The organism is Amycolatopsis sp. A133 (assembly GCF_031082405.1).
In the GTDB taxonomy this organism is placed as follows: Bacteria; Actinomycetota; Actinomycetes; order Mycobacteriales; family Pseudonocardiaceae; genus Amycolatopsis.
Genome location: NZ_JAVHJU010000032.1, coordinates 1 through 42,825 on the forward strand (window position 1 = coordinate 1; position 42,825 = coordinate 42,825).

35 protein-coding genes and 1 pseudogene are annotated in these 42,825 nt (G+C 71.5%); 12 read left to right on the plus strand and 24 right to left on the minus strand.

Annotated elements, in window-relative coordinates:
• Positions 1-220: 220 nt before the first annotated feature.
• The 6 genes from Q5425_RS21240 to Q5425_RS21265 all read right to left on the minus strand — a co-directional run bounded on the left by Q5425_RS21240 (position 221) and on the right by Q5425_RS21265 (position 6,043).
• Positions 221-1,510 carry a HAMP domain-containing sensor histidine kinase gene (locus Q5425_RS21240; RefSeq protein ID WP_308674012.1) on the minus strand — a complete coding sequence of 430 codons (1,290 nt, stop codon included), beginning with the start codon at positions 1,508-1,510 and terminating at the stop codon, positions 221-223.
• A gap of 2 nt (positions 1,511-1,512) precedes the next feature.
• The gene (locus tag Q5425_RS21245) at positions 1,513-2,223 is read right to left on the minus strand and encodes a response regulator transcription factor (RefSeq protein WP_308674013.1); all 711 of its coding nucleotides are present in this window, start codon (positions 2,221-2,223) and stop codon (positions 1,513-1,515) included.
• Positions 2,224-2,270: 47 nt separating this feature from the next.
• Positions 2,271-2,936 (minus strand): helix-turn-helix domain-containing protein, encoded by a 666-nt coding sequence (locus tag Q5425_RS21250; RefSeq protein WP_308674014.1) that lies wholly within the window; start codon positions 2,934-2,936, stop codon positions 2,271-2,273.
• Between the two features lie 39 nt (positions 2,937-2,975).
• Complete coding sequence (locus Q5425_RS21255) at positions 2,976-3,788, minus strand: sugar phosphate isomerase/epimerase family protein (RefSeq protein WP_308674015.1); 813 nt, start codon at positions 3,786-3,788, stop codon at positions 2,976-2,978.
• The gene (locus Q5425_RS21260; RefSeq protein WP_308674016.1) at positions 3,788-4,921 is read right to left on the minus strand and encodes a DUF993 family protein; all 1,134 of its coding nucleotides are present in this window, start codon (positions 4,919-4,921) and stop codon (positions 3,788-3,790) included. Before Q5425_RS21260 ends, Q5425_RS21255 begins: the two co-directional genes overlap by 1 nt.
• Before the next feature lie 81 nt (positions 4,922-5,002).
• Positions 5,003-6,043 carry a LacI family DNA-binding transcriptional regulator gene (locus Q5425_RS21265; protein ID WP_308674017.1) on the minus strand — a complete coding sequence of 347 codons (1,041 nt, stop codon included), beginning with the start codon at positions 6,041-6,043 and terminating at the stop codon, positions 5,003-5,005.
• 217 nt (positions 6,044-6,260) lie between these two features.
• Between Q5425_RS21265 and Q5425_RS21270 the strand changes: the two genes are divergently transcribed.
• From Q5425_RS21270 to lpdA, 3 genes are all read left to right on the plus strand, one after another.
• Positions 6,261-6,665, plus strand: coding sequence for a nitroreductase family deazaflavin-dependent oxidoreductase (locus tag Q5425_RS21270; protein ID WP_308674018.1), 405 nt, complete (start codon positions 6,261-6,263; stop codon positions 6,663-6,665).
• 78 nt (positions 6,666-6,743) lie between these two features.
• Entirely contained in the window at positions 6,744-7,508 is a 765-nt protein-coding gene (locus Q5425_RS21275) for a lysophospholipid acyltransferase family protein (RefSeq protein ID WP_308674019.1), read from the plus strand.
• A 48-nt stretch (positions 7,509-7,556) separates the two neighbouring features.
• Positions 7,557-8,948, plus strand: a complete 1,392-nt coding sequence (gene lpdA, locus Q5425_RS21280) for a dihydrolipoyl dehydrogenase (protein ID WP_308674020.1) — start codon at positions 7,557-7,559, stop codon at positions 8,946-8,948.
• Here the strand turns inward: lpdA and Q5425_RS21285 are convergent.
• Entirely contained in the window at positions 8,938-9,384 is a 447-nt protein-coding gene (locus tag Q5425_RS21285) for a GNAT family N-acetyltransferase (RefSeq protein WP_308674021.1), read from the minus strand. The genes lpdA and Q5425_RS21285 overlap by 11 nt on opposite strands.
• An 84-nt stretch (positions 9,385-9,468) precedes the next feature.
• On the opposite strand from Q5425_RS21285, the gene Q5425_RS21290 reads away from it, so the two are divergent.
• From Q5425_RS21290 to Q5425_RS21305, 4 genes are all read left to right on the plus strand, one after another.
• Positions 9,469-10,365, plus strand: coding sequence for an NADP-dependent oxidoreductase (locus Q5425_RS21290; RefSeq protein WP_308674022.1), 897 nt, complete (start codon positions 9,469-9,471; stop codon positions 10,363-10,365).
• 135 nt (positions 10,366-10,500) lie between these two features.
• Positions 10,501-12,405, plus strand: coding sequence for a S8 family serine peptidase (locus Q5425_RS21295; RefSeq protein WP_308674023.1), 1,905 nt, complete (start codon positions 10,501-10,503; stop codon positions 12,403-12,405).
• A 293-nt stretch (positions 12,406-12,698) separates the two neighbouring features.
• Entirely contained in the window at positions 12,699-13,433 is a 735-nt protein-coding gene (locus Q5425_RS21300; RefSeq protein WP_308674024.1) for an SDR family oxidoreductase, read from the plus strand.
• Between the two features lie 30 nt (positions 13,434-13,463).
• Positions 13,464-14,459, plus strand: a complete 996-nt coding sequence (locus Q5425_RS21305; RefSeq protein WP_308674025.1) for an AraC family transcriptional regulator — start codon at positions 13,464-13,466, stop codon at positions 14,457-14,459.
• Positions 14,460-14,567: 108 nt separating this feature from the next.
• Here Q5425_RS21305 and Q5425_RS21310 read toward each other — a convergent pair whose 3' ends face one another.
• Complete coding sequence (locus Q5425_RS21310) at positions 14,568-15,569, minus strand: SDR family oxidoreductase (protein ID WP_308674026.1); 1,002 nt, start codon at positions 15,567-15,569, stop codon at positions 14,568-14,570.
• A 70-nt stretch (positions 15,570-15,639) separates the two neighbouring features.
• On the opposite strand from Q5425_RS21310, the gene Q5425_RS21315 reads away from it, so the two are divergent.
• A complete protein-coding gene (locus Q5425_RS21315; protein WP_308674028.1) occupies positions 15,640-16,518 on the plus strand; it encodes a LysR family transcriptional regulator in 879 nt (292 codons plus the stop codon).
• Here the strand turns inward: Q5425_RS21315 and Q5425_RS21320 are convergent.
• Positions 16,515-17,096: a nucleotidyltransferase domain-containing protein gene (locus Q5425_RS21320; RefSeq protein ID WP_308674029.1), complete on the minus strand. Its 582-nt coding sequence runs from the start codon at positions 17,094-17,096 to the stop codon at positions 16,515-16,517. The two genes, Q5425_RS21315 and Q5425_RS21320, sit on opposite strands and share 4 nt — an antisense overlap.
• Positions 17,093-18,538, minus strand: a complete 1,446-nt coding sequence (locus Q5425_RS21325; protein ID WP_308674030.1) for an ABC transporter substrate-binding protein — start codon at positions 18,536-18,538, stop codon at positions 17,093-17,095. Before Q5425_RS21325 ends, Q5425_RS21320 begins: the two co-directional genes overlap by 4 nt.
• A 104-nt stretch (positions 18,539-18,642) precedes the next feature.
• On the opposite strand from Q5425_RS21325, the gene Q5425_RS21330 reads away from it, so the two are divergent.
• Positions 18,643-19,977 carry a hypothetical protein gene (locus Q5425_RS21330; RefSeq protein WP_308674031.1) on the plus strand — a complete coding sequence of 445 codons (1,335 nt, stop codon included), beginning with the start codon at positions 18,643-18,645 and terminating at the stop codon, positions 19,975-19,977.
• Positions 19,978-20,034: 57 nt separating this feature from the next.
• On the opposite strand, the gene Q5425_RS21335 is transcribed toward Q5425_RS21330, so the two are convergent.
• The 7 genes from Q5425_RS21335 to Q5425_RS21365 form a co-directional block, all read right to left on the minus strand.
• Positions 20,035-21,612, minus strand: a complete 1,578-nt coding sequence (locus tag Q5425_RS21335) for a glycoside hydrolase family 13 protein (protein ID WP_308674032.1) — start codon at positions 21,610-21,612, stop codon at positions 20,035-20,037.
• A gap of 31 nt (positions 21,613-21,643) precedes the next feature.
• Positions 21,644-22,513, minus strand: coding sequence for a carbohydrate ABC transporter permease (locus Q5425_RS21340; RefSeq protein WP_308674033.1), 870 nt, complete (start codon positions 22,511-22,513; stop codon positions 21,644-21,646).
• The gene (locus tag Q5425_RS21345; protein WP_308674034.1) at positions 22,510-23,484 is read right to left on the minus strand and encodes a sugar ABC transporter permease; all 975 of its coding nucleotides are present in this window, start codon (positions 23,482-23,484) and stop codon (positions 22,510-22,512) included. Before Q5425_RS21345 ends, Q5425_RS21340 begins: the two co-directional genes overlap by 4 nt.
• A complete protein-coding gene (locus tag Q5425_RS21350) occupies positions 23,462-24,835 on the minus strand; it encodes an extracellular solute-binding protein (RefSeq protein ID WP_308674035.1) in 1,374 nt (457 codons plus the stop codon). Before Q5425_RS21350 ends, Q5425_RS21345 begins: the two co-directional genes overlap by 23 nt.
• Before the next feature lie 472 nt (positions 24,836-25,307).
• Positions 25,308-26,315: a LacI family DNA-binding transcriptional regulator gene (locus Q5425_RS21355; RefSeq protein ID WP_308674036.1), complete on the minus strand. Its 1,008-nt coding sequence runs from the start codon at positions 26,313-26,315 to the stop codon at positions 25,308-25,310.
• Positions 26,316-26,601: 286 nt separating this feature from the next.
• Positions 26,602-28,788: a discoidin domain-containing protein gene (locus Q5425_RS21360; RefSeq protein WP_308674037.1), complete on the minus strand. Its 2,187-nt coding sequence runs from the start codon at positions 28,786-28,788 to the stop codon at positions 26,602-26,604.
• A 23-nt stretch (positions 28,789-28,811) separates the two neighbouring features.
• Positions 28,812-31,052, minus strand: coding sequence for a discoidin domain-containing protein (locus tag Q5425_RS21365; protein WP_308674038.1), 2,241 nt, complete (start codon positions 31,050-31,052; stop codon positions 28,812-28,814).
• A 197-nt stretch (positions 31,053-31,249) separates the two neighbouring features.
• Here Q5425_RS21365 and Q5425_RS21370 point away from each other — a divergent pair, with 197 nt between their 5' ends.
• A complete protein-coding gene (locus Q5425_RS21370) occupies positions 31,250-32,032 on the plus strand; it encodes a methyltransferase domain-containing protein (protein ID WP_308674039.1) in 783 nt (260 codons plus the stop codon).
• 114 nt (positions 32,033-32,146) lie between these two features.
• Positions 32,147-32,477, plus strand: a pseudogene (locus Q5425_RS21375) (alpha/beta hydrolase); the annotation flags it as partial.
• On the opposite strand, the gene Q5425_RS21380 reads toward Q5425_RS21375, so the two are convergent.
• From Q5425_RS21380 to Q5425_RS21400, 5 genes are all read right to left on the minus strand, one after another.
• Entirely contained in the window at positions 32,466-34,208 is a 1,743-nt protein-coding gene (locus Q5425_RS21380; RefSeq protein ID WP_308674040.1) for a choline/carnitine O-acyltransferase, read from the minus strand. The pseudogene Q5425_RS21375 and the gene Q5425_RS21380 sit on opposite strands and share 12 nt — an antisense overlap.
• Before the next feature lie 5 nt (positions 34,209-34,213).
• Positions 34,214-35,029, minus strand: coding sequence for a class I SAM-dependent methyltransferase (locus tag Q5425_RS21385; RefSeq protein ID WP_308674041.1), 816 nt, complete (start codon positions 35,027-35,029; stop codon positions 34,214-34,216).
• Positions 35,030-35,058: 29 nt separating this feature from the next.
• Positions 35,059-35,913 (minus strand): arpA protein, encoded by an 855-nt coding sequence (locus Q5425_RS21390; RefSeq protein WP_308674042.1) that lies wholly within the window; start codon positions 35,911-35,913, stop codon positions 35,059-35,061.
• Between the two features lie 90 nt (positions 35,914-36,003).
• Positions 36,004-36,459, minus strand: a complete 456-nt coding sequence (locus Q5425_RS21395) for a DUF4232 domain-containing protein (protein WP_308674043.1) — start codon at positions 36,457-36,459, stop codon at positions 36,004-36,006.
• 124 nt (positions 36,460-36,583) lie between these two features.
• Positions 36,584-39,181 carry a bifunctional FO biosynthesis protein CofGH gene (locus tag Q5425_RS21400; protein WP_308674044.1) on the minus strand — a complete coding sequence of 866 codons (2,598 nt, stop codon included), beginning with the start codon at positions 39,179-39,181 and terminating at the stop codon, positions 36,584-36,586.
• Between the two features lie 153 nt (positions 39,182-39,334).
• Between Q5425_RS21400 and Q5425_RS21405 the strand changes: the two genes are divergently transcribed.
• Positions 39,335-40,882 (plus strand): transposase, encoded by a 1,548-nt coding sequence (locus tag Q5425_RS21405; protein WP_308674046.1) that lies wholly within the window; start codon positions 39,335-39,337, stop codon positions 40,880-40,882.
• Here Q5425_RS21405 and Q5425_RS21410 read toward each other — a convergent pair.
• Together Q5425_RS21410 and Q5425_RS21415 are read right to left on the minus strand one after the other, a co-directional pair.
• A complete protein-coding gene (locus Q5425_RS21410) occupies positions 40,867-41,625 on the minus strand; it encodes an SDR family oxidoreductase (RefSeq protein WP_308674045.1) in 759 nt (252 codons plus the stop codon). The genes Q5425_RS21405 and Q5425_RS21410 overlap by 16 nt on opposite strands.
• A complete protein-coding gene (locus tag Q5425_RS21415; protein WP_308674047.1) occupies positions 41,622-42,419 on the minus strand; it encodes an alpha/beta fold hydrolase in 798 nt (265 codons plus the stop codon). The genes Q5425_RS21410 and Q5425_RS21415 overlap by 4 nt, the downstream gene beginning before the upstream one ends.
• Positions 42,420-42,825: the final 406 nt, after the last annotated feature.

Sequence of the window (42,825 nt, forward strand, 5' to 3'; positions counted from 1 at the left end):
AAACCCGAACCAACTACTACGCTCAAGCCCCAGCTGCCTGAAAACCCCGTGTCCGCCCCGCCGGGGCAACTCCACACTCGTGTCCGGAGGGGCATCACGCGTGTCTCCAGGGGCATCACGCGTGATCCGGGGGGCATCACGGGTGATGCCCCGCCAATCACGGGTGATGCCCCGCCAATCACGCGTGATGCCTCCCCAAGCACGGGTGATGCCCCGGGGATCACGTCGAAGTGCCGGCCGGGAGGAGGAGGGTGAACGTGGGCGGGTCGGGACGGCTCAGCCGGAGGCGGCCGCCTTCGGCTTCGGCGAGGCTGCGGGCCAGCCGCAGGCCGATGCCGTGGCCGGTGGGCGCGGTCGCGAACGGGTCCGTCTCGCCGAGGTCGGGGCCCTCGTCGGCGACGTCGATGGCGAGCGCGTCGCCGGCGTCGCGGGCGAGCACCGTGACCGTGCCGCGGCCGTGCGTCACCGCGTTGTCCAGCAGCACGGCGAGCACCTGCCGGACCGCCGCGGCCGCCGCGTGCGCCATCGGCGGGTCCTCCCGGCGGATCCGCAGCTCCCGCCCCCGCGGCCCGAGCAGGGCTTCGCCGGCCTGCCGGACCTCCTCGAGGATCGCGCCGAGGTCCAGCTCGGCCCGCGGTGCCCGGCGTTCCCGGCCCAGCGCCAGGAGGTCCTCGATGGTGCGTTCCAGCCGGTCGGCGGACGCGAGGCCGGCGCGGATGGCCGCGTACGGGTCCGCCGACGGCGTCTCCAGCGCGGCTTCGAGCTGCAGGCGCAGCCCGGTCAGCGGCGTGCGCAGCTGGTGCGACGCCTCCGCGGAGAACGCGCGCTCGCGTTCCAGGGTCTCGCCGATCCGGGTCGCGGTGGCGTCCAGCGCCTCGCCGACCTGGTCGATCTCGGCGACACCCGCACGCGGCGACCGGGCGCTGAAGTCGCCGTCGCCGAGCCGCCCGGCCGCGGCGGCGAGCTCCTCCAGGGGCCGGACGAGCCGGGTCGTGAACCGCCGGGCCAGCAGCCAGCTCACCCCGGTCGTCGCGACCGCGAGCCCGGCCATGCCGAGCCAGGTCAGCAGGATCCGCATCCGCAGCTGGGCCAGCGGCAGCGCGGCGCGGACCACGCCGGTCACCCGGGAGCCGCTGACCACCGGCACCGCCAGCGCCATTTCGTCGCCTTCGCGGCCGATGACGACGTCCATCGTGGCCTCCGCCGCCTGCCGCTCGACCGGGCCGGCGACGGCGGGTCCGTGCCCGGCGAGCAGCCGCCCGTCCGGGGCGTAGACCCCGACCTCGCCCTCGGCTTCGTCGTCGTCCTCGTCGAGCGGGGGCACGGTCGGAGTCCGGCCCGCGTTCAGGTCCGCCGAGACGACGAGCGCGGCGGCGTCCGCCGCCCGCTCCAGGTCGCCCTTGGTGTCGTCGTGGTAGTACTGCCACACCGCGATGCCCAGCGGCAGCGCGAAGAGCGCGGTCGCGACCAGGGCGGCCAGCACCGTCAGCGAAATGATCTTGCGGCGCACGGCTACCCTTCGGCGGCGGTGCGGGCCGGGTCTTCCAGCCGGTAGCCGTGCCCGCGCAGCGTGGCGATCCGCGGGACCTCGTCGTCGGGGCCGGCGGCCGCCGTCAGCTTGCGGCGCACCGCCGCGATGTGCACGTCCAGCGTCTTGGTCGAGCCGTACCAGTGCGCGTCCCAGACCTCGGACATCAGGGTCTCGCGGCTGACCGCGACGCCGGGCTGCTCGGCGAGCCGGGCCAGCAGGTCGAACTCCTTGGCCCGCAGGACCACCTCGCGCCCGCCCAGGGTGGCGCGGCGGCCGGCGATGTCGACGGTCAGCCCGCCGATGGTCACCGGGGGCCGGGCCGCGGCGGGCGCACCGCGCCGCAGGTGCGCCCGCACCCTGGCCAGCAGCTCGCCCAGCCGGATCGGCTTGGTGAGGTAGTCGTCGGCCCCGGCGTCCAGCCCGACGACGACGTCCATCTCATCCTGCCGCGCGGTCAGGATGACCAGCACCGCGGCGGGCAGCGCGGCCCGCAGGCGGCGGCACACCTCGACGCCGTCGAGGTCGGGCAGGCCGAGGTCGAGCAGCACGAGGTCGAAATCGCCGGTTTCGGCGGTTTTCTGGGCACTCCGCCCGTCGCGGCACCAGCACACCTGGTGACCGTGCAGCCGCAAGGTCGATTCGAGCACGCTGCCGATCGCCGCGTCGTCTTCCACCACCAGCAGGTTCGGCATGCCGGGAAGCCTAACCAACGGTCCGGCGGCCGCCCGGTGGATGTGGCCTAATCCGTCCGCGTACCGAGCCCGATCCGCGATATCCGCCGGGAGGCGCGGCCGACGGCTTCGGTCAGCGCAGCGATTTCCGCGTCCCCGAACCGGCTGGTCGGACCGGTGATCGCCAGTGCGGCGAGCACCCGCCCCTCGCCGTCGTGCACCGCAGCGGCGACGCTGGACGCGCCCGCCTCCGGCTCGCCGTGGCCGACCGCGGTGTCGCCGCCCCCGCCGCCGAGGACCTGCCCGGCGGGCCCGTACCCCAGCGGCAGCTCGTCACCCACCCGGCCCACGTGCCGGATGGCCCGCGACCCCTCCTGCTGGGCCACGCAGACGAGCACGGCGGTGCTGCGCACGTAGAGGTTCACCGTTTCGCCGCAGTCACCGGCCAGCTCACGAAGCACCTGCCGCACCGGCTCGGGCAGCTGCCACGCCGTGTTCGCCAGCTGCGCCCAGCGCAGCATCCCCGGCCCGACGGTGATCCGCCCGTCCGGACGCGTCCACAGCAGGCCGCGCTGCTCGCAGCTGGCGATCAGCCGCAGCACGGTCGTCTTCGCGAGGCCGCTGGCCGCGGTGAGGTCCTTGACCGCCCAGGTCCGGCGGTGTTCGGTGAAGAGAGCGAGCAGGTCGAACGCCCGCAGCACGCTCCGGACCCCACCGTCGTCGTCCGCCGTCATCGAGCGACCCCCGTCCGCTTGACAGCCCCAGCGTACCGGTCAGGCGACGAACCGCTCGAACGCCGCAACGGTCTCCGCAAGCACCTCCGCACCCGGGCGGGCCCACAGGTCCGCGTTGAACACCTCGACCTCGATCGGCCCGGTGTAGCCCGCGGCTTCCACGGCCGCGCGCAGGTGCCGGTGGTCGATCGGGCCGTCGCCGGGCAGGGCGCGGCCCAGCAGCGGGTCCGGCAGCGGCACGAGGACGTCGCACACGTGGAACCCGGCGATCCGGCCGGCGGCCGCGGCGATCGACGCCTCGATCCGCGGGTCCCACCAGACGTGGAACTCGTCCACGACGACGCCGACGTGGGCGGCCGGGTGTTCCAGCGCGATGGCCAGCGCCTGGTCTACAGTGGACAGCACCGACCGGTCCGCGCACTGCATCGGGTGCAGCGGTTCCAGGCCCAGCCGCACCCCGCGCTCCCCGGCGTACGGCGCCAGCTCGCCGACGGCGTCGGCGACGCGCTGCCGGGACGCGGCGAGGTCGTTGCCCGCGATGCCGCCCACGACCAGCACGAGCACGTCGGCGCCGAGCGCGGCGGCTTCGTCGATCGCCTCCCGGGTCTGCGCCACACCGTCCACAGGGGACCCGTCCGGCGTCACGCCGGTGAAGAACCCACCGCGGCACAACGACGAAACCCGCACACCGTGCTCCTTGAGCAGGCGCGCGGCCTCGTCGACGCCGGTCTCGGCGACCTTGTCGCGCCACAGGCCGATCCAGCCGACGCCCGCTTCGGCGCAGCCGGCCACGGCCTCGGGCAGCGACCAGGACTTGGTGGTGATCTGGTTGAGGCTCAGCCGGGGGTCCATCACACGACCCCCGCGGCCTGCAGCAGCGGCCGCATCCGGGCCTCGGCCAGGTCGGGGTCGGTCAGCACGCCGGCCTCGTCGGCGAGCCGCAGCAGCGTCGCCAGGTGGGTGATCGTGCGCGCGGATTCCTGGCCGGCGATCATCCGGAAGTGGTTCTGGTGGCCGTTGAGGTGGGCCAGGAACACCACGCCGGTCTTGTAGTGCCGGGTCGGCGCGCGGAAGATCTCGCGGGCCAGCGGCACGGTCGGGTCGAGCAGGGCGTGGAACCCGGCGCGGTCGCCGTCGCCCAGACGACGCAGTCCCGCCGCGGCGACCGGGGCGATCGGGTCGAAGATGCCGAGCAGGGCTTCGCTGTGGCCTGCCGCGTCCCCGGCGATCAGCTCGGGGTAGTTGAAGTCGTCGCCGGTGTAGCAGGCGACGCCGTCCGGGAGGGCCCGCCGGAACTCGACCTCGACTTCGGCGTCCAGCACCGAGACCTTCACACCGGCGATCGTGCCGGCGTGCCCGGCGCACAGCGCGGCCAGTTCGCGGGCCGCGGCGCGGACGTCGGCGTGGCCCCAGTAGCCGGCCAGCGCCGGGTCGAACTGCTCACCCAGCCAGTGCAGCAGGACCGGCCCGCCCGCCTCGGACAGCAGCTTCCCGTACGCCGCGTGGTAGTCGTCCGGGCCGGTCGCCGCCGCGGCCAGCGCGCGGCTGGCCATCACGACCGGGATCGCGCCCGCGCCCGCCACCAGGTCCAGCTGCTCGCGCCAGGCGTCCACAATGGACGCCACGGTGGCCGGTCCCGCCGGCAGCTGGTCGGTGCCGACCCCGGCGCACCAGCGCCGCCCGGCCGCGGCCGCGCCGGTGCGGGACACCAGTTCCTGCGTCGCCGGCCAGTCCAGGCCCATGCCGCGCTGCGCGGTGTCCATCGCCTCCGCGACGCCGAGCCCGCACGACCAGAGGTGCTCGCGGAAGGCCAGCGTCGTGTCCCAGTCCACGGCGTAGGGCTCGTCGGCCAGCGCGTCCGCGACGACGTGCGCGGCGGCGTAGGCGATGCGCCCCGAGGGCGGCGCCTTCGGGGGTTCGGGGGGCCGTGGCCCGGACGGCGACCAGTTCAGGAGCTCGCCGCCGGGAGCCGGGAGCACGAGCATCGAGGACCTCCGAGAGGGTCAGAAAGCGCTTTCTCAACCCACGGTAGGGCCTGTGCCGCGGCGCGACAAGGCCCGTGCGGGTCAGCGCTTGGGGCGTCCGGTGCTTTCGCGCAGGACGACCTCGCCGGAGAGCCGGACCGTCCGCGGCCGGGAGCCCGCGGCCCCCTTGATCGCCAGGTCCATCGCCCGTTCGCCGAGCTCCTCCAGCGGCAGCCGCACCGTGGTCAGCGCCGGGGCGAGGTCCCGGACCACCGGGATGTCGTCGAAGCCCGCCACCGAGATGTCACCGGGCACGGACAGCCCTTCCTCCCGCAACGCCGTCAGCGCGCCGATGGCCATCACGTCGGTGACGGCGAACAGGCAGGTCGGCAGCTTGCGCTTGCGGCCGGCGAGCAGCTGCTTCGTCGCCTCGTAGCCGCCGTCGCGGCTGAACGCACCCTCGATGACGTCTTCGTCGCGCAGTTCGATGCCCTGCGCGGCGAGCTCGCCGGAGAACCCGGCCAGCCGGTCGATCACGGTGCTCAGCCGCCGCGGCCCGGCCAGCACGGCGAACCGCTTGTGGCCGAGGCCGACCAGTTCCTTCGCCAGCGCCGCGGCGCCGCCCTTGTTGTCCGGCTGCACGGTGTCGATCTTGAGCCCGCGGTGCCTGCTGACCGCCGCGACCTGGCCGCCGCCGCGCCGGTAGGGCTCCAGCTCGGCGGCCATCGCGCGTTCCCACGCCCGGTCCTCGAACGCCGAGCCGATGAGCAGGATGGCCGCGGCCCGCTGGGCGCGCAGCGTCGAGACGTAGGCGACCTCGCGGTCCGGGTCGCGGAACGTGCCGGCGAGCATCACGAGCAGCCCGTTGTCGGTGGCCACCCGCATCACCCCGCCCGCGATCGCGGCGAAGTACGGGTCGCTGACGTCGTGGCAGATCACGCCGACCGTGCGGTGGGTGCCGCCGGCGAGCGCCTGTGCGTGCGCGTTGGGGGCGTAGGCCAGTTCGGCCGCGGCGGCGGACACCCGCTCCCGCAGGTCGGCGCGGACGGAGGCGGTGCCGTTGAGCACCCGCGACGCCGTCGCGAGCGAGACGTTCGCGCTGCGTGCCACGTCTTCGAGTGTCACGTGCGGCCGGGCCTTCATGGCTGGCTCCTCCAAGATCGGTCTCGAGTGTCTCGGCGTGCTCGGTCGGTGCAATCTACTGGGAGGAGGGTGTGCCGGGAGAAGCCGCTGCTCGGGGGACCTCCCCCGAACGAGTGAAACCCGCGGGAAGATCGCGCGTGCTGCGTGTGTTGTGAACCAGGAGAACCGTCAAGTGGTGAGCCCGCCACTGCCGAAAGACCGCGAAAGGAAATCACGCATGCTGTTCGGTGACGAGCACGTCCGCCGCTACGAGGAGACCGACGGGGAGGTCGGCCACGACTGGAAGGAAGGCGTCCCGACACTGGTGCTGACCACCAAGGGCCGCAAGACCGGCCAGGAGCGCAAGTTCGCCCTGATCTACCAGGAGGTCGACGGCAACGCGGTGATCGTGGCCTCCAAGGGCGGCGCGCCGAACCACCCCGGCTGGTACTTCAACCTCGTCGAGCACCCCGAGGTCGGCGTCCAGATCAAGGCGGACAAGTTCACCGCGCGCGCCCGCACGGCCGAGGGCGAAGAGCGCGCGAAGCTGTGGGAGAAGCTCGCCGCCGTCTGGCCGGACTACAACGAGTACGCCAAGAAGACCGACCGCGAGATCCCCGTCGTGGTGCTCGAGCGGCTCTGAAGTTTTTCGCTGTGATCTGCGCCGCGTTCGGCGCGGGTGCGGGCCGAACCGGCCGGTCGTGGGCTACGAATGACAACCATGACCGACCGCTGGACCGCACTGGACCTCGAAGGTGAGCTGCTCACCCGGCGCCAGATGATCGCCTACGGCCGGCGCTTCGCCCGCGCCGGCCGTGGTGCCTGGTACAGCTTCGCGATCGAGGTGGTCTGGCAGTTCCTCGCCCAGACGACCCGGTTCCGGGTGCGCGGCTCGCACCACATCCCGAAGTCCGGCGGGGTGCTGGTGGCGTCGAACCACCTCTCGTTCGCCGACCCGGCGACGCTGACGGCGTTCTGCCTCGCGGCGGGGCGCGTGCCGCGGTACCTGGCGAAGGCGTCGCTGTGGAAGCTGCCGGTGCTAGGCCGCGTGATGCGCTCCGGCCGGCACATCCCCGTCTACCGCGGCGCGGCGACGGCCGCGGAGGCCTACCGCGACCTGGTCGCCTCGGTGCGGGCGGGCGAGTGCGTCGCGATCTTCCCGGAAGGCACGTTCTCGAACGACCCGGACGGCTGGCCGATGCACGGCAAGACCGGCGTCGTGCGCGCCGCGCTCGAGACCGGCGCCCCGGTGATCCCGGTGGCCAACTGGGGTACCCACCACCTGCTGCCGCCGACGGCGAAGTTCCCGCGTGCGCTGCCGCGCAAGACCGTCGAGCTGCTCGCCGGGCCGCCGGTCGACCTCTCGGATCTCGTCGGCCGCGAGCTGACCCGCGCGGTGCTGGAGGAGGCGACGGCCCGGATCATGGCCGCGATCACCGAGTTGCTGGTTTCGCTCCGCGGCGAGGAGCGCCCGGCCGCCGCCTGAGGTCCGCGTCACCCCGCCCGGGCCTGCCGGAAAGGGTAGTTTCGGGGTATGAGTGCACAACACTTTGATGTCGTCGTGCTGGGGGCCGGGGTAGGCGGCTACGTCGCGGCGATCCGCGCGTCCCAGCTGGGGCTGAGCACCGCGGTGGTCGAGGAGAAGTACTGGGGCGGGGTCTGCCTGAACGTCGGGTGCATCCCGTCGAAGGCGCTGCTGCGCAACGCCGAGCTGGCGCACGTGGTGACGCAGGAGGCGAAGGCGTTCGGCATCTCCTCCGACAGCCCGATCCGCGTCGACTACACGGCCGCCTACGAGCGGAGCCGGAAGGTCGCCGACGGGCGCGTCAAGGGCGTGCACTTCCTGATGAAGAAGAACAAGATCACCGAGTTCGACGGGCGCGGCACGTTCCTCGACGACCACACCCTCGAGGTGAACGGCTCGCCGATCACGTTCGACCACTGCATCATCGCGACGGGCGCGACGACGCGGCTGCTGCCCGGGACTTCGCGCAGCGAGCGCGTGGTGACGTACGAAGAGCAGATCCTGTCGAGCGAGCTGCCGTCGAGCATCGTCATCGCCGGCGCGGGCGCGATCGGCGTCGAGTTCGCCTACGTGCTGCACAACTACGGCGTCGACGTCACGATCGTCGAGTTCCTCGACCGGATGGTGCCGCTGGAGGACGCCGAGGTGTCGGCCGAGCTGGCGCGCCGGTACCGCAAGCTCGGCATCAAGGTGCTGACCTCGACCCGCGTCGAGTCGATCGACGACTCCGGGGAGTCGGTGCGCGTCACGGTGTCGTCTGAGAAGAACGGCGAGCAGGTCCTCGAGGCCGACAAGGTCATGCAGGCGATCGGCTTCCAGCCCCGGGTGGAGGGCTACGGCCTGGAGAAGACCGGCGTGGCGCTGACCGAGCGCGGCGCGATCGCGGTGGACGGCCGCGGCCGCACGAACGTCGGCCACATCTTCGCGATCGGCGACGTGACGGCGAAGCTGATGCTGGCGCACGCGTCGGAGTCGATGGGCGTGGTGGCGGCGGAAACGATCGCGGGCGCCGAGACGATGGAGCTCGACTTCCCGATGATCCCGCGCGCCACGTACTGCCAGCCCCAGATCGCCAGCTTCGGCTGGACGGAGGAGCAGGCCCGCGAGAAGGGCTTCGACGTCCAGGTGGCGAAGTTCCCGTTCACGGCCAACGGCAAGGCCCAGGGCCTCGGCGACGCGGGCGGCTTCGTCAAGCTGATCAGCGACGCGAAGCACGGGGAACTGATCGGCGGCCACCTGATCGGCCCGGACGTGACGGAGCTGCTGCCGGAGCTGACGCTGGCCCAGCAGTGGGACCTGACGGTGCACGAGGTGGCGCGCAACGTCCACGCCCACCCGACGCTGGGCGAAGCGGTGAAGGAAGCCCTGCACGGCCTCGCGGGTCACATGATCAACATGTAGGGACGTCGAAGCGGAGCTCCGGCCGGTCCCAGCGAACCTTCGGCGGTTTCGCCGGGATCGTGCCGGTGCGCCGCGCACCCATCCGGAGGTAGAACGCCAACGCCGGCGGGTACGAGACGACCCGCACGCTGTCCAGCCCGCGCTCACGCGCTTCGGCGAGCAGGTGGGCGATCAGCCGGGCGCCGATGCCGCGCCCCTGCGCTTTGTCCGCTACGAACAGGATGTCGAGTTCCGCTTCCAGCAGCGCGTAGAAGCCGAGGACCTCGCGGCCCGCGGTGGCGGTGAAGGTCGGGTTGGCTTCGACGTACCCGGGCGTGACCGCGTAGCCGTCCAGGATGGACGCGTATTCGCCTTGGTAGGCCGAAGAAGCGTGCATCAGGGCGGTCAAGGCACCGGCTTGGTCCGGGGTGGCGCGGACGATCTCGATTTCCTCCATGCGCGGACCGTACGGCAGCCCACCGACATTTTCCGGCCGCTGCGCGGTTGACCTCCAGCGAGCTTGAAGTATCAGACTGGCGCCATGAAAGCCGTAGCGTTCACCGAATTCGGCGGGCCCGAAGTGCTCCGCGTCCTCGATCTGCCGGAGCCGCACGCCGGGCCCGGGCAGGTCCGCGTGCGTGTCAAAGCCGCCGGGGTGCAGCCGTACGACGCCGCCGTCCGTGCCGGGTGGGAGCCGCCGGGCCTGACTCTCGGCTGGCCGCGCGTCCCCGGGAACGAGTTCGCCGGCGTCGTCGACGAAGGCGAACTCGAGGCCGGCACCGAAGTTCTCGGCTTCACCGCCGTGCAGGCCGCCGCCGAGTACATCGTCGTGCCCGCTTCCGACGTCACGCCGAAGCCGCCGGACATGCCGTGGGAGGTCGCCGGCGGGTTCACCGCCGGCACGCAGACCGCGTCGATCGCCCTGGAAACGCTGAACCTGCGCGCAGGGCAGACGCTGCTGATCCACGGCGCCGCCGGGTCCGTCGGCACCGCCGCCGTCCAGCTCGCGCGGCTGCGGGGTGCCCACGTGGTCGGCACCGCGAGCGAGGCCAATCAGGATTACCTGCGCGAGCTGGGTGCGACGCCCGTCGTCTACGGCGAAGGCCTGAAGGGCCGCATCGAGGCGGCCGCGCCGCAGGGGGTCGACGTAGTGCTCGACGGCGCCGGCGGGGAGGCACTCAACGTCTCACTCGACCTGGTGAAGGAGCGGGAGCGGATCCTCACGCTCGTCGACCACCACCGGGCCGCGGAGCTCGGCGTGCTCGTCTCGAAGTCCGGGCGCTCGGCCGCGCGGCTCGCCGAGCTGGCCGCGCTCTACGCCAAGGGCGATCTGCGCTTCCACGTGCGCCGCGCCTACCCGTACCCCGAGGCCGCCGCCGCGCACCGGGAAATCGAAACCGGACACGGCCGGGGAAAAATAGTTCTCACATTCTCCTGATTGTTCCAGCATGTGGACCACGGGGCGTTCCCGACTTTGGTCGCTGGACCACGGACCGGTCACTACTTAGATTCTCCCCAGTACACCGGTCGGGTGTCATTCGGTCGAGTGACCGAGTACCACAGGGAGACATCGATGGTGAGATTCAGCCGGGTCGCCGCGCACGCGGTTCCGCTGACGGTCGGCGCGCTGCTGCTGACCACGGGGGTCTCGGCGGCGCAGCCGTCCACCGTGGACGCGGCGGCCGCGCGCACCGAGGCGGGCATCAGCGCGCTGCAGAGCATCAAGAAGAGCCTGAGCCCCGCGGAACGCAAGCAATCGAGCCGGCTGGTCGTCGAGAAGCGGTTGCGGGCCGACCGGGCGCTGGCCGCGAAGCTGCCCGAATACCGCTCCGGTGTGGGTGTCAGCAACGCCGGCACCGTTTCGGTCGACATCGCCGCCCACGGGACCGCCGTCGCGAACGCCGTCAAGGCGGCGGGCGGCACCGTCCGGTCCGTCTCGCCGGACGGTGCCGTCCGCGCCGACCTGCCGCTGTCCGCGCTGGACGCGATCGCCGGCCGGGCCGACGTCGCCGAGGTGCAGCCGGCCGCGCAGGCCACCACCTGGAGCGAGCAGGGCAACCGCGACTTCCGCCAGGCGCTGGCCGCGAAGGCCGCCGCCGCGACGCAGGTGTCCGAAGGCGACAAGGCGCACGGCGCCGACTCGGCCCGCGCCACCTACGGCGTCAGCGGCTCCGGCGTGAAGGTCTGCGTGCTCTCCGACGGCGTCGACTCCCTGGCGAAGTCGCAGAGCGCCGGCGAACTGCCCGCGGTGGACGTCCTGTCCGGCCAGAAGGGCAGCGGCGACGAGGGCACCGCGATGCTCGAGATCATCCACGACCTCGCGCCGAACGCGACCCTCGGCTTCGCGACCGCCTTCACCAGCGAGGCCAGCTTCGCGGCGAACATCCGCGCGCTGCGCACCACCGGCAACTGCCGGATCATCGTCGACGATGTCTCCTACTTCGACGAGTCGCCGTTCCAGGACACGCAGGTCGCGCAGGCGGTCAACGACGTGACCGCGGCCGGTGCGCTGTACTTCTCCTCGGCGGGCAACTCGGGCAACGCGACCGACGGCACCAGCGGTTACTACGAAGGTGACTTCCGCGCGTCGTCGTCGAAGATCAGCGGCGTCACCGGCACCCCGCACGACTTCGACCCGAGCAGCACCACGCAGAACTTCGACGCCCTCTCGGCCGGCTCGCTCGGCCGCCCGGTGACGCTGTTCTGGTCCGACCCGTGGGGCAAGTCCGCCAACGACTACGACCTGTTCATCCTGAACTCTTCGGGCAGCGTCGTGGCCTCCAGCGAAAACGCGCAGTCGGGTTCGCAGAACCCGTACGAAATCGCGTCCGTGCCCACCAGCGGCTCCGGTTTCCGGGTCGCGGTGGTCAAGTACAGCGGCGCCGACCGGTTCATCGCGCTGAACGTCATCCGCGGCCGGTTCGTGGCTTCGGGTTCGCTCAAGGCGTTCAGCACCGACGGCGTCACGAACGGCCACTCGGCCGCGGTCAACGCGTTCAGCGTGGCGGCGGCGCCGGCGGCGGGCGCGTTCACCCGGCCCCTGGAGACCGGCGACCCGGCCAACCCGGCCGGCCCGTACCCCGGCCTGTACACGGCGTCGAGCAAGTGGGAGCGGTTCTCCTCCGACGGCAAGCGCCGCCTGTTCTACAACGCGGACGGCACGGCGATCACCCCGGGCAACGTGTCCGCGACCGGCGGCACGGTCCGCACCAAGCCGGACATCACCGCGGCCGACGGCGTCGCCACCTCGGTGACGGGTTTCCAGCCGTTCTTCGGAACATCGGCGGCGGCCCCGCACGCGGCGGCCATCGCGGCCCTGCTGCTGTCGGGCAAGCCGGCGGCAACGCAGGCCCAGATCCGCACGGCCCTGGTGTCCTCGGCGATCGACCTGGGCGCGCCCGGGTTCGACACGGTGACGGGCACCGGCGTGATCATGGCCGGCCCGGCCTTGGCCGCGCTGGGTGTGCCGGCGAAGTAGGGACGGTTTTCGGGAACGGGGGTCCGGTGTCGGCCGGGCCCCCGTTCCCGTCGTTTCGGGCCGGTGACCAAGGGCCGGTGCCGGGATCTCCGGTGGGGAAAACAGTCCGGCTTCCTCCGCGGTCGGGCGCGAGCCGCTTCGCGAGGGGCCTCGGTCGCGCGCCCGTTGCCGTGGGGTCGGCCGCCGGCGCACACGCGGTCCGATCGTGTCGGCGACCCGGCCCGCGGGCAGCTAGGGTGCCTAACCGGCGGGCTCGCGCGAGGTCCCGTCGGCGAACAGACCGAGGAGGCGGGATGGCAAAGACGGCGGTGGTCACCGGAGCGGGTTCGGGAATCGGGCGGGCGGTGGCCCAGGCGCTCCTGGCCGACGGCTACCACGTCGCACTCGCCGGGCGGCGCGCCGACGCTCTCGACAAAACCGCCTCCGGCTTCGAAAACGCGCTCGCCGTCCCCACCGACGTTTCCGACGAGCGCGCCGTCGAAGCCCTCTTCCAGGCTGTCCGCGACAAGTGGGGCCGGCTCGACCTGCTCTTCAACAACGCCGGCGTCTCGGCCGGCGGCACCATCGCCGACCTGTCCGTCGAGGACTGGAAGCGGACCGTCGACGTCAACCTCACCGGGATGTTCCTCTGCGCGCGGCAAGCCGTCCGGCTCATGAAGGACCAGGACCCGCGCGGCGGCCGGATCGTCAACAACGGCTCGATCTCCGCCCACGCGCCGCGGCCGGCCAGCGTCGCCTACACCGCCACGAAGCACGCCGTCACCGGGTTGACGCGGTCGATCTCGCTCGACGGCCGGGCCTGGGACGTCGCCTGCGGGCAGATCGACATCGGTAACGCCGCCACCGAAATGACCGAGCGGATGGCCGCCGGCATCCCGCAGGCCGACGGCCGGGTCCTCGCCGAGCCGACGTTCGACGTCCGGCACGTCGCCGACGCCGTGCGGTACATGGCCGGGCTGCCGCTCGACACGAACGTCCAGTTCCTCACCGTCACCGCGACGGCGATGCCCTTCATCGGCCGCGGCTAGCACACCGGCAGCACTCCGGGGGGAGACCAAATGCACGGGCCGCACATGTTGTTCGAGGGGAACGACGTGGAGGCGCTGGACGAGGTGGTGACCGGGGAGTTCTCACCCCACGGCCTGCGCGTCGGCCGCGGGGACTCCTCGCCCGCCCGCTTCCGCCGCCTGCACCGGCAGGGGCTGGCGCTGTACGAGCTGGGGTGGGGCGTCCCGGTCGAGGTCGTGGCCGGCGAACTGCCCGACTTCCACAACGTCCACATCCCGCTCGCCGGTGGGAGTTCCGTCCGGGTGGCGGGCCGCGAAGTCGCCGCGTCGTGCTCGGTTGCCGGGCCCGGGATGACCCTGGGCATGTCCCTGTCGGCCACGGCGGACACGCTCATCCTGTTCCTGCCGCAGGCGGTGGTGGACAACGCGGTCGCCGCGCAGACCGGTGAACCGCCCGCTGCCGCCCTGCGGTTCGACCCCGCCTTGGCGGACGGCGACCCGGCGGTGGCCGCGTGGCTGGCGACCGCGCGGGCCTTCGCGCAGTTCACGGCGTCCCCGCTGGCGGCCCGGTCCCCGCTGGCCGCCGCGCACTTCGAACAGGTCCTCGTGCACGGCCTGGTGGACCTCCAGCCGCACGACCATTCCGCCGCCCGGCCCGCGTACGCCCATCCGGCGTTGCCGCGTGTCGTGCGACGAGCGATGGCGTACTGCGAGGAACACGCGGGTGAGCCGATATCGGTGGCGGACATGGCCGCGGCGGCGCGGGTCAGCCCGCGTACCCTGCAGGACCGCTTCCGCACCGACTTCGGGACCACCCCGGCGGCCCACCTGCGGCGGGTCCGGCTGGACCGGGTGCACCAGGACCTGCTGCGCATCGCGGACGGTTCCGCGTCCGGCACGGTCGCCGAGGTCGCGACGCGCTGGGGCTTCACGCACCTCGGCCGGTTCGCTGCGTACTACCGCGAGGCGTACGGGCAGGTGCCCTCCCGCACCGCCGAACCGGATCCGGGCCGGCAAGCCGGAATCCGCGGGCCGGTCGGCGGATAACGGATAGAGGACGGTCGCCCACCAGCCGTACGCTGAACGACGTCAGGGGGGTGTCCATGCCGGCATGGCCAGGGGGTCTGTGCCGGCATGGACGACTACGGACCCGTTCTAGGGGATCACCCGCGCCTTCCGGAAATCGTCGAACAACCGGTAGAACATCTGCTCCGTCTCGACGTATTCGTGGAAACCCGCCCGCCGTGCCTTCGACGTGTCCGCGAACATGTCGTAGTCCCAGCCGAACACGAAGTCGCCGAACGCCCACGACGACGAAACGTCCGCATAGGACGCCGAAAGACCATACTCCGCCGCCATTGACGTCCACAGTGGACCTTTGTCCGCCATGACGTCCACCAGCGACATCCGCAGCGGGGGCGCGACCTCCAACCCGAAGTACGCTGCCAGCTTCGGCCAGAGCTCGCGCCAGCGGAACAGGTCGCCGTTCGCGATGTTGAACGCACCCTCGTGCCCGGTCGCCCAGACCGTCGCCGAGGCCAGCAGGCCCGCGTCGGTCATCTCCAGCAGGCTGTCGTACGCGCCCGGCTGGCCGGGGAAGCGCAGCGGCAGCCCGAGTTCCTTCGAAATCGAGGCGTACACCGCGATCACCAGCGCCAGGTTCATCGGGTTGCCCAGCGCGGTGCCGCCGACGACCGACGGCCGGATCGCCGACCAGGTCCACTCGCCCGCGCGCCGCTCGAGGAACTGCTGCTGGTCGACGTTGAACTCCGGTGGCATGTGCCCCGCGTCCGTCTCGCGTGCCGGGGTCTTGAACGGGCCGAGGTGCGCGCCGTACACCTTGTAGCCCTGCATCAGGCTGATGTGCTGCAAGCCGGGCGCCACCGCGTCGACCAGGTTCGTCAGCATCGCCAGGTTCGGCGGGACGAGCTCCGCCCACGTCGGCCGGTCCTGGTACGCCGCGTAGAAGAGGTGCGTGACGCCGGTCAGCGCCCCCACTTTCGCTCGGGTGTCGGCCGCGTCGAGCAGGTCGACGGCGAGATCACCCCGCCGGGAGAGGCCGATGACGTCCCAGCCGCCCGTCGCGCGCAGGTGGTCCACGAGGTTCTTGCCGATGATGCCGCCGGCCCCGGCGACCAAAGCTGTCTTTCGTTCCATGTCTCCAGGCTCGGCTCGGCCGACGGATAAGTCCAAGGCATAGTTATCACCAAGTCGATAAGCTGAGTTCATGACAAGCCTGCGGCAGCTCGAGTACCTGGTCACCGTGGTCGACACCGGGTCGTTCACGCGCGCCGCCGAGCAGCTGCACGTGACGCAGCCGGCGTTGTCGCACCAGATGCGGGCCCTCGAGCGCGGCCTCGGCGGGCCGCTGCTGGAACGGCTGCCCCGGGCCGTCCGGCTGACCCCGATGGGCCGGGCGATGCTGCCGCACGCGCGGGCGGCGCTGGCCGACGCCGAACGCGCGCGCTGCGCCGCCCGGCTCGCGTCCGGGACGACGGCGGGCGAGCTGCAGGTCGCCACGGTGTACTCGGTCAGCCTCGGCGTCCTGCCGCCCGCACTGCGCGTGTGGCGGCGCGACCGGCCCGAGGTCGACGTCCGGCTGATCGAGTTCCGGCACGCGGACGAGCTGCGCGAGGCGATGGCCGCGGGCGAGGCAGACGTCGCGCTCGGGCCACGGCCCGGCGGCTGGACGGGCCCCGTGCGCGAGCTGGGCACCGAGGAGTTCGTCGTCGTCCTGCCCGCCGACGGCGCCCGCGAGGACAACAGCACGGGCGAAGTCGACCTGGCGACGCTGGCGGACTGCGCGTGGGTGCACTACGCCCCCGGCAACGGCCTGGCCGAGCTGGTCGACGCGGCGTGCGCGGCGGCGGGCTTCCGCCCCCGCGCGGCGGTCCGCACCGAGCAGACGGCGGCCGCGCCGATCCTCGCGGCCGCGGGCCTGGGCCCGGCGCTGGTGCCGGCGAACGTCCTGCCGGCGAGGTTCGACGGCCGGGTGCTGCGGCCGGGCGTGCCGGTCCGCCGGACGCTGACCGCCTACACCCGCGCGGCCCCGGACCCGCTGACCACGGCGTTCATCGAAACCCTGGTCAAGCACGCGACCGTTTAGAGGCGGCCGAGCCAGGGGTGCGCGCCGTAGGCCGTCCGGAGCGCCTCCGCGAGCCAACGTCGCTGCGCCGCGTCGAGCACCGGCAGGGCGGCGGCGAAGTCCTGCTCGTCCTTGGGGCGGGTGCCGTGGGCCTTCGCGAACAGCTGCACCTCCGGCGCCAGGTAGGGGACGCCTTCGGCCGAGACCCCGTCCAGCAACACGATTTCGCGTCGCACCGCGGGGTGCCGGCGGGAGACCCACTCGGCACCGTCGGCCCCGTCGAGCATGACCTGGATCCGCCACGGCGCGGCCGCCGACGGGCGGCACCACACGTCGTCGACGCCGTCGCCCAGTAGCTCGCCGCGCGCCCAGGGCCGCAGCGTGCCCGGCGGGTCCGCCGCCCACCACTCCCACGACGGCAGCGCCTCCTGGACCGCGAGCTGGTCGCGCCGGAGCAGCAGGACGTCGACGTCGGCGTGCTCGCGGAACGCCCGGCCCACCGCCAGCTCGATCGCGTACCCGCCGGCGATCCACCACGGCACGCGAACGTGCGAGAACAACTCGGCCACCTCGGACAGCGGTGCGGGATCCCAGGTCACGAAACGCCGATTCCCGCCAGCACCGGCCCGGTGAACGGCGTCGTCGTCACGTCGTGGACCCGGGAGCCCCAGACGGCGTGGCCGTGGCCCGACCACAGCGGGGCCACCGGCAGATCCCGCAGCAGCTGGTTCTCCGCCAGCCGGTACAGCTCGCCCGCTTCCTCCGCCGTGGCCGCCGCGTCGGCCAAGGCCAGGTTCTGGTGGAAGACCTCGTCCGCGTAGCCCGACGCCGAAGCCAGGAGCGAGAGCAGCTCGTACGGGCTCGCCGTGGCCAGCTTGACGTCCACTGTGGAGGGACCGTCGAGCTGGCCGGCGCGCGGTGCGGCCTGTGCCGTCACGGAAACGTCCAATGCTTTGTGCAACCCGACCACCACGGCACGCGTCCACGCCTCCGCGCCGGGTCCGAAGTAGACGGTTGCGCCGCCGGGGAAGGCCGCCTGCTTCAGCAGGGCCTTGCCGGCCGCCGCGTCGAAGCTGCACGGGCGGCACGTGCCGGCCCGCTCGCCCGGCGCGTTCGACGGTGGCAGCAGTGCCTTGGCCGGGTCGACCTGGTGCGCGAGCGGGCCGGCCTCCAGTGCCGCGCGGTCGACGCCGAGGGCGAAGCCGTGGCGGACCGTCGCGTCGGCGAACCGCGGGTTCGTCACCGGGAACGCCAGGTAGCCCGCCTCGGGCAGGGCCCAGGACGCGTGCCGGTCGGCGAATTCGCCGTGCATCGCTTCGTGGCGCTCGCCGGGGACCTCGGTCGCGAGGTCGAGCGTGCCCGCCTTGACCGCGTCGTACTGGGCGGCCGGCTCGCCGACCCGCAGCTCGATCTCCTCGGCCTTCCCGGCGCCGACGCGCTTCAGGGTGCCACCGGAGCCCGGGCGCCAGCCGCCGTCGAGCCGGTACGGGCCGTTGCCGACCGGCGCCTTCGCGAAGCCGTCCCAGTCACGGGAAGCGAGCACCGACGCCGGCAGCGGCACCAGGCCCGGCGCCGAGAGCAGCACGGGGACCTGGCCGGACGGCCGGTCGAGGGTCAGCGTGATCGTGTCCGGGGCGGCCGCCTTGATCTCGCGGGCGCGCAGGAGCTTCGTCAGCACCGGGGAGGAGACCCAGCGCGACGAAGCGATCGCTTGCCAGGTGTCCACATAGGACTGAGCGGTGACCGGGGTGCCGTCGTGGAACGTCGCCGGCCGCAGCTTGACCGTCCAGTGCACCCGGTCGGTGCTCTCGATCGACTCCGCCGCCCGCGGCGTGACCTTCCCCGACGCCGCGTCGTAGCCGGCGAGCGGGGTCCAGAGCGCGCCGGTCACCAGCCGGCCCGCCTGGTCGGCGAGGTCGGCGGGCAGCAGCGTCGCGGGCTCCCGGATGCCGACGGACAGGACGCCGGGCCGGGCGGGTTCGGGACCGGAACAGCCCGTGGCGGCGAGCACCAGGGCGGCGAGGAGGACGAGCAGGCGCATGCGCCAGTCCTACCAGCCAGATGGCAACGAAAGACGGTTGTGTCCGGTTGATCTCCGTCGTACCGTTCGGGTGGTCACGCTCGCAAGCGTTCTGGAGGTTTCGCGTGCGCACCTGGTTGCGGTCGTGCTTCGCCGCCGTCACCGTCAGCGCCACGCTGGTCGCGACCGGTCTCCCGGCCGCCGCCTGCGGCGAAGACGACAAGCCCGCGACCCCGGCCGCCCGCACGGCGGGTGACCCGGGCGCGATCAAGAACGTCAAGCCCGTCGGCAACGTGCCCGACGCCGCCGGGGCCATCTCGATCGGCTTCCTCGACTACGGCCGCCGCGACGTCATGGTCGTGTCCGGCGAGTTCGGGCTCAAGGTCTACGACCTGACGAAGAACCCGGCCGCGCCGAAGCTGGTCGGGCAGGTCAGCCTGCCGGGGCTGTGGGAGACCGAGGACACCGAGGTCGACCAGGCTCGCAAGCTGGTGTTCCTCTCCCGCGACCCGCGCGCGTTCGGCGGCACCACCCACACCGGCGAGTCCGGCATCTACGTCGTCGACGTCGCCAAGCCCGAGGCCCCGGCGATCCTCAGCTACGTGCAGGTCCCGGCCGGCCACACCACCAGCTGCGTCGACGGCTGCCGCTACCTGTGGACCGGCGGCCCGGCGAAGGCCGACAACCAGCCGGCGGAGTGGGGCGGCCGGCCGATCTGGGTCACCGACATCCGCGACCCGAAGCACCCGAAGGTCAATCCGCAGCCGATCGAGCTGGCCCGCAACGACGGCAAGACCGACTACGTGCACGACGTGCAGGTGGACGGCAACGGCGTCGCCTGGGTGTCCGGCCGCGGCGGTGTGCGCGGCTACTGGACGAACGGCGTGCACCGCGACCCGCTGACGGGCAAGATCCGCCGCGCGACCGCGCACGAGCCGGTGCCCTACGCCGGCGGCGGCATCGCCGAGACGGCCGCGCCGTCGCGGTTCATGCACAACAGCTACCACCCGGCCGGCCACCGCATCGGCGACGGTGCCTGGCGCGGCCAGGACCTGGTCTACGCGACGGAGGAGAACTTCGTCGACGGCTGCGCGGGCGACGGCGTCCTGACGATCTCGTCGCTGAAGGGCTCCTACCACGGCGAAGGCTGGCGCTCGACGCCGGAGAAGCCGTTCCGCCTGCAGAGCGTCGGCACGTGGAGCGTCAACGGCCAGGAGGGCAGCGACCCGGCGTCGGACGACTGCTCCGCGCACTACTTCGATGTCCGCGGCAAGATCCTGGTGCAGTCGTTCTACGCGCAGGGCACCCGGTTCCTCGACGTCAGCGACCCGACGAACCCGCGCCAGATCGCCTACTACCGCCCGGCCGACGCGAGCGCGTGGGCGCCGTACTGGCACGGGAAGTACGTGTACGTGGCCGACAACACCCGCGGCGTCGACGTCCTGCAGCTCACCAAGTAAGGCCTGAACCACCGGAGGCCGCCGCCGGGTTCGCCCGGCGGCGGCCTCCGGTGTGTCCTAGTGCCGGATCCAGACCGCGGTGTCCGTCGGCAGGGAGTCCGCCACCGGGCCGCTGGCCAGCAGGACCTCACCGCTCGGCAGCGGAACCGGCGAGTCCGAGAAGTTCAGCGCGAACGTGAACCCCGTGCCCAGCCGGAACGCCAGCACCCCCTCGCCCAGCGACAGCCACTCCAGCTCACCCGGCGGCAGGTCGCGCCGCAGCCGCAGGCCGTTGCGGTACAGCGACAGCATCGACGCCGGATCCGCCGCCTCCGCCTCGGCCGTGTACGCGCTCCAGGACTCCGGCTGCGGCAGCCAAGCGCCGCCGGTCCCGAACCCGAACGGTGCCTCCGAACCCGACCACGGGATCGGGACCCGGCAGCCGTCCCGGCCCGGGTCGGCGCCCCGGGTCCGGGCGAAGACCGGGTCCTGGCGCAGCTCGTCGGGGATGTCCAGGACCTCCCACAGCCCCAGCTCTTCGCCCTGGTAGACGTACAGCCCGCCGGGCAGCGCCAGCGTCAGCAGCGCCGCCGCCCGGGCTCGCCGGGTGCCCAGCTCGTGGTCGACCGGCAGCTCGTGCAGCCGGTTCGCGAAGCTGAACCCGGTGTCGCCTTGGCGTCCGTAGCGGGTGACGTGCCGCGTGACGTCGTGGTTCGACAGCACCCACGCCGCCGGTGCGCCGACCTCGTCGTGCGCCTTCAACGTCCGGTCGATGACGTCGCGGAAGCGCTTGCTGTCCCACGGGCAGACCAGGAAGTCGAAGTTGAACGCCGAGTGCAGCTCGTCGCGGCGCAGGTAGCGTGCCGCGCGGGACATGTCCGGCAACCACATCTCGCCGACCAGCACGCGCTCGCCCGGGTAGCTGTCGGCGATCTTGCGCCACGACCGGTAGATCTCGTGCAGGCCCTCCTGGTCGGAGAACGGCGTCTCGTCGCCGTCGTCGACGTCGGGCAGCCGCGGGTCCTTGACCAGGCCGTCGGCGACGTCGATGCGGAAGCCGTCGACGCCGCGGTCGAACCAGAAGCGCAGCACGTCCTCGAACTCGGTGCGGATCTCCGGGTTGTCCCAGTTGAAGTCGGGCTGGCGCGAGCTGTACAGGTGCAGGTACCACTCGCCGTCCGGCACGCGCGTCCACGCGGACCCGCCGAAGCGCGACTTCCAGTTGTTCGGCGGTTCCGACCCGTCCGGACCGCGGCCGGGGCGGAACCAGAACCGCTGCCGCTCCGGCGAACCCGGGCCCGCGGCCAGCGCGGCCTGGAACCAGCGGTGCTCGTCGGAGCAGTGGTTGGGCACGATGTCGATGATCACCCGGATGTTCCGGGCGTGGGCCTCGGCGATCAGCTCCGCCGCCTCGGCGAGGGTGCCGAACAGCGGCTCGATGTCGCGGAAGTCGGCGACGTCGTAGCCGCCGTCGTCCATCGGCGACGGGTACCACGGCGTGAACCAGATCGCGTCGATCCCCAGGTCGGCCAGGTGGTCCAGCCGGGCGCGGACGCCGGCGAGGTCGCCGACGCCGTCGCCGTTGCCGTCCGCGAAGCTGCGGATGTACACCTGGTAGATCGCCGCGCTCCGCCACCAGCCGGTCTTGTCGGTCACGAAAGTGCCCTCCTAGTAGTCGGGGATGGGCTCAGCCCTTGATGCCGCCGGCGGTCAGCCCGGCGAGGATCTGGCGCTGGAACGCCAGGAACAGCGCCACCAGCGGCAGGCTGGCCAGCACCATCCCGGCGACGAGCACGTTGAGCGGCATGTCGATCGCCACCCGTTGCAGCATCACCGAGAGCGTCTGCTTTTCGGTGTCCGGGAACACCAGCAGCGGCCAGATGAAGTCCTTCCACGCGGTGACCACCGCGAGGATCGAGACCACGGCCAGGATCGGCCGTGAGATCGGCAGGACGATCCGCCAGAGCGTGCGCACCGGCCCGGCGCCGTCGATGCGCGCCGCCTCGATCAGCTCGTCCGGGATCCGGTCGAAGAACCGTTTCAGCAGGTAGATGTTGAACGCGTTCGCCGCCGCGGGCAGCCAGACCGCGGCCGGCGAGTTGATCAGGTTGAGGTGCAGCAGCGGCAGGTCCGTCACCGTCACGTACGTCGGGACGAGCAACGCCGTGGCGGGCAGCATCAGCGTCGCCAGCATGAGGCCGAGCACAACGTTGCCGAACCTGGGCCGCAGCTTCGACAGCGCGAACGCGGCCGGGACGTCGATGGCCAGCTGCGCCAGCCACGCGCCGCCGGCGACGACGAGCGTGTTGAGGAAGTACTTGCCCAGGCTCAGCTGGTCCCAGGCGTCGGCGAAGGTCTCCGGGTGCCACTCGTGCGGGACGAGCGTCGCCGGGGTCTGCGCCAGTTCCTGCGGGGACTTCATCGCGCCGGTCACCGCCCAGTACAGCGGGAACAGGAAGGCGAGGACGAACACGACGAGCGTGCAGGCGAAGACGACGCCGTAGACGACCTTGCCGCGCGGGCTGCGCAACGCGGCGGGAGAGACGAGGGTTCTCATGACTGGTCCGCCTTCCGCGTCAGCCGGACGTACCAAGCGGAGAACACGCCGAGCGCCACGAACAGCAGCAGGCTCATCGCGCTCGCCGAGCCGAAGTCGTTGTAGACGAAGGCGTAGCGGTACAGCAGCAGGAGCACGGTGACCGTCGAATCGTCCGGTCCGCCGCCGGTCATCACGTACGGCTCGGTGAACACCTGCATGGTCGCCACGACCTGCAGGAGCAGGAGGACCAGCAGGACGAACCGGGTCTGCGGGAACGTCACGTGCCGCAGGCGCTTCCACAACCCGGCGCCGTCCAGCTCCGCGGCTTCGTAGAGCTCGCCGGGGATCGTGCCGAGCGCGGCCAGGTAGATGAGTGTGGTGCTGCCCATGTTGGCCCACGTCGAGACGAACACCAGCGACAGCATCGCGGTACCGGACGAGTCGAGCCATTGACCGCCGGGGAGGCCGACCGCGCCGAGCGCGGAGTTGAACAGGCCGGGACCCGGGTCGTAGAACCACTTCCACATCAGCGCCGTCACGACCGGCGGCAGCATCACCGGCAGGTAGACGGCGAGCCGGAAGAACGCCTTCGCGTGGCGGAGCTCGTTCAGCAGCACCGCGGTGAGGAACGGGACGGCGAAGCCGAAGACCAGCGCGAGCCCGGTGAACAGCAGCGTGTTGCGCCAGGCGACGCCGAACAGCGGGTCGGCGAACAGCCGGGAGAAGTTGCCGAACCCGACCCACGTCGGCGCGTTGACGAAGTCGACCTGCTGGAAGCTCAGCAGGACCCCGCGCACGATCGGGTACCAGGAGAACAGGGCGAACACCACGAGCGCGGCGCAGAGCAGGCCGTACGCGGTGAGGTTCTCCTTCAGCCTGCGGCGCAGCTGCGTCCGGCGTCGTTCTTCCGGGGAAGCAACCGGGCGCCCGGCCCGCGGCGGTTTCGCCGCGGGCCAGGCGAGGAGGCTACTTGACCTGGGCGAGGACACTGTTGACCTTCGACGCCGCGGAGCTCAGCTGCTGGTCGATGTTCGCGCCTCTGTCGGTCAGAACGGCCTGCATGACGCTGTCGAGCGCGGCGTAGATCTGCTGGGCGTTCGGCGGCTCGATGCTGCCCTTGATCCCGCTGGTGGTGTCCACGTAGGACTTGTAGTTCTGCGCGGGGACGTTGGCGTACTTGGCCTTCAGCGCCAGCTGCTGTTCGCGGACGGCGCCGGTCCAGACGTCCGGCGTCGGCTCGGCGGGCAGGCCCACCGGCTGCTTGCCGTCGACGTACTGCTGGATGTGCTTTTCGAAGCGGTCCGGGTTGAGGTACTTCCACTGGATCCACTCGAGGCCGGCCTTGACCTTCTCCGGCGAGGCCTTCGGGTTGAGCATGTAACCCTCGCCGCCGAGCAGGGTGCCCTGGCCGCCGGGCATGCCCGCGATGCCGTAGTCCTCGTACTTGCCGTTGAACTGCTTGACCAGCACCGGGACGTTGTCCGGGGCGGCCATGTACATGCCGAGCTGGCCGGCACCCATCATGCGCTGGACGTCCTGGGCTTCGAGGAGCTGCTTGGCGCCCATGGAGTTGTCGGTCCAGCGCATGTCGTGCAGGTACTGGAGGGCTTTTTTGCCCTTGTCGTTGTTGAAGTCGGCGACCCACTTGTCGCCGTCCTTGCGGGCGATGTCGCCGCCCATGGAGTAGAGCCAGCCGGTCAGGTGCCAGCCACCCTGGTTGTTCTTGCTGTAGTCGGCGTACCCGACGACGCCGTTGCCCAGCGCGGAGATCTTCTTCGCGGCTTCGCGGACTTCGTCCCAGGTCTGCGGCGGCTTGTCCGGGTCGAGCCCGGCCTTCTGGAACAGCGGGCGGCTGTAGAGCAGGCCCATCGTGTAGTTCATCGTCGGCAGGCCGTAGAGCTTGCCGTTCGCGTCGCGGAAGTTGTCGAGCAGTTCCGGCTTGAGGTCGTTGATGTGCGGGACGCTCTTCGCGGCTTCGGTGATGTCGGCGGCTTGGTGGCGCGCGATGATCTGCGCCGGATCGGTGAAGTAGACGTAGTAGACGTCTTCGAGCTGCCCGCCGGCGAGCTTCGCCGAGAACGTCTTGGGGTCCATGAACCCTTCGTGCGGATCGATGTCGATGTTCGGGTGGGAGGCCTCGAACTCCTTGACGTCGGCGTCGAAGACGCTGCGCTCGAACGGCTGGCTGGTCGGCGGCTGACCGGTGACGGTGATCTTGACCTTGCCGCCGGGCTGGGCGGTCTCGCCATCACTGCAGGCGGCCATGGTGAGGGCGAGCCCACCTGCGGCGAACAGGCACAACACTCGGCGGGGCACGGATCGGGACCAGGGACTGCTCATCTCAAGCCTCTTCTCGGGTCGCGACGGCTGTCACGTGATTGCGGTCACTCTAAAGTGGTGGACCGGATCGGCGCAATAAGCCGACGAGAATCTGCAAGTTACGAACAGGCCGCGCTGGCCCCGAACGCCCCAATGTGGCGTTGGTTGCGTCCAACGCACCGAACGCCACATTGGGTGCGTTGGATCAGCGCTGCGGCGCGGAGCGCCTCCGTTGAGGGTGGTGGCGGGGACATGGGAGGCACACCGAACGCCACATTGGGGCGCTTGGGCTGGGGCGCGCAGAGGCAGGACGGCCCGGGAGCCGCCGCGCTCTCGGGGGTGATGGCGGCCGCGGACGTCGCGAATGACTCATTCGGGACGTCGGAGGTCCCGAATGAGTCATTCGCGACCTCGGGGCGGGGCCGGGTCCGGGAGGCGGGCGCGCGAAGAGGCGCGACCGCTCGGGAGCCGTCGCGCCTCTCGGATCGCGGTGTCAGGCGATGCGGCGGGCCGTCGACCCCCGCACCACCAGTTCCGGGGCGAACAGCAGCTCCTCCGCCGCCACCTCGCCGCCGTTGATGCGCTTCACCAGCAGCTCCACCACCGCGCGGCCCATCGCCTCGATCGGCTGGCGAGTCGTCGTCAGGGGCGGGTCGGTGCAGTTCATCAGGGCCGAGTCGTCGTAACCGACCACCGAAATGTCCTCCGGCACCGACAGCCCCTGGCGGCGAGCCGCGCGGACCGCGCCCAGGGCCAGGAGGTCGCTCGCGCACAGCACCGCCGTCGCGCCGCGGGGGTACAGACGAGCGGCTGCCGCGTGGCCGCCTTCGATCGAGAACATTCCGTGCTCGACCAGCTCGTCCAGCACCGGGAGGCCGAGTTTGGCCGCGTACGAACGGAACGCCTCCAGCTTGCGGCGCGACGGCACGTGGTCGGACGGGCCGAGCACCAGGCCGATCTTCTCGTGCCCGAGCGAGCTCAGGTGCCCGACGACCTGCTCGACGGCCACCGCGTCGTCGCACGACACCTGGGGCAGCCCGAGGTGGTCGACCGCGGCGTTGATCAGCACCGTCGGCAGCCGGCGCTCGACCAGGTGGTGGTAGTGCGAATGGATCGCGTCCGCCTGCGCGTACAGCCCGCCGGCGAACACCACGCCCGACACCTGCTGCTGCAGGAGCAGCTCGACGTACTCCGCCTCCGACACCCCGCCCGCGGTCCGCGTGCAGAGCACCGGCGTGAACCCCTGCTGGGCGAGGGCGTTGCCCATGATCTCGGCCAGCGCCGGGAAGATCGGGTTCTGCAGCTCGGGCAGCACCAGCCCGACCAGCCGGGCGCGCTCGCCGCGCAGCTGGGTGGGCCGCTCGTAACCCATCACGTCCAGTGCGGTGAGGACGGCGGCGCGGGTGCTGGCGGACACCCCGGACCGGCCGTTGAGCACCCGGCTGACCGTGGCTTCGCTGACCCCGACCTGGCGGGCGACTTCGGCAAGACGACGCGTCATGGCTGAAACTTTACAGCAGACGAGCGCAAAAGTACGACGTGCGGAAGCGACGCGGAACTGGTGAGCAACGGTCACGGGGCCCGCACACCCTGTTCCTGGCTTGGCCCTCGTGACCCGCACCTCGACCGCACCACCACGTCTCGTGGCCTGCGCGCTCGCGGTGCTCCTCGCTGCCGATCGCCTTGATCCGCGCGTCGAGCACGCGTGCTCGCCGGTGGGATTGCAGCGCACGGCGGCCCGGCGGTTTCCGTGCGGAACCGTCGAGCCGCCGTGCCGTTCTGTCACATCAGGCCGCTGCCACCTCGAATTCGGACACCTGGCCGGCGGGCCAGCCCGTGTTGCCGGTGAACGTCAGCCGCACGAAGCGCTGGGACGTCGTCGTGAAGGAGACCGACGCCGTGTTGCCGGAAGCCGGGTCGAACGAATAACCCCGCGAGCCCACCAGCGTCGTGTACGAGCCGCCGTCGGTGCTGCCGGAGATCGTCACCGTCTGCGTGCGCGAACCCCACGCGGACGACGGCGGCAGGCGCAGTGTCACCTTGTTGATCGACGACGCCGTGCCCAGGTCCACCGTCAGCGTCTGCGGGAACGCGTTGTTCGCGCTCTCCCAGTACGAGTTCGCGTCCCCGTCGTTGGCGTTCGACGGCGGGAACCCGCCCTGCGAGCTCGACGCGCTGATCGCCTTGCCGCGGGCGATGTTCGAGCCGGGCTGCTGCGGCTGCTGCGGGCCCGAGTTCGGCGCGGGCCAGGTCGAGCAGTCGCTCCAGGTCCCGGTCCAGCCGCTGTTGCCCGACCCGGTGAAGGTCATCCGCGGGATCGACGTCGGGTACGGGCAGTTGTACGTCCCGGTGACGCCGACGCCGGACGCCGTCAGGTTGCTGATCGACACCGAGCCCTGGGTTTGCGACTGCACCACGAACGTGCCGGCACCCTGCACGGTGACGCCGTCGATGGTGATGCCCTGGATGGGCTTCCCGGCCCCGTTGCCGTCGATGAACTGGATGGCCTCGTACGGGCTCTGGATCGCGGTGAACCCGGTGACGCGGATCGTCACGCCGGTGATCGCCTGGTCACGGGCGTCGAACCACAGCGCGCCGACGCCGAACTGCCAGTTCGGGTCGAGCGCACCGGCCCGCAGCGCGGTGTTGTTCGACAGCGTCACCGTGCCGGACAGCGGCACCGAGTTGAACCGGTTCGCCACCAGGTAACCGCCGCCGAGGGCGTTGGTGTCCTGGACGAGGTTGCCGCTCACCGTGTTGTTCGAGCCGCCGTACAACGCGATGCCGTTGGCCAGGTTCGGCTGCACGACGGTGTTGTTGACCAGCGAGTTGCCCGAGTCGGCTTGGCCGTTGGACCACAGCGCCAGCCCGTCGTCGCCGTTGTTGCGCAGGTAGTTGTTGCGCAACGTCGAGTTCGTCACGGCGCCGTCGAAGTTCACGCCGTCGGCCTGGGTGTCGAGGATGCGGTTGTTCTCGATGGTGACGTTCGACGAAGCGCCGTTCATCAGCCACAAGCCGCACTTGGTGTCCTGGATCCAGAGACCCGACACGACCGAGCCGTTTCCGAGGACGCCGTGGAACGCGTTGTCGGGGCTGCCGTCGTTCCGTTCGGTGACGTCACCGAACACGGCGAAGTCGTAGAGCTTGATGTTCCCGGACGCGCTGCCGTTGTTGAAGATGTTGTTGCCGTGCAGCACGGTGTACCACGGGCCGGCGCCGCGGACGGTCGTCTGGTCGATCTGCAGCGCCGAGCCGATCTCGAACCGCCCCTGGGGCACCCACAGTTCCCGGCCCTGCGAGCGGGCCGCCGACAGACCGGTGCGGAACGCCTGCGAGTCATCCGAGGAATCGTTCGCGGTGGCGCCGTAGTCGGTCACCGACAGCGCGTTCGCCGGTTTGGTGCCCGCCCCGCCGACCTGTTCGAAGTCGGCGAGGTCGATGGTCGCCTGGCCGACGTCACCGGAGTCGGCGGCCACCCGGACCTTCGCGCCGGCGGAGGCGTTCTGCCCGAACAGCAACCGCGCGTCGTCGAAGAAGTGGTGCGTCTTGGCACCCGGGATCCACGGTGTGTCCACATAGGAATACCGGGAGGTCACCGAGAGCCCGCTGCCGAGCTTCGTCCCGTTGACGTACACGGAAAGCCGCCCTGACGAACCGTCCGGCAGGTTGTAGTGGACGTTGATCGAGTTCGCCGCGGCGGGCAGCGTGAACTCGACGTACTGGCCGGTCCCGATCCGCACGGCCTGCCGCCCGGAGGCTTCCGAAGCGATGCTGGCCTGGGTGTAGTCGGGGCCGACGGCCGAGCCGTTGGTCGCCGAGCACTCGGCTTCGACGGTCCGGAACGGCACGCTCGCGCCGCCGGAGGCCGTGGTGGGGCAAGTGGCTGCGGACGCCGGCGGCGCCAGCACGGTGAAGCCGGACGCGGCGAGTGCGACGGCCAGCAAGGCCGCGCGGCGCCGGGGAGTGGGGGACATCGTCGTCACCTTTCTCGCGGGTTTCAGGAGGAATAGGCTTCGAGCTCGGACAGCTGGCCGGCGGGCCAGCCGGTGTTACCGGTGAAGGTGAGCCGCAGGGTGCGCTGGGCCGTCGCCGGGAAGGTCACGGTCGCCGTGTTGCCGGACGCGGGGTCGAAGGTGTAGGTCGCCGCCGCCTTGACGCCGTCGACCGACACCGTCTGGGTCCGCGCACCCCACGACGGCGGCAGCTTCAGCACCAGCCGGGAGACGCTGACCGAGCTGCCGAAGTCGACGGTCAGCGACTGCGGGAAGGCGTTGTTCGTGCTCTCCCAGTAGGAGTTCGTGTTGCCGTCGACGGCGTTGCCCGGCGGGAACCCGCCCTGCGAGCCGGTCGCGCTGACGCTCTTGTGCAGCGCCAGGTTCCCGCCTGGCTGGGTCGGTGTGGTGGTCGGCGGGGTCGTGGTCGTGCCGCCGTTGTCGGAGCCGTACACCGGCGACGGCCACGAGCCGCAGTACGTCGTCGTCCAGCCGGAGTTGCCGCCCTGGTCGGCCAGTCCGCTCATGGCGTCGGGCCCCATGCAGTTGTAGACCCCGGCCCGGCCGATCCCGGTCGCGACGACGTTCTTCACCGAGCCCGACGGCTTGGACTGCAGCTGCCAGGCGAACGTGCCGGCGCCGGTGATCCGGACGCCGTCGAAGTGCACGTCCGTGGTGGCGCCGTCGATGAACTGGATCGCCTCGTAGTTGTTGTCCAGCAGGTCGTTGTCCACGACGTCGATCCGGCCGGTGATGGCCGAGTCGCGGCCGTCGAACCACAGCGCGCCGACGCCGAACTGCCAGTTCGAGTCGAGCACGCCGGTGCGGATCGCGGTGTTGCGCGTGACGGTCGTGGTGCCCGAGAGCGGGACCGCGCTGAACCGGTTCGCGATGTGCAGGCCGCCGCCCTGGTCCTGGTTGTCGGCCACGACGTTGTCGGACACGGTGTTGTCGTGCCCGCCGTAGACCGCGATGTTGTTGGCGAGGATCGGCAGCAGCACGGTGTTGAACGAGAACGTGTTGTGGTGGTCGGCGGCGTGCTCGGACCACATGGCCAGGCCGTCGTCGCCGGTGTTGCGCAGGAAGTTGTTCGTCACCGTCACGTTGCTGATGCCCTGGTGCAGGTTCAGCCCGTCGGCGGTCTGGTCGAGGATCCGGTTGCCGGACACGGTGAGCCCGTCGAACGGCCCGTCGAGCCACAGCCCGACCTTCGTGTGCTGCAGCCACAGGTTCTGCACGACCGAGCCGCCGCCCAGCGCGCCGCCGATGGCGTTCGACTGGTCGCAGTCGACGCGGGCGTCGACCTGCCCGATGATCGCGAAGTCGTAGAGCTTCACGGCGCTGCTGACCCCGGGCACCGCGGGGTTGCCGGGGTACGTCGGCGTTCCGCAGCTTTCCGGTTCGCCCTTGCCGAACAGGCCCGCGCGCGGCCCGGTCAGCACCGAGTACCAGGGCCCGGCGCCGCGGACGGTCACCTGGTCGACCGTGATGTGGTGGCCGAGGGTGAAGGTGCCGGACGGGATCCAGACTTCCTTGCCCTGGCCGCGAGCCGCGGCGACGGCGGAGTCGAACGCGCCGGCGTCGTCGCTCGTGTCGCCCGCGGTGGCGCCGTAGTCGGTGACGGACACCGAGTTCGCCGGGCGGGTCGCGGCCGCGCCGACCTGCTCGAAGTCGGCGAGGTCGACCGTGACCGGCGTGACGTCGCCCGCGTCGGCCTGCAGCTTGATCTTGGTGCCGGCCGGGTAGGACGTGCCGAGCAGCGCGCGGGTCTCGTCGTAGAAGTGGTGGGCTTTGCCGTCGGCGGGGTTGTTCGTGAACGGGTACGAGCCGTAGTACCAGGCGTACTTCGACGTCAGGGCGATGTCCCGGTTGTGGGCGCCGCCGACGTAGAGCGAGATGGTCCCGCTCGCGAAGTCCGGGAGGCTGTACCGGAAGTCGATCGAGTTGGCCGGCGCGGTGAGCGTGAATTCGACGTACTGGCCTTGACCGGACAGCGTCACCGCTTTCCGGCCGGAGGCTTCGCCGGCGAGGGTGCCCGCGGCGCGGTTCGGGCCGATGACCGAGCCGTTCGTCGCGGCGGTTTCCGCTTCCTGTTCGAGGAAGGGCACGGTCGCGCCGCGGCCGGCCGCGAGGGCGGCGTTTCCCGCGGGGACGGTGGCGATCGTGAGCCCGGCCGCGGCGATCACGGCGGCGGCGAGGGCTCCGAACCGGTTCTTGGGCGCGCTTGAGACAGAGCTGGGAGACATGGGCAGCACTGGCCTTTCCGCAGCAGGTGGGGACCTCTGTGATCCGGATCATACGAATCGTGGACAAGAAATCGCAATAGTTGGACGAACTTACGCAAGTTTGCGACAGGAATTGACGGCTGGGCCGGATGTCGGGCGTCCGCTTACACCCGGCGGAGCAACCCGTTGCCGGGGGCCGGCGCTGATAGTTTTCTGGCATGAGCCAGCGACGTGCGGACGGGAGCGCCGGGGACGCCGACTACGGCGCGATCGGCGGGGTCTACACCGACTACCGCAAGCCGGATCCCCGCATCGGCCGGTACCTCCTCGACGCACTGGGCGACGCGCGAACCGTGCTGAACGTCGGTGCGGGCGCCGGCGCGTACGAACCCGAAGACCGGGAAGTGACCGCGGTCGAGCCGTCGGCGTCGATGCGCGCGCAGCGGCCGGCGGGCCTGCCGCCGGCGGTCGACGCCGTCGCCGAAAAGCTGCCGTTCCCGGACCGGGCGTTCGAGGGCGCGATGAGCACGTTCAGCGTGCACCAGTGGAACGACCTGTGGGCCGGCCTCAAGGAGATGCGCCGCGTCACGCGCGGCCCGATCGCCATCCTGACCTGCGACCCGGATCTGCTGCGCCGCTTCTGGCTGCTGGACTACGCGCCCGAGGTGATCGAGACCGAGGCCCGGCGCTACCCGTCGGTCGACGACATCGCCGACGGGCTCGGCGGGCACACCTCGGTGGTCGGCGTGCCGATCCCGATCGACTGCACCGACGGCTTCAACGAGGCCTACTACGCGCGGCCCGAACGCCTCCTCGACCCGGGTGCGCGGCTGTCGTGCTCGGCGTGGAGCTTCGTCGACGACCGCGTGCACCACCGCTTCGCCGCCGAGCTGCAGCACGACCTCGACGACGGCACGTGGGAGCGCCGCTACGGCAAGCTGCGCGAGCAGCCGGCGTTCGAGGGCTCGCTCGTCCTCGTCGTCTCGGACCCCACGGCGTGACCCCACCGCCGTTCGACCCGGAGCCGGCGGCGGTCGTCGAAGAGCCGGCGGCCGCCCACCCCGGGTTCGCCTTCCGCGAGGAAGCGGCCGGGGACGTGCCGCTGCTGGTCGTCACCCGGCGGCGTCGAGGACTGCTACGCCGGTCTGCTGTGGACGGTCGAGAACCTGGGCGTCCCGGTGATCGGCGGGGTCAGCGCGGGCGGCGGCCTGGCCGCGGCGGCGACCCTGCCGGCCCGCGACCGCGGCGGCCCGCTCCCGCTCGGGCAGCTGCTGGTCTGCCCGATGCTCGACGACCGGCCGGATCTGGCGGGCGGGCGGGGACGCCGAGCTGCACGTGTGGCCCGGCGGGTTCCACGGGTTCGACGCCCTGGTGCCCGGCGCGGCGATCAGCCGGGCGGCCCGCGCCGCCCGGCTGACCTGGCTGCGGCGCCTGCTAGGCCAGTAGCTCCTGCAGCTCCCGCACCGCGACAGCGAGTTCGTCGGCGAAGCGGTACATCTCCGCCGAGACGTGCTTCGGCGTGCTCAGGTAGATGTTCCACCGGTCCGGCAGCAGCACGTAGGCGATGCCGATGCACTGCGGGCTGGTCGAGCCGAAGCCGAAGTACTGGATGTTGACCGACGGCGCCGAGCTGGTGCTCAGGTAGTCGTCGCGCATCTTCAGCCAGCCCGGCGAGGTGTAGAGGGCCGGAGTTCCGGTGTCGCCACGGCGTTTCCCGATCAGCTGCAGCTCCCACAGGTGCTGCTCCGGCGCGTCCCCGGCCTGGCACTCCTTCGCGCGGGCGACGTGCTTCGCCGCCGCGGCGCGGAGCGCTTCCCGCTTCTGCTCGGTCGTCGCCGAGTCGTCGGTCATGACGTCGGCGAAGCGCACGACCTCGGGCGTGACGACCCGCATGGCTTCGGTCCGGCCGTTGCGGAACTGCCGGGTGGCGATCGACTCGTACGTCGCGCCGGTCAGGCCCTTCGCGCGGCGGTGGGCCAGCTGGTAGGACATCTGCGCGAAGGCGTCCGGGGACATCCCGAGTTCCTTCGCCCGGTTGGCACCGAAGTCGAACGAGACCGTCTGCGTCGCGGTGGCGTCCGCGTACGCCTTGAAGGCGGCTCCGGCCGCTCGGGCGTCTTCGCGGAGGGCGTCGGTCAGCGTGAACTGGACGATCTCGTAGCCGGGGATCCCGTCGGCCGCTTCGCGCTCCTCGCGCGAACCGCTCAGCAGCGCGTCGGTGAAGCCGAGGATCGTGGTGCCGTCGAGTTCGCAGTGCTCGACGTTGATCCCCGCGGTGCCGTCCTCGAACACGATCAGCGACACGGCCTTGTCGTACCAGCGGTTGTCGCCGTACAGCAGCCGGTCACCCGCTTCGAGGGCGTTTGACGGCGTGAAGTCGTCCAGGCAGAGGCAGAACAACGCGGTCTCGATGGTTTCCAGCGCGGCGGCGTTGCCCGCTTCGAGCAGCGCGGCCCGCGAAGCGGCCCACTCCGCGCGCGCCTTCGTCGTGAGGGGCCCGGCCGGGACGTCGGTGCCGTGGTCGTCCTTGAGGATCGCGCGCAGCCCGTCGGCCAGCTGCGCCGGCGAGTACGGGCGGCCGTCTGCGGCGAGGACGTCCATCCGGAACGGCGTGCCCTTCGAAAACACGACGATGTGCCGCTCGGGCGAGGGGAACCGCGTGCGCGCGGTGTCGAGCACCTCGCCGGGGATCCGCGTCGCCGAGAACAGGAACTTGTGCTGCACCATCGACTGCGGCGTGCCGCGCAGCAGCACCGGCGGCACGAGTTCGCCGTCGAGCTTCAGCTTGTAGTCCACCGCGGACGCGGTCAGCTCGGCGGCGCGCTCCACCTGCCCGAGCGGGGAGTCCTGGAACAGGAAGAAGAAGTTGGCGTTGAGCGCGATCCGGTCCCGGCGGCCGAGGTAGCGGTACGGCCAGAAGGTGTCGAGCCAGCTGTGCACGCCGGGCGAGCGGTCGTACTCCGCCAGCGCCGCCTGCAGCCCGTGCGCGGGGCTGCCCGGCGCGAGGAACTCCGCCACCGCGGCTTCGGTCTCCGCCAGCTCGTCCGGTGTCAGCAGCGGCCCGCACCATTCGAGGAAACGGCGGCAGCTGGCTTCCGGCGTGGGAAGCGGGACGCGGGGGAGCCGGTCCTCGTTGCCGAAGGTGCGGGTGGACCATTCCGGACTGCTCACGGTCATCCTTCTTAGTCGGCGGTCTCGAGCACAGCTGCGAGCTCCGCAGCCGAGCCTTCAGGGCGGGAAACATACAACTGCGCGTAGAGCCACCCGTCGGACTCCAGTCCGGTGGGGTCGACCCCGGCCGCGCTCAGCGTGTCCAGGATCTGCGCCTGCTCCTCGGCGGAGGCGAACCGCCGCTGCTTGAAGACCCCGCCGACCTCCGCGGTCTCGTACCCCAGCTCGGCCAGGCTTTCGGCGACCGGCTCGTAGGAGAACATCCGCAGCACGAAGTGCGCCATCCACGGCCGCGCGCCGCGCGCGACCCGGGTGAGGGTCTTCTCGGTGACGTACCCGACGCAGCCGGTCGAGACGACCACGTCGACGTCGTCCAGCAGCTTCTGCTGGGTGCCGTCCGGGTCGTCGCGTTCGAGGTCGGCGTGGAGCACCTCGTCGAGGAAGCCGGCGGCAAGCGCGTACTCGAGCGCCGGGGCCGAGCTGTCCAGGCCGTAGAACCGGGGGTTGCCGGTGCGGACGCGCTTCCGGTCCGCCTCGACCAGCGCCGCGTGGTCCAGCGCGCGCACAGCCGGGTCGGTGTAGTGGGCGTAGAGGTCGTCCATCGTCGCGTCGCAGCGCTGCAGGGCCGCGTTGACGCCGTACGAGCAGCCGACGTCGAGCACGGTCGGCCGCTCGGCGGGGTGCGCGGCGCCCAGCTTCGCGAAGTACGGCTTCGCCAGCTGCGGGATGTGGTAGCCGACGCGCTCGAGCGTGCCGAAGAACGGCCGCGGGTCGGGTGCGGTGTAGATGTGGTCGAACGAGATCTTGCCGGTCGAGTCGAAAGGCACGGGCCAGGCTCCTGATCTGGTCGAGTGATCTAGTCGAGCAGCTCGTCGCCGCGGGCGGTGCGCTCCGCGAGGTGGGCGGGCAGAACACGGCCGAACAGCTGCCGCGTCCGCTCCGCGCTGCCGATGACCCCCGGGCGCTCGCTGTAGGCGAAGATCGCGGAGTGCCGCGCGATCGTGCCCTCCACGGTACTGACCCGGTGCAGCGCGAAGCGTCCTTGGAACAGCTGGAGATCACCGGGCCGCAGGTCGAGGCGCCGGACCAGCCGGGTGTCGCCGGCCAGCACCGCGCGCACGGCCGCGAAGTTCTCGTCCGCGGCGGACCGGATGCCGGGGCAGTATTCGAAGGTGCCGCCGTCATCCGCGGCCTGCGTCAGCATGCTGACCGTGTGGGTGTTCGTGTCGAAGTGCCACGGGTGCGCGCGGCCGGGCGCGATGACGTTGAGCGTCAGCCCGGACAGCGGGTCGGCGAGCTCGTGCAGCTCCGGCAGCCCGAAGCAGTCGGCGACGAACCGCTGGAACAGCGGGCTGCTGTAGAGCCGGCCGATGATCGAGGACGCGGGGATGTGGTCGCGGGCGACGAAGGCGTTGCCGCGTTCCATGATCGTCCGGCCGGGGTGGTCCTCGGGCAGCGGCTCGCCGATCGTGGTGTTGTAGGCGTTGACCTGCTCGATCTTCGTGTACGCGTGCGGCTCGAGCGCGGCGCACTCGTCCCGCAGGGCCCGGCGCAGCTGCGGCCGGATGAAGTCGGCGAGCACGCTGCAGCCGACGTCGGCGAGGTCGGCGCGCGTGCGGCCGACCGTCTCCCGCCAGGCGGGACTGCCCGGTTCGGTGAGCGGGTAGCGGTCGGTGTCGACCATTTCCAGTGGCGCTACGGAGGTGCTCATCATCGAGGTCCCTTCCGGCGGGTGAAGGAACAGAGGTAGCACAAAAGCCCGCTGGTCAACCGTCGGTTTGTGAGCGGTGACACAGGGTCGTCAGGCGCCCACCTCGGTGGCCCACGAGCTGACGGTGACGGTGTCCGTGGTGCCCAGATCCGTGTCGAGCGGCTGCCTCTGCGCGGGTTCGCCCGGAACGGGGACCACCGAGATGGCCGCGCCGGTGCGCGTGTCGCCGCTCGTGACGGTGGCCGACCACGCGAGCACGGCCACGACCTTCTCGCCCGGCTGGACGGTGAGGTCCTGCGGACCGAGGTCGCGCGCGAAGTAGGACGTGCCGTGTTCGACCGTGACGTCGAGCGGGGAGCCGTCGCCCGCGAGGATCTTCAGATCGGGGTAGCCGGTGACCTTCCGCGGCGCGGTGTCCCGGTTGGTCAGCGTCAGGACGCTGGCGCGGTGCCCGAGCCCGGCTTCGACCTGGCCGACCGAAAGGGACAGCCCCAGCGACGGCGGCGGCCCGTACGTCGGGCTGGGCGTGGCCGTGGGTGACGGCACGGGCGGGGGCGGCGGAGTGCTGCAACCCGCGAGAAGCGCTACGGAAACAAGCAGTGCGAAGCGAGAAACCCCCATGAGCCGGAAGAGTAGCGGGCGCCCTGGAGCCCGGGCGCCCGCTACCGTCTTACGGCGTCAGCAGCGGCAGGAGCGGCTTCCGGACCTCGGTCGCGACACCGTCCGAAGCCTCCGCCGCGGCCCTCCGCTCGGCCGACGGCCGCCCGTAACCCGTCGTGCGCTGGACCAGCGGGCGGCCCAGCGGCTCGACCATCGCGCGCATGTCGCTGATCGTCTTGTACGACCCGTGCGACGCGCCCGCCATCCGGCTGATCGTCTCCTCCATCAGCGTGCCGCCGATGTCGTTGACGCCACCCTGCAGCACCGCGCGGCTGCCTTCTTCGCCGAGCTTCACCCAGGAGCTCTGGATGTTGTCGATCATGCCGTGCAGCAGCAGGCGGGACAGGGCGTGCACCGCGCGGTTCTCGCGCAGCGTCGTGCCCGGGCGGGCGAGCCCGGCCAGGTAGATCGGCGCGCTCTGGTGGATGAACGGCAGCAGCACGAACTCGGTGAAGCCGCGTCGCCCGTGCTTCTCCAGGCCTTCGCGCTGCAGCCGGGCCAACAGCTTGAGGTGCGCGACCCAGTGCGACGGCGTGTCGACGTGGCCGTACATCATGGTGGACGTCGTCGGCAGCCCGACCTCGTGCGCGGTCGTGACGACCTTGATCCACTCCGACGTCGGCAGCTTGCCCTTGGTGAGCACCCAGCGGACGTCGTCGTCGAGGATCTCCGCCGCCGTGCCCGGCAGCGAGTCGACACCGGCCTCCTTGGCCTTGATCAGCCAGTCCTTCAGCGAGAGGTTGGTCCGCGAAGCGCCGTTCACGACCTCCATCGGGCTGTAGGAGTGCAGGTGGATCTGCGGCTGACGGCGTTTGACCTCGGCCGCGAGGTCGAAGTACGCGGTGCCCGGCAGGTCCGGGTGGATGCCACCCTGCATGCAGATCTCGGTCGCCCCCGCGGCCCACGCCTCGTCGACGCGGTCGCCGACCTGCTCCAGCGAAAGCGTGTACGCGTCGGCGTCGGTGCGACGCTGCGCGAAGGCGCAGAAGCGGCAACCCGTGTAGCAGACGTTGGTGAAGTTGATGTTCCGCGTGACGACGAAGGTGACGTCGTCGCCGACCGTCTCGCGGCGCAGGTCGTCGGCGATCCGGGTGAACGCGTCCAGCTCCTTGCCGTCGGCGTGCAGCAGCGCCAGCGCGGCGTCGTCGGAGAGGCCCGCCGGGTCCTTTTCCGCGCTGCGCAAGGCCTCCAGGATGTCCGTGTCGAACCGCTGCGGCCCGGTCTTGATCCGGTCGCCGATCTCCTTCCAGTCCCCGTACACCGAGTCGAAGTCGCTGCGGCGGTCCTCCGTGCGGCCGCCGGCGTCGATCTCGGTGTGCAGCTCGGTGCGGCCGGATTCCTGCCAGCCGCCGTCCGGCTCCTGCCACGGGATGCCGACCGGCATCGCGCCTTCGCGCGCCATCCCGGTGTCGTAGTCGACGAGCGCGGCGACGTGCCGCGTGATCCGCGGGTCCAGCCACGGCTCGCCGGCCTTGACGTACTCCGGGTAGATGGTGAGCCGTTCCTTGAGCTCGAAGCCGGCCTTTTCGGTGCGGCGGGCGAGCTCGTCGATCTGCGGCCACGCGCGTTCCGGGTTGACGTGGTCCGGGGTCAGCGGCGAGACGCCGCCCCAGTCGTCGATGCCGGCCCGGATCATCAGGTCGTACTGGTTGCCGATCAGGTTCGGCGGCGCCTGGATGCGCATCTTCGGGCCGAGCACCAGCCGCGCCACCGCGATGTTCGCGGCGAGCTCCTCGAGGTCGGCGTCCGGGGTCGCGCGCATCTTCGTGTCCGGTTTGGCCCGGAAGTTCTGCACGATCACTTCCTGGATGCCGCCGTAGGTTTTGGCGACCTTGCGGATCTCGAACAGCGCGTCGGCACGCTCCTCGTGCGTCTCGCCGATGCCGATGAGGACACCGGTGGTGAACGGAACCGAGCTGCGGCCGGCGTCTTCGAGCACCCGCAGCCGCACCGCGGGGTCCTTGTCCGGCGAGCCGTAGTGCGGTCCGCCCTTCTCGCTCCACAACCGGGTCGCCGTGGTCTCCAGCATCATGCCCATCGACGGCGCGACCGGCTTGAGGCGCTGGAAGTCCGGCCAGGTCAGCACGCCGGGGTTGAGGTGCGGCAGCAGGCCGGTCTCCTCCAGGACGCGGATCGCCATCGCACGGACGTAGGAGAGCGTGTCGTCGTAGCCGTGCGCGTCCAGCCAGTCGCGGGCGGCCTTCCAACGGTCTTCCGGCCGGTCGCCGAGCGTGAACAGGGCTTCCTTGCAGCCCATTTCGGCACCCTTGCGGGCGATGTCGAGGACCTCGTCCGGGGACAGGAACGGCGACTCGAGCCGGCCCGGCACGGTGACGAAGGTGCAGTAGCCGCAGCGGTCGCGGCACAGCCGGGTCAGCGGGATGAACACCTTGCGGCTGTAGGTGATGACACCCGCTCGCCCCGCCTCGGCCAGGCCCGCGTCCCGGATGCGCGAGGCGTACTCGGACAGCTTGGTGAGGTCGTCACCGCGGGCGTGCAGCAGGACGCTCGCTTCGGCTACGTCGAGTGTCTTCCCGTCACGCGCCCTGGCGAGCGCGCGGCGCATCGCGGAGGCGGTCGGGGCGGTGGCGTCGGGTTCGGGTCCCATTCCGCCCACGCTAGGACCGTCCTCGCGGGACCAGCCAGTGTGTGTTCCGCACCCGGCGGCCCGTCTGGGCGCGCGTGATCGTCGGCGCAGGTCAACGCGGTCGCCTGGTTGTCGATCACCGCTCGGGCGTGTATTACCTAAAGGGTGGCATCGGTGGTCGGCAAGAAGATCGGCGGACGGACCTACTACTACCTGGCGGAGTCCGCCCGGGTGGACGGCAAGCCGCGGGTGGTGACCCAGCGTTACCTCGGCACGGCCGACGAGATCGCGCGCGCCGTCCCCGGTGGCGAGCCCGCCTCGGCGTCGTACCGGCCGTACGGCGACGTCGCCGCGGTCTGGGCGACGCTTTCGCGCCTCGGCTTCGTCGGCCGCGTCGACGACGTGGTGCGCACGAAGCCGTCGCTGGGACTGACCCTGGCCGTCGCGGTGCTGCACCGCGCGACCGCTCCGGAGACGCCGATGGGGCAGTGGTGGGCCGAGGGGGCGGCCGCCGACCTCGTGCGGCCCCGGCTGTCCACAGTGGATGGACTGTGGCGGGCCCTGGAACGGCTGACGCCGGACCGCATCGCGGGCATCGAGGAAACCGTCGCTTCCGCGGTCCTGGACACCCTGGACGACCACGCGGCGCTCGCCGTCGACGTCCCGCAGTTCGCCGCGTTCGCCCCGGCCGACTGCACGTTGCCTTCGGCGTGCCGGGGCGTGCTGGCCGGAGCGGGCATGAAGGTGACCCGCGACGGCGCGATCCCGCTGGCCTCGCGGCTGTACCGGCGCGACGACGGCACCGCGCCGACGTTCGCCTCGCTGATGGCGGAACTGGGCCCGGCCACGCTCGTCTTCCACGCGGGCCAGGCGGCGCAGCTCGACCTGGGCTCACGCAGCGGCTTCGTCGGGTCGCTGCCGTTGACCGACCACCCCGAGCTGCTGACCCAGCCCGCGTCCGCGCGCAAGCGCGTCGACCCCGAGCGGTTCGCCGGGCTCACGGCGCTCGACACGCACGCGGTCGTCGACGGCGTCCGGCGGCGGGTGATCCTGACCCACTCGGCGACGCTGCACGCGGCGCAGTCCCGCGCGTTCGCCGACGAGCTGGCCACCGCGACCCGCGAGCTCGACGGCCTCGCCGAGGCACTGGCGGCCGGGACCCACCGCGGCGACCGCGCCCAGGTCCACGCCGAGATCGGCCGCGTGACCCGCGGCCGGCGCATCGAGCGCGTGCTCACCGCCGTCCTGAGCGGGAACCGGCCCGGCGAGATCCGGGTGGAACGCCGGATCGATGCTGCTGCCCTGGCCCGGCTGGACGAGGAGTTCTTCGGCAAGCAGGTGCTGGTCACCGACCGGGACTGGCCGGTCGCCGAGGTCGTCACGGCCTACCGGGCCCGCACCCACCTCGAATCGACGTTCCGCTGGCTCACCGGGCCCGCCGTCACCGGCCCGACCCCGCGCTGGGAGTGGACGCGACAGCGGATCGCGGCGCACGGCCTGGTCTCGCTACTGGCCGCGACGGTCACCCACCTGATGCGGCGCGAAGCGGACCGGGCGGGGATGAACCTGTCGGTGCGGGAGCTGCTCGACCAGCTCGCGGGCATCGGCGAGCTGGTGCTGCGGTATCCGTCGACCGGCGGACGGCCCCGGGCGAAACGCCTGCTGACCTCGCCCGAGCCGGGTCAGCAGGCGCTGTTCTCGTTGTTTCAGGACTCCCGGTAGATCTGCAGCGCCGAGAAGCTCTGGACCACCGGCATCAGCTCGATGACGTTGATGTTCACGTGCTTCGGCCGGCTGGCGGCCCAGTAGACGGACTCGGCGACGTCGTCGGCGGTCAGCGGCGTGGTGCCTTCGTAGACCTTGTCCGCTTTGGCCTGGTCGCCGTCGAAGCGGACCTTCGAGAAGTCCGTGCCGCCGACCATGCCGGGCTCGACGTTCGTCACCCGCACGCCGGTGCCGTGCAGGTCGCTGCGCAGGTTGAGGCTGAACTGGTGGACGAACGCCTTGGTCGCGCCGTAGACGTTGCCGCCGGGGTAGGGGTAGGTGCCGGCGATCGAGCCGAGGTTGATCACGTGCCCGCGGCCGCGCTCGACCATGCCCGGCAGCAGCGCGCGGGTGACGTGCGTGAGGCCGCGGACGTTGGTCGCGATCATCTCGTCCCAGTCCCGGAGGTCGGCCTTGTGCGCGGGTTCCAGGCCCTTGGCCAGGCCGGCGTTGTTGACCAGGACGTCGACCTCTCGCCAGTCCTGCGGGAGGCCTTCGACGGTGCTCTTGACCGCCTCGGGGTCGCCGACGTCGAGTTGGCGGGGGAGGACCGCTTCCCCGAGCTCGCCGGCCAGCTTCTCGAGCTTGTCCGCGCTGCGGGCGACGGCGATCACGCGGGCGCCCTCGGCGACGAACCGGCGCGCGATGGCGTCGCCGAAGCCGGCGCTGGCGCCGGTCACGAACACGGTCTGCTGGGTCATGGGGTGGCTCCGCTGCTCGTGCTGTCGGTCAGGAAGGTGCTGAGGGCCTCGTCGAACTCGGCCTCGCGCTCCAGGTTAGGCAGGTGGCCCGCGCCCTCGACCACCACCAGGGTGGAACCCTTCGTCCTCCGGTGGATCAGCTCGGCGTCGGCGACCGGGGTGAACTCGTCCTCGCTGCCGACGACCACGAGGGTGGGGACTTCCAGGTTGGCCAGTCCCGGCGTGTAGTCGGGACGCTCGGCGCGTCCCCTGAGCGCGGCCGCGGCTCCCTTCTCCGGGGCGGTGCGCATCATCCTGCGGACGTGCGCCTCGACGTCCGGCCTGGTCGCGCGGGTCTGCTTCGAGATCATCTTCGGGAGGAGCTCCTCGGCGTACTGCTCCATGCCTTCCGCGGTGATCCGGTCGGCGGTGTCGAAGCGGGCCTGCCTGGCCTCCGGGGTGTCGAGGCCCGCGAAGGTGTCGGCCAGGACGAGGGCGGTCACGCGCTGCGGGTGGTCCGCGACGAGCTGCATGGCGATCTGGCCGCCCATGGAAAGGCCGCCGAGCACGAAGCGGTCCAGCCGGAGGTGGTCGGCCAGCTCGACGAGGTCGTGGGCGAAGACGTCGAGACCGGTCTTCGTGTCCCGGCTCGCCGACTGCCCGTACCCGCGGAGGTCGGGGGTGACGACGCGGTAGCCGCTTCTGCTCAGGTGCTCGGCCTGGGGCCGCCACATGGAGCGGTCGAAGGGGTGGCCGTGGACGAGCAGGACGGGCTGTCCGTCCCGGGGGCCGAGGTCGTCGTGCGCGAGGTTCATGCCGTCGACGCTAAGCGGAGCTTTCACTCGGAGCAATATGGTGCAATGTAGTCGGAGCAATGTTCTTTCGGTGGCGCTCCCGGCGGGTTGGGGGCAGACTGGGGCGCAGACGGGTCCCGTCATGGGGTCTGACCTGCGCTGATCTTGTTAACCGACCCCCCTGTTTCGGGCTGTTTCCGGGCATGTAAAGTTCTCCAAGTCGCCAGGGAAACCGGGTGGCCACCGGGACACGAACCAAGCTCTCGCGAATAGCGATTGAGTGGGTGTCCCGCCAAAACTGCTAGGAATAACCCGCTTCGGGTGACGCTGGGCCTTGGGTCTGGAGTCGGTCGGGGTGTGTTGCTTGAGAACTCAACAGTGTGCTAGTGAACTAAGCCAGTAGAGCTTATGTATTGAAACCTCGTAT

Coding starts and splice junctions, on each gene's coding strand:
- Q5425_RS21245 (WP_308674013.1), bottom strand. CDS start 2,223: ATGCCGAACCTGCTGGTGGTGGAAGACGACGCGGCGATCGGCAGCGTG.
- Q5425_RS21250 (WP_308674014.1), bottom strand. CDS start 2,936: ATGACGGCGGACGACGACGGTGGGGTCCGGAGCGTGCTGCGGGCGTTC.
- Q5425_RS21255 (WP_308674015.1), bottom strand. CDS start 3,788: ATGGACCCCCGGCTGAGCCTCAACCAGATCACCACCAAGTCCTGGTCG.
- Q5425_RS21260 (WP_308674016.1), bottom strand. CDS start 4,921: ATGCTCGTGCTCCCGGCTCCCGGCGGCGAGCTCCTGAACTGGTCGCCG.
- Q5425_RS21265 (WP_308674017.1), bottom strand. CDS start 6,043: ATGAAGGCCCGGCCGCACGTGACACTCGAAGACGTGGCACGCAGCGCG.
- Q5425_RS21270 (WP_308674018.1), top strand. CDS start 6,261: ATGCTGTTCGGTGACGAGCACGTCCGCCGCTACGAGGAGACCGACGGG.
- Q5425_RS21275 (WP_308674019.1), top strand. CDS start 6,744: ATGACCGACCGCTGGACCGCACTGGACCTCGAAGGTGAGCTGCTCACC.
- lpdA (WP_308674020.1), top strand. CDS start 7,557: ATGAGTGCACAACACTTTGATGTCGTCGTGCTGGGGGCCGGGGTAGGC.
- Q5425_RS21285 (WP_308674021.1), bottom strand. CDS start 9,384: ATGGAGGAAATCGAGATCGTCCGCGCCACCCCGGACCAAGCCGGTGCC.
- Q5425_RS21290 (WP_308674022.1), top strand. CDS start 9,469: ATGAAAGCCGTAGCGTTCACCGAATTCGGCGGGCCCGAAGTGCTCCGC.
- Q5425_RS21295 (WP_308674023.1), top strand. CDS start 10,501: ATGGTGAGATTCAGCCGGGTCGCCGCGCACGCGGTTCCGCTGACGGTC.
- Q5425_RS21300 (WP_308674024.1), top strand. CDS start 12,699: ATGGCAAAGACGGCGGTGGTCACCGGAGCGGGTTCGGGAATCGGGCGG.
- Q5425_RS21305 (WP_308674025.1), top strand. CDS start 13,464: ATGCACGGGCCGCACATGTTGTTCGAGGGGAACGACGTGGAGGCGCTG.
- Q5425_RS21310 (WP_308674026.1), bottom strand. CDS start 15,569: ATGGAACGAAAGACAGCTTTGGTCGCCGGGGCCGGCGGCATCATCGGC.
- Q5425_RS21315 (WP_308674028.1), top strand. CDS start 15,640: ATGACAAGCCTGCGGCAGCTCGAGTACCTGGTCACCGTGGTCGACACC.
- Q5425_RS21325 (WP_308674030.1), bottom strand. CDS start 18,538: ATGCGCCTGCTCGTCCTCCTCGCCGCCCTGGTGCTCGCCGCCACGGGC.
- Q5425_RS21340 (WP_308674033.1), bottom strand. CDS start 22,513: ATGAGAACCCTCGTCTCTCCCGCCGCGTTGCGCAGCCCGCGCGGCAAG.
- Q5425_RS21350 (WP_308674035.1), bottom strand. CDS start 24,835: ATGAGCAGTCCCTGGTCCCGATCCGTGCCCCGCCGAGTGTTGTGCCTG.
- Q5425_RS21355 (WP_308674036.1), bottom strand. CDS start 26,315: ATGACGCGTCGTCTTGCCGAAGTCGCCCGCCAGGTCGGGGTCAGCGAA.
- Q5425_RS21360 (WP_308674037.1), bottom strand. CDS start 28,788: ATGTCCCCCACTCCCCGGCGCCGCGCGGCCTTGCTGGCCGTCGCACTC.
- Q5425_RS21365 (WP_308674038.1), bottom strand. CDS start 31,052: ATGTCTCCCAGCTCTGTCTCAAGCGCGCCCAAGAACCGGTTCGGAGCC.
- Q5425_RS21370 (WP_308674039.1), top strand. CDS start 31,250: ATGAGCCAGCGACGTGCGGACGGGAGCGCCGGGGACGCCGACTACGGC.
- Q5425_RS21380 (WP_308674040.1), bottom strand. CDS start 34,208: ATGACCGTGAGCAGTCCGGAATGGTCCACCCGCACCTTCGGCAACGAG.
- Q5425_RS21390 (WP_308674042.1), bottom strand. CDS start 35,913: ATGAGCACCTCCGTAGCGCCACTGGAAATGGTCGACACCGACCGCTAC.
- Q5425_RS21400 (WP_308674044.1), bottom strand. CDS start 39,181: ATGGGACCCGAACCCGACGCCACCGCCCCGACCGCCTCCGCGATGCGC.
- Q5425_RS21410 (WP_308674045.1), bottom strand. CDS start 41,625: ATGACCCAGCAGACCGTGTTCGTGACCGGCGCCAGCGCCGGCTTCGGC.
- Q5425_RS21415 (WP_308674047.1), bottom strand. CDS start 42,419: ATGAACCTCGCGCACGACGACCTCGGCCCCCGGGACGGACAGCCCGTC.